The sequence below is a fragment of the Neorhizobium sp. AL 9.2.2 genome, from assembly GCF_013317225.1.
In the GTDB taxonomy this organism is placed as follows: Bacteria; Pseudomonadota; Alphaproteobacteria; order Rhizobiales; family Rhizobiaceae; genus Neorhizobium; species Neorhizobium soli.
The window spans coordinates 1-56,761 of record NZ_JAALXU010000001.1; the positions used below are offsets into that span (position 1 = coordinate 1).

General features: G+C 61.2%; 53 protein-coding genes, 1 tRNA gene and 2 rRNA genes (1 of these 56 cut by a window edge). 30 read left to right on the plus strand and 26 right to left on the minus strand.

The features are described 5' to 3' along the window. The 4 genes from G6K99_RS00005 to G6K99_RS00020 form a co-directional block, all read left to right on the plus strand. Positions 1–288, plus strand: a 23S ribosomal RNA gene (locus G6K99_RS00005); the annotation flags it as partial. Positions 289–543: 255 nt separating this feature from the next. After that, a 5S ribosomal RNA gene (rrf, locus tag G6K99_RS00010) occupies positions 544–658 on the plus strand. Positions 659–916: 258 nt separating this feature from the next. Beyond that, positions 917–993 (plus strand) — tRNA-Met (locus G6K99_RS00015). A gap of 448 nt (positions 994–1,441) precedes the next feature. Beyond that, positions 1,442–3,028 carry a gamma-glutamyltransferase family protein gene (locus tag G6K99_RS00020; protein WP_244631333.1) on the plus strand — a complete coding sequence of 529 codons (1,587 nt, stop codon included), beginning with the start codon at positions 1,442–1,444 and terminating at the stop codon, positions 3,026–3,028. 91 nt (positions 3,029–3,119) lie between these two features. Here the strand turns inward: G6K99_RS00020 and G6K99_RS00025 are convergent, their stop codons facing one another. The 8 genes from G6K99_RS00025 to G6K99_RS00060 form a co-directional block, all read right to left on the minus strand. Then, positions 3,120–4,529: a mannitol dehydrogenase family protein gene (locus tag G6K99_RS00025; RefSeq protein WP_174195360.1), complete on the minus strand. Its 1,410-nt coding sequence runs from the start codon at positions 4,527–4,529 to the stop codon at positions 3,120–3,122. Then, on the minus strand, positions 4,526–5,725 hold the full coding sequence (gene uxuA, locus G6K99_RS00030) for a mannonate dehydratase (RefSeq protein WP_174195361.1): 1,200 nt from the start codon (positions 5,723–5,725) through the stop codon (positions 4,526–4,528). Before uxuA ends, G6K99_RS00025 begins: the two co-directional genes overlap by 4 nt. Then, positions 5,722–6,786, minus strand: a complete 1,065-nt coding sequence (locus tag G6K99_RS00035; RefSeq protein ID WP_174195362.1) for an L-idonate 5-dehydrogenase — start codon at positions 6,784–6,786, stop codon at positions 5,722–5,724. Before G6K99_RS00035 ends, uxuA begins: the two co-directional genes overlap by 4 nt. Positions 6,787–6,862: 76 nt before the next feature. After that, complete coding sequence (locus G6K99_RS00040; protein WP_174195363.1) at positions 6,863–8,269, minus strand: TRAP transporter large permease; 1,407 nt, start codon at positions 8,267–8,269, stop codon at positions 6,863–6,865. Positions 8,270–8,273: 4 nt separating this feature from the next. After that, a complete protein-coding gene (locus tag G6K99_RS00045) occupies positions 8,274–8,852 on the minus strand; it encodes a TRAP transporter small permease (RefSeq protein WP_174195364.1) in 579 nt (192 codons plus the stop codon). 70 nt (positions 8,853–8,922) lie between these two features. After that, complete coding sequence (locus tag G6K99_RS00050; protein WP_092664078.1) at positions 8,923–9,894, minus strand: sialic acid TRAP transporter substrate-binding protein SiaP; 972 nt, start codon at positions 9,892–9,894, stop codon at positions 8,923–8,925. 65 nt (positions 9,895–9,959) lie between these two features. Next, on the minus strand, positions 9,960–10,673 hold the full coding sequence (locus G6K99_RS00055; protein WP_092664076.1) for a FadR/GntR family transcriptional regulator: 714 nt from the start codon (positions 10,671–10,673) through the stop codon (positions 9,960–9,962). Between the two features lie 63 nt (positions 10,674–10,736). Further along, positions 10,737–11,837 carry an Ldh family oxidoreductase gene (locus G6K99_RS00060; RefSeq protein ID WP_174195365.1) on the minus strand — a complete coding sequence of 367 codons (1,101 nt, stop codon included), beginning with the start codon at positions 11,835–11,837 and terminating at the stop codon, positions 10,737–10,739. 110 nt (positions 11,838–11,947) lie between these two features. On the opposite strand from G6K99_RS00060, the gene G6K99_RS00065 reads away from it, so the two are divergent. Together G6K99_RS00065 and G6K99_RS00070 are read left to right on the plus strand one after the other, a co-directional pair. Next, positions 11,948–12,940, plus strand: a complete 993-nt coding sequence (locus G6K99_RS00065) for a GntR family transcriptional regulator (protein WP_174195366.1) — start codon at positions 11,948–11,950, stop codon at positions 12,938–12,940. Between the two features lie 29 nt (positions 12,941–12,969). After that, a complete protein-coding gene (locus G6K99_RS00070) occupies positions 12,970–14,088 on the plus strand; it encodes a mandelate racemase/muconate lactonizing enzyme family protein (RefSeq protein WP_174195367.1) in 1,119 nt (372 codons plus the stop codon). A gap of 60 nt (positions 14,089–14,148) precedes the next feature. Here the strand turns inward: G6K99_RS00070 and G6K99_RS00075 are convergent, their stop codons facing one another. Continuing rightward, the gene (locus tag G6K99_RS00075; protein WP_113165737.1) at positions 14,149–14,526 is read right to left on the minus strand and encodes a hypothetical protein; all 378 of its coding nucleotides are present in this window, start codon (positions 14,524–14,526) and stop codon (positions 14,149–14,151) included. Positions 14,527–14,562: 36 nt separating this feature from the next. After that, on the minus strand, positions 14,563–15,462 hold the full coding sequence (gene yghU, locus G6K99_RS00080; RefSeq protein ID WP_174195368.1) for a glutathione-dependent disulfide-bond oxidoreductase: 900 nt from the start codon (positions 15,460–15,462) through the stop codon (positions 14,563–14,565). 349 nt (positions 15,463–15,811) lie between these two features. Here yghU and G6K99_RS00085 point away from each other — a divergent pair, with 349 nt between their 5' ends. From G6K99_RS00085 to G6K99_RS00115, 7 genes are all read left to right on the plus strand, one after another. Next, positions 15,812–17,500 carry a chemotaxis protein gene (locus G6K99_RS00085; RefSeq protein ID WP_174195369.1) on the plus strand — a complete coding sequence of 563 codons (1,689 nt, stop codon included), beginning with the start codon at positions 15,812–15,814 and terminating at the stop codon, positions 17,498–17,500. Between the two features lie 170 nt (positions 17,501–17,670). Then, positions 17,671–18,075 carry a 30S ribosome-binding factor RbfA gene (rbfA, locus tag G6K99_RS00090; RefSeq protein WP_174195370.1) on the plus strand — a complete coding sequence of 135 codons (405 nt, stop codon included), beginning with the start codon at positions 17,671–17,673 and terminating at the stop codon, positions 18,073–18,075. A 22-nt stretch (positions 18,076–18,097) separates the two neighbouring features. After that, positions 18,098–19,027, plus strand: coding sequence for a tRNA pseudouridine(55) synthase TruB (gene truB / locus G6K99_RS00095; RefSeq protein WP_174195371.1), 930 nt, complete (start codon positions 18,098–18,100; stop codon positions 19,025–19,027). 144 nt (positions 19,028–19,171) lie between these two features. After that, entirely contained in the window at positions 19,172–19,441 is a 270-nt protein-coding gene (rpsO, locus tag G6K99_RS00100) for a 30S ribosomal protein S15 (protein WP_062454254.1), read from the plus strand. A 340-nt stretch (positions 19,442–19,781) separates the two neighbouring features. After that, positions 19,782–21,914 (plus strand): polyribonucleotide nucleotidyltransferase, encoded by a 2,133-nt coding sequence (pnp, locus tag G6K99_RS00105; RefSeq protein WP_174195372.1) that lies wholly within the window; start codon positions 19,782–19,784, stop codon positions 21,912–21,914. 92 nt (positions 21,915–22,006) lie between these two features. After that, a complete protein-coding gene (locus G6K99_RS00110) occupies positions 22,007–23,014 on the plus strand; it encodes a class I SAM-dependent methyltransferase (protein ID WP_062454252.1) in 1,008 nt (335 codons plus the stop codon). An 83-nt stretch (positions 23,015–23,097) separates the two neighbouring features. Continuing rightward, the gene (locus tag G6K99_RS00115) at positions 23,098–23,745 is read left to right on the plus strand and encodes a tetratricopeptide repeat protein (RefSeq protein WP_174195373.1); all 648 of its coding nucleotides are present in this window, start codon (positions 23,098–23,100) and stop codon (positions 23,743–23,745) included. A 37-nt stretch (positions 23,746–23,782) separates the two neighbouring features. On the opposite strand, the gene fabI is transcribed toward G6K99_RS00115, so the two are convergent. From fabI to fabA, 3 genes are read right to left on the minus strand one after another with little or no spacing between them, the layout of a single operon-like run. Then, on the minus strand, positions 23,783–24,589 hold the full coding sequence (gene fabI, locus G6K99_RS00120) for an enoyl-ACP reductase FabI (RefSeq protein ID WP_174195374.1): 807 nt from the start codon (positions 24,587–24,589) through the stop codon (positions 23,783–23,785). Positions 24,590–24,593: 4 nt separating this feature from the next. Then, on the minus strand, positions 24,594–25,817 hold the full coding sequence (gene fabB / locus G6K99_RS00125; protein WP_062454249.1) for a beta-ketoacyl-ACP synthase I: 1,224 nt from the start codon (positions 25,815–25,817) through the stop codon (positions 24,594–24,596). A gap of 46 nt (positions 25,818–25,863) precedes the next feature. After that, entirely contained in the window at positions 25,864–26,379 is a 516-nt protein-coding gene (gene fabA, locus G6K99_RS00130; RefSeq protein ID WP_062454248.1) for a 3-hydroxyacyl-[acyl-carrier-protein] dehydratase FabA, read from the minus strand. Between the two features lie 306 nt (positions 26,380–26,685). Here fabA and irrA point away from each other — a divergent pair, with 306 nt between their 5' ends. Beyond that, positions 26,686–27,102, plus strand: a complete 417-nt coding sequence (irrA, locus tag G6K99_RS00135; RefSeq protein ID WP_062454247.1) for an iron response transcriptional regulator IrrA — start codon at positions 26,686–26,688, stop codon at positions 27,100–27,102. On the opposite strand, the gene G6K99_RS00140 is transcribed toward irrA, so the two are convergent. Beyond that, positions 27,099–27,752 (minus strand): trimeric intracellular cation channel family protein, encoded by a 654-nt coding sequence (locus G6K99_RS00140; RefSeq protein ID WP_062454246.1) that lies wholly within the window; start codon positions 27,750–27,752, stop codon positions 27,099–27,101. The genes irrA and G6K99_RS00140 overlap by 4 nt on opposite strands. A gap of 121 nt (positions 27,753–27,873) precedes the next feature. Between G6K99_RS00140 and G6K99_RS00145 the strand changes: the two genes are divergently transcribed. Continuing rightward, positions 27,874–28,338 (plus strand): hypothetical protein, encoded by a 465-nt coding sequence (locus G6K99_RS00145; protein ID WP_092664052.1) that lies wholly within the window; start codon positions 27,874–27,876, stop codon positions 28,336–28,338. 18 nt (positions 28,339–28,356) lie between these two features. Here G6K99_RS00145 and G6K99_RS00150 read toward each other — a convergent pair whose 3' ends face one another. The 3 genes from G6K99_RS00150 to G6K99_RS00160 all read right to left on the minus strand — a co-directional run bounded on the left by G6K99_RS00150 (position 28,357) and on the right by G6K99_RS00160 (position 34,067). After that, positions 28,357–29,145, minus strand: coding sequence for a YdcF family protein (locus G6K99_RS00150; protein WP_174195375.1), 789 nt, complete (start codon positions 29,143–29,145; stop codon positions 28,357–28,359). 67 nt (positions 29,146–29,212) lie between these two features. Next, complete coding sequence (locus G6K99_RS00155; RefSeq protein WP_180215410.1) at positions 29,213–30,421, minus strand: TIGR03862 family flavoprotein; 1,209 nt, start codon at positions 30,419–30,421, stop codon at positions 29,213–29,215. 19 nt (positions 30,422–30,440) lie between these two features. Next, positions 30,441–34,067 carry a hydantoinase B/oxoprolinase family protein gene (locus tag G6K99_RS00160; RefSeq protein ID WP_174195376.1) on the minus strand — a complete coding sequence of 1,209 codons (3,627 nt, stop codon included), beginning with the start codon at positions 34,065–34,067 and terminating at the stop codon, positions 30,441–30,443. A gap of 197 nt (positions 34,068–34,264) precedes the next feature. Here G6K99_RS00160 and G6K99_RS00165 point away from each other — a divergent pair, with 197 nt between their 5' ends. From G6K99_RS00165 to G6K99_RS00180, 4 genes are read left to right on the plus strand one after another with little or no spacing between them, the layout of a single operon-like run. Then, complete coding sequence (locus G6K99_RS00165) at positions 34,265–34,849, plus strand: TRAP transporter small permease subunit (RefSeq protein ID WP_174195377.1); 585 nt, start codon at positions 34,265–34,267, stop codon at positions 34,847–34,849. Between the two features lie 3 nt (positions 34,850–34,852). Then, positions 34,853–36,166, plus strand: coding sequence for a TRAP transporter large permease (locus G6K99_RS00170; protein WP_062454241.1), 1,314 nt, complete (start codon positions 34,853–34,855; stop codon positions 36,164–36,166). Positions 36,167–36,186: 20 nt separating this feature from the next. After that, complete coding sequence (locus tag G6K99_RS00175) at positions 36,187–37,170, plus strand: TRAP transporter substrate-binding protein (RefSeq protein WP_062454240.1); 984 nt, start codon at positions 36,187–36,189, stop codon at positions 37,168–37,170. 55 nt (positions 37,171–37,225) lie between these two features. After that, positions 37,226–37,747, plus strand: a complete 522-nt coding sequence (locus G6K99_RS00180) for a winged helix DNA-binding protein (protein ID WP_062454239.1) — start codon at positions 37,226–37,228, stop codon at positions 37,745–37,747. A 10-nt stretch (positions 37,748–37,757) separates the two neighbouring features. Here the strand turns inward: G6K99_RS00180 and G6K99_RS00185 are convergent, their stop codons facing one another. Beyond that, a complete protein-coding gene (locus G6K99_RS00185) occupies positions 37,758–38,582 on the minus strand; it encodes an alpha/beta hydrolase (protein WP_174195378.1) in 825 nt (274 codons plus the stop codon). 222 nt (positions 38,583–38,804) lie between these two features. Between G6K99_RS00185 and G6K99_RS00190 the strand changes: the two genes are divergently transcribed. From G6K99_RS00190 to G6K99_RS00215, 6 genes are read left to right on the plus strand one after another with little or no spacing between them, the layout of a single operon-like run. Then, a complete protein-coding gene (locus G6K99_RS00190; protein ID WP_174195379.1) occupies positions 38,805–39,941 on the plus strand; it encodes an ABC transporter substrate-binding protein in 1,137 nt (378 codons plus the stop codon). A gap of 9 nt (positions 39,942–39,950) precedes the next feature. After that, positions 39,951–40,874 carry a branched-chain amino acid ABC transporter permease gene (locus G6K99_RS00195; protein WP_062578515.1) on the plus strand — a complete coding sequence of 308 codons (924 nt, stop codon included), beginning with the start codon at positions 39,951–39,953 and terminating at the stop codon, positions 40,872–40,874. A 13-nt stretch (positions 40,875–40,887) separates the two neighbouring features. After that, positions 40,888–41,865 (plus strand): branched-chain amino acid ABC transporter permease, encoded by a 978-nt coding sequence (locus G6K99_RS00200; RefSeq protein WP_174195380.1) that lies wholly within the window; start codon positions 40,888–40,890, stop codon positions 41,863–41,865. Further along, entirely contained in the window at positions 41,858–42,607 is a 750-nt protein-coding gene (locus G6K99_RS00205; protein WP_174195381.1) for an ABC transporter ATP-binding protein, read from the plus strand. The genes G6K99_RS00200 and G6K99_RS00205 overlap by 8 nt, the downstream gene beginning before the upstream one ends. Then, entirely contained in the window at positions 42,604–43,290 is a 687-nt protein-coding gene (locus G6K99_RS00210; RefSeq protein WP_174196012.1) for an ABC transporter ATP-binding protein, read from the plus strand. Before G6K99_RS00205 ends, G6K99_RS00210 begins: the two co-directional genes overlap by 4 nt. 3 nt (positions 43,291–43,293) lie before the next feature. Next, entirely contained in the window at positions 43,294–44,226 is a 933-nt protein-coding gene (locus tag G6K99_RS00215) for a glutaminase (protein WP_174195382.1), read from the plus strand. 80 nt (positions 44,227–44,306) lie between these two features. Here G6K99_RS00215 and G6K99_RS00220 read toward each other — a convergent pair whose 3' ends face one another. The 4 genes from G6K99_RS00220 to G6K99_RS00235 form a co-directional block, all read right to left on the minus strand. Continuing rightward, positions 44,307–45,824 (minus strand): tripartite tricarboxylate transporter permease, encoded by a 1,518-nt coding sequence (locus G6K99_RS00220; protein WP_062454231.1) that lies wholly within the window; start codon positions 45,822–45,824, stop codon positions 44,307–44,309. A 22-nt stretch (positions 45,825–45,846) separates the two neighbouring features. Further along, on the minus strand, positions 45,847–46,335 hold the full coding sequence (locus G6K99_RS00225; protein ID WP_062454230.1) for a tripartite tricarboxylate transporter TctB family protein: 489 nt from the start codon (positions 46,333–46,335) through the stop codon (positions 45,847–45,849). Beyond that, positions 46,332–47,276, minus strand: coding sequence for a tripartite tricarboxylate transporter substrate binding protein (locus G6K99_RS00230; protein WP_062454229.1), 945 nt, complete (start codon positions 47,274–47,276; stop codon positions 46,332–46,334). Before G6K99_RS00230 ends, G6K99_RS00225 begins: the two co-directional genes overlap by 4 nt. Before the next feature lie 230 nt (positions 47,277–47,506). Beyond that, positions 47,507–48,574 (minus strand): ABC transporter substrate-binding protein, encoded by a 1,068-nt coding sequence (locus G6K99_RS00235; RefSeq protein ID WP_174195383.1) that lies wholly within the window; start codon positions 48,572–48,574, stop codon positions 47,507–47,509. Between the two features lie 165 nt (positions 48,575–48,739). On the opposite strand from G6K99_RS00235, the gene G6K99_RS00240 reads away from it, so the two are divergent. The 3 genes from G6K99_RS00240 (at position 48,740) to G6K99_RS00250 (ending at position 51,387) form a co-directional block, all read left to right on the plus strand. Then, positions 48,740–49,246, plus strand: a complete 507-nt coding sequence (locus tag G6K99_RS00240) for a DUF1993 family protein (protein WP_174195384.1) — start codon at positions 48,740–48,742, stop codon at positions 49,244–49,246. Between the two features lie 84 nt (positions 49,247–49,330). Beyond that, positions 49,331–50,008 carry a response regulator transcription factor gene (locus G6K99_RS00245; RefSeq protein WP_113109268.1) on the plus strand — a complete coding sequence of 226 codons (678 nt, stop codon included), beginning with the start codon at positions 49,331–49,333 and terminating at the stop codon, positions 50,006–50,008. Further along, a complete protein-coding gene (locus tag G6K99_RS00250) occupies positions 50,005–51,387 on the plus strand; it encodes a sensor histidine kinase (RefSeq protein ID WP_174195385.1) in 1,383 nt (460 codons plus the stop codon). Before G6K99_RS00245 ends, G6K99_RS00250 begins: the two co-directional genes overlap by 4 nt. A 12-nt stretch (positions 51,388–51,399) precedes the next feature. Here G6K99_RS00250 and nagA read toward each other — a convergent pair whose 3' ends face one another. Genes nagA through G6K99_RS00270 form a run of 4 tightly spaced genes read right to left on the minus strand, consistent with a single transcriptional unit; the run spans position 51,400 to position 55,244 of the window. After that, a complete protein-coding gene (gene nagA / locus G6K99_RS00255; protein ID WP_174195386.1) occupies positions 51,400–52,554 on the minus strand; it encodes an N-acetylglucosamine-6-phosphate deacetylase in 1,155 nt (384 codons plus the stop codon). Continuing rightward, complete coding sequence (locus G6K99_RS00260) at positions 52,551–53,579, minus strand: SIS domain-containing protein (RefSeq protein ID WP_244631334.1); 1,029 nt, start codon at positions 53,577–53,579, stop codon at positions 52,551–52,553. Before G6K99_RS00260 ends, nagA begins: the two co-directional genes overlap by 4 nt. Positions 53,580–53,589: 10 nt before the next feature. Then, positions 53,590–54,354: a GntR family transcriptional regulator gene (locus G6K99_RS00265; protein WP_092664018.1), complete on the minus strand. Its 765-nt coding sequence runs from the start codon at positions 54,352–54,354 to the stop codon at positions 53,590–53,592. Further along, a complete protein-coding gene (locus tag G6K99_RS00270; RefSeq protein WP_174195388.1) occupies positions 54,351–55,244 on the minus strand; it encodes an N-acetylglucosamine kinase in 894 nt (297 codons plus the stop codon). Before G6K99_RS00270 ends, G6K99_RS00265 begins: the two co-directional genes overlap by 4 nt. Before the next feature lie 205 nt (positions 55,245–55,449). Between G6K99_RS00270 and G6K99_RS00275 the strand changes: the two genes are divergently transcribed. Next, positions 55,450–56,373, plus strand: a complete 924-nt coding sequence (locus tag G6K99_RS00275) for an N-acetylmuramic acid 6-phosphate etherase (RefSeq protein ID WP_174195389.1) — start codon at positions 55,450–55,452, stop codon at positions 56,371–56,373. A gap of 18 nt (positions 56,374–56,391) precedes the next feature. Further along, on the plus strand, positions 56,392–56,761 hold the 5' portion of the coding sequence (locus tag G6K99_RS00280) for an ABC transporter substrate-binding protein (RefSeq protein WP_062454219.1). It continues 887 nt past the right edge of the window; the window shows 370 of its 1,257 coding nt (coding positions 1–370); its start codon is at positions 56,392–56,394; its stop codon lies off the right edge, out of view.

The window sequence follows — 56,761 nt, forward strand, 5'->3', positions numbered from 1 at the left end:
CAGTTCGGTCCCTATCTGCCGTGGGTGTAGGAATATTGACAGGATCTGTCCCTAGTACGAGAGGACCGGGATGGACATATCTCTGGTGGACCTGTTGTCGTGCCAACGGCATAGCAGGGTAGCTATATATGGAAGGGATAACCGCTGAAGGCATCTAAGCGGGAAACCCACCTGAAAACGAGTATTCCCTATCAGGGCCGTGGAAGACGACCACGTTGATAGGAGGCGTGTGGACGTGCAGTAATGCATGAAGCTTAGCCTTACTAATAGCCCGATTGGCTTCATCGTTCTCATTGACTATGCTCATCAAGGTGCTGCGCACCTTGATGATGACATCTGTTTTGTCCTGACGCGTGAACAACGCTCCGGACGGGCCGTGACACTGGTCACGACGGCCTCTGGCCTTGCGGAGCTTTGCTCCGACAAACCAGACGGCAAACAAAGACGTGTTCAACTAAGACAAAAGGGGGTTCGCCTCCGCCAGCTTCTCGATAAAGCGTTGCAATGGTCGCCCATTGCCACGCATACATTGCCCTTAATCGACCTGGTGGTCATTGCGGGGTGGCTGCACCCGTTCCCTTTCCGAACACGGCCGTGAAACACCCCTGCGCCAATGGTACTCCGTCTTAAGACGCGGGAGAGTAGGTCGCTGCCAGGTCTATTAAAGGCAATGCCATCCATAAGGATGGACCAAACAATCTTCTCACACATAACAAACCGGCCCCTGGCCAAACCAAGGGCCGCTCCCAAAGCGGCCTTTTGTCGTTGCTGGGGTTTAACGAAATAATGGGACGTTCGGTCTGTCGCCGGTGCGTCCCTCACAGGAGACAAATCCTTCGGATTTGCTCCGGCACTACACGTAAACCGCAACGCAGTTTACGCAGACGCGAAATTTGGCAACGCCAAATTCGCTTGGCGCGGGGTGGAGCAGCCCGGTAGCTCGTCAGGCTCATAACCTGAAGGCCGCAGGTTCAAATCCTGCCCCCGCAACCAAATCATCATTATCGAAAAACACCCGTAGCCATAAGCTGCGGGTGTTTTGCGTTTGTACTGACCGAAGCGCACTAACGACCGATACGGGTCTGCCAAAGACGGATGGCGACAGATGGGATCGGTCTTGCTGGCCTTCTCCTCAGACAATCCTGACAACTCTTCGAGCGACGCTCGTGTTGCTAGCCTCTGCCAGGGCTTAAGACAAATCTGCACGGGCGCAGGTTTCAGTGCTCAAACGAAATTGCGAGACCGCCTTTCCTTCCTTGAGGTTGCAGGTTTGCCGTTCGCTGCACTATCGTGCAAGCCGATTGCCTGATGGAGGTTACCGTCCAAGGGCGGCGGGCTGCCGAAAGGTTTGCCGCTGACCGACATCCCCTCCGAATAGGATGACGTTTGGACCAGTAGGCGCTGAGGCCATGACAGGCTGTCAGTGAAACAAAGGAATGACATGTCTGATTTCGATTTCTTTTCCGCAAGGCGCCCGTCGACCCTGTCGACCGGCGCGATGATTGCCACGTCGCATCCGCTCGCCACCGCAGCCGGTCTGGAAGTCCTGCAGGATGGCGGCAATGCTGTCGACGCAGCGATTGCGGCTGTCTCCGTCCAATGCGTCGTCGATCCCCTGATGACCGGTATCGGTGGCGATTGCTTTGCGCTCTACGCACCTGCGGGCGGTGCGGTCAAGGCGCTCAACGGTTCGGGCCGCGCGCCTGCCGCCGCCTCCGTTGCAGCCCTTACAGAGCTCGGCATAAACGGCGAGATTCCCCAGACAAGCCCGCATTCGGTCACCGTCCCGGGTGCCATTTCCGCCTGGTGCCGTCTCCACACCGACCATGGAACTCTACCGCTCGAGCAATTGTTCATGCGCGCGATCGGCTATGCGCGTTCCGGCTTTCCCGTCACGCCTCGTGTCGCGATGGACTGGAAGGGCAATGAAAAAGTCATCGCCGGCGACAGCCACGCCGCTGCGGTGTTTCTGCCTGAAGGCAAGGCGCCCGTTGCAGGCGCCGTCATCCGCCAGCCGCTTCTGGCAGACCGCCTCGAGGAGATTGCTGCAGGCGGGGCTGCCGCCTTCTACGAAGGGGAAACGGCGGAAAAGATGGTTGCCCATCTGCGCTCCCTCGGTGGTCTGCACACGCTCGAGGATTTCGAGGCCGGCACGGATGGCGGGAACTGGATGGATCCGGTCAGCGCCAGCTACAAGGGTTTCGACGTCCACGAGTGCCCGCCGAATGGACAGGGGCTGGCGGCGCTGCTGATCCTGAAGATCGTCGAAGGCTTCGATCTCGCCGCCATGGACGAGGCGGATCGGATCCATGTCCACGCGGAGGCGACAAAGATCGCCTATCATCACCGCGACGCCCTGATTGCAGACCCCGAGCATTGCGCGGGCGTTGCCGAACAGCTGTTGTCCGATGAAGTCGCTGCGACGCTCCGCAGCCGTATCGACATGAAGAAGGCATTGCCGCCGGTTCTGTGGGACGAGCCAGAACACAAGGACACGATCTATCTCTGCGTCGTCGATACGCAGGGCAACGCGATTTCCTTTATCAACTCGATCTTCCATCCCTTCGGCTCGACGCGTCTCGACCCGAAGACCGGCGTGCTGTTCCACAGCCGTGGCGCGTCTTTCCGGCTGATCGAGGGGCATCCGAATGCGATCGGCCCGTCGAAGCGCCCGATGCACACGATCATTCCCGGCATGGTGACGCAGGATGGCAAAACGGTGATGCCGTTTGGCGTGATGGGCGGCCATTACCAGGCAGCGGGTCATGCGGCCTTCCTGTCGGGCGTGATCGACAGAGGTCTCGATTTGCAGGCGGCCATGGACGTGCCGCGCAGTTTCGGCTTCGGCGGCGTTTTGGAACTCGAGCCCACCGTCAGCCCGGCGGTGCGGGCAGATCTTGAAGCGAGAGGCCATGTGCTGAAGATCGTCACCAGCCCGATCGGAGGCAGTCAGGCCATCCGCATCCGCGACGGCCTGCTCGAGGGTGGGTCGGACAGCCGCAAGGATGGCATGGCGCTCGGCTTCTAGCCATAGCGGCGTATTCCATTACCGTCGTTCGGAAGTGCAAAAAGCCCGCCGAGTGCGGGCTTCTTGTCGTTCTAGCGGACGGAGGTACGCCCTAGCGCCACTGTTTCATTTCCGCATCCACTAGCGCGCGCCATGCCTGGGAATCGATCAGAGCCTGCGGAAACAGGCCCGGGATCTTGAAAAACGGGGCCGAGGGCTGCTCGTCCGAACTCTTCGCAGCGGCGGAGAGAAGCTCGTCGCGGCGCGGATCGTTGCAGTCCTGTAGCCGGCAAACGGCCGCAAGCCAGACGCCGACGACGTGCGCATAGGCCGCCCCATCCTCGCCTTGGCCGAGAACCTCGACTGCGGGTCCGAAAATACGCTGCGGGATCTTCTGGCTCGTATCCATCGCGATCTGCGCGCAGCGATGCGCGATTGTCGGATTGGCAAAGCGTTGCAGAAGCTGCTGGATATAGGCCGAAAGGTCGATTCCCGGCACCGGGTCGAGCGTCTTGACCACGGTGTTGAGATGTCGCTCGACATCCGCAACATGCCGTTCGACCGTCATCACGTCACGGGTGCATTCCAGCCCGTCCAGCAGGCCCAGATGCGCAAGCAGCGTATGCGAACCGTTGAGAAGCCGCAGCTTCATTTTTTCATAGGGCTCGACATCGACGGCAAAGAGGGCACCGGCGGCCTCCCAATGCGGCCGGCCGGAGACGAACTCGTCTTCGATCACCCATTGCAGAAACGGCTCCGTATCGAGCGCCAGCGTATCTTCGACGCCAAGCAGACGCGATGCACGCTGCCGGGTTTCCTCCGTGGCGGCGGGAACGATCCTGTCCACCATGCTTGATGGAAATGCGCCGTTCTCGGCGATCCATTCGGCCAGAGCCGGGTCGCGTCGGTTTGCCATGTCGAGCACCAGCCGTCGCAGGATCTTGCCATTGGATGGAAGATTGTCGCAGCAAAGCACGGTGAAAGGCGCGACATCCAGGTTACGGCGAAGCGCCAGCCCTTCGACGATGAAACCGATCGGGCCGACAGGCGCCTGCGGGTTTTGGAGATCGGCGGCAACCGACGGATGGTCAGGATCGAGGCCACCTGTCGTCGGATGCAACCCGTAGGCTTTTTCGGAGACGGTGAGTGTCACGATCCGGATGTCGGGGCTGGCGAGATAGGCTAGAACCTGGTCGCGCTGGTCCACAGCGGAGATCCAGTCGACGGTCGAACCGATCACCTCGGACCGATCGCCCTCGGTGTCTCGCACGGTGATCGAGTAAAGCCCGTCCTGTTCGGCCATCGCCCGGACGGGCTCCGGCGAGCGCAGATTGACCGCAACGATGCCCCAGGGGCCAAACTCCGCCTCGAGCGCCTTTTGCGTATAAACGGCCTGATGCGCGCGGTGAAAAGCACCGAGCCCGAAATGAACGATACCGGGGCGAAGTTTCGTGCGGTCGAAGGTTGGACCGGACACGGTTTCCGGCAAGGTCGTCGCGGATGAAAGTCTCTGCAGGGTCATTCTATTGCTCCAAATTCCGGATGGCTGAGCGCGCGCTCGATGCCGCGTAGTTCCGCCAGACCCTTGAGCCGGCCGATCGCCGGATAGCCCGGCTGGGCGCCACGGGTGAGATCGTCGAGGATCTCCTGACCATGGTCCGGCCGCATGGCAATCCTGTGATCCTCACGTCCTTCGCGATGACGCCGCTTTTCTTCCTTCAACAGGGCGGCAATGACCGCCACCATGTCGGTTCCGCCTTCGAGATGTTCGTCTTCGAAGAAGGAGCAGGGCAGGGAGTCATCATCGCGCGTCACGTTGCGCAGATGGACGAAATGGATGCGGTCGGCAAAACGTTCGGCAATCCGGGGGAGATCGTTATCCGCACGCGCACCGAGCGAACCGGAACACAGCGTCACGCCATTGGCGCGGCTGTCGACCGCTTTGAGCATATGAGCGTAATCGTCTTCGGTCGAAAGGATACGCGGCAGGCCAAGCAGCGGCCACGGCGGATCGTCCGGATGAGCGCAGATGTTGATCCCCACCTGTTCGGCGACAGGCACGACTTCGGAAAGAAAATCGACGAGGTTCGACTGAAGCTTCTCGCGGTTGATGCCGTGGTAAGTCCTCAGCTTTTCCAGAAGCTGGTCGAGCGAATATCCGTCCGCCGAGCCCGGCAGCCCGGCACCGATGTTGCGGCCGAGTGCTGCGATCCTGTCGTCCGCGAGCTCGGAGAAGCGCTTAGCCGCCTTGTCCTGCAGGGCTTCCGGATAATCGGCGGCCGCATCCGGTCGCTTCAGAATATGGATGTCGAAGGCGACGAAATCGACAAGATCAAAGCGCATCGCCTTCGCGCCGTGCCGGGTTTCCCAGCGCAGGTCGGTGCGGGTCCAGTCGAGGACCGGCATGAAATTATAGCAGACTGTACGAATGCCGCTTTGCGAAAGGCGACGCAGGCTTTCCTGCCAGTTGGCCACATGGGCACGCCAGTCGCCGGTCTGGGTCTTGATCTCTTCCGAGACGGGCACGCTTTCGACCACATCCCAGTAAAGACCGCCGGCCTTGATCTCCGCGTGTCGCTTCTCGATCTCGTCGGCCGGCCACACGGCCCCCGTCGGAATGTGGTGCAGGGCGCTGACAATGCCCTCCGCGCCGGCCTGCGCCGCATCCCTCACCGAAACCTTGTCGATCGGTCCGAACCATCGCCAGGTATGTTTCATTCTGTTCTTCCCGTTTCATGGTCGAAAAGTGCGATCTGCACCTTGCAGGCGACGGAACGGTCCGAAGCCTGTTCGAAGGCGCTTAGCGCGTCCTCGAGTGGATAGGTATGCGAAAGGATCGGCCGCACATCGATGGCGCGCCGCGAAATCAGATCGACCGCTTCTGCAAACTCGCGATCGAAGCGCTGCGAACCGCGCCAGTTGATTTCCTTGCCGACCAGCATGTTGAGCGGGATCGTGATGTCGCCCGTCACGCCCACCTGAACAAGAGTTCCTCTCGGCTTCAGGGCTGCAAGAGCGGTGCGAAGCGCCGGACCGGCGGCAGAGCAGTCGAAGGCCACATCGATCGTGCCTTTGCCTTCGAGATAGGGCGAAAGCGCTTCCGCGTTTTCGGCGACGTTGACCGTATCGGTCGCGCCCATCGCGGGAGCCCGGGCAAGGGCTGCGTCGGCAAGATCCGTCACGATGATCTCAGCCGCCCCTGCATACCGGGCGGCTGCGACGGTCAGAAGGCCGATCGGACCGGCACCGGTCACGAGAACGCGCTTGTTTCTGAGATCGCCCGCCTGGGAGACCGCATGAAGGCAGACTGCGAGCGGTTCCGCGCAGGCGGCTTCGGCCGGCGAAACATCTGATGAGACCGGATGGCACTGGATTGCCGGCACCACCAGATGATCGCGGAACATGCCCTGTTCGTGCGGCAGGCGCATAGCGCTGCCCATGAACCGCATTTCGAGGCAGTGGATTGGTTGGCCGAGACTGCAATAGTGGCAATGGCCGCAGGGTTGCGAAGGATTGACGGCGACCAGGTTGCCGACGCTGAGGCCGGAAACGCCATGTCCGATCGCTTCGACGAAGCCTGATGCTTCGTGTCCGGAAATGATCGGTTCGCGCACGCGGATCGGGCCGAAGCCGCCGTCCTGGAAGTAATGCAGGTCCGAGCCGCAGATGCCGCCCATCGCCATGCGCAGGAGCACTTCACCGGGGAGAGGAGCTTTATAACCCTCGCTCTCAACCTTGAGATCGCGTTTGCCATGCAGGCGGACGACGCGGGTAAGCATGGGGATAGCCTCGTTTCGTGCGTTTCGATCGGTCATTCCGCGCCGGTCTGGCCGACGCGGAATGTGTGTGTCGGTATCAGCGGATCAGGCCCATTTCAGTCGGCAGCCACAGCGTGATTGCCGGCACGAAGGTGATCAGCACCAGTGCGAGCAGCAGCGGCACCAGCCAGGGCAGGATGGCCATCGTAGTGCGCTCGACGGACAGTTTCGCGACGCGGGACAGGACGAACAGCACCATGCCGAGCGGCGGGTGCAGCAGTCCGATCATCAGGTTCAGCGTCATGATCAGACCGAAATGCACCGGATCGATGTCGAACTGCAGCACGATCGGCAGCAGGATCGGCACCAGAATGGTGATGGCGGCGATCGTATCGAGGAAGCAGCCGACGAACAGCATCAACAGGTTGACCAGGATCAGGAACACCCACTTGCTGTCGGTCAGGCTGGTGATCGCCGTCGACAGAAGCTGCGCCGTCTGGCTGACCGTCAAAAGCCATGCAAAGACGGAGGCCGCGGCCACGATGAACAGCACGGAGGCCGTCGTTTCGATCGTGTCGAAGGTTGCCTTGGCAAGCGATTTGAGGGTCATGGTGCGATAGCGCACGAGGCCGAGGAACAGCGACCACAGCACGGCGGCAACGGCTGCCTCCGTCGGCGTGAACCAACCCATCGTCATGCCGCCGATCAGGATGACCGGGGTCATCAGCGCCATGACGGCGGAGAAGTCGAAATACCAGTCGCAGGCGAGAAGCACGACGAGCGCGATCAGGATCGACAGGTTGAGCGATAGCCCGGTCAGCGTCAGCAGATAGATACCAAGCGGCACCATGGCCACAACAAGGACCTCCGTCGATGCGCTGAGGATATTCCTCCAGCTGAACGGCGTATCGGAACCCCAGCGTTTCACATAGGCGAAGATGGCAACGGTCAGCATCATCAGCACCGTCATGACGACGCCCGGCACGATGCCGGCCATGAACAGGGCACCGATCGAAACGTTGGCCATCATCCCGTAGATCACGAAAGGCAGCGATGGCGGGAAGATAGGACCAAGCGTTGCCGATGCCGCGGTAACGCCGACGGCGGCCTCGATCGGATAGCCGTGGTCCTTCATCGCCTTGATCTCGATCGTGCCGATGCCGGCAGCGTCGGCAAGCGCCGTTCCGGACATGCCGGAAAAGATGACCGAACCGATGATGTTGACCTGCGCCAAACCACCTTTCATCCAGCCGACCAGCGCGACTGCGAAAGAGTAGATGCGGCCGGTCACGCCGGCGCTGTTCATCAGGTTGCCGGCAAGAATGAAGAAGGGAACGGCCAGAAGCGGGAAGCTCTCGACACCGGCAATCAGCCGCTGCGCGACGATGATGTCAGGCGCAACATTGTAAAAGACGATGTAGAGGACCGACGAGGTTGCCATGGAGATGGCGACCGGCAGACCCAGCACCATCAGGAGAAGAAACGAACCGATAAGCAGCAGCATGAAATCAATCCTCGGCGTTCTGGAATTCTTCGGGGCGCTCGAGCACCGAATAACCGCGGCGCATGTTGGCGACGAAAACCTGGATGGAGCGCAGCAGCATCAGCACGAAGGCAACCAGCACGCTGTAGAAGACGATGTTGCGGGGCAGGTTTACGGTGACCATCTCCTCGCCCTCGACGATTTCCATGTACCGCCACATCAGCCATGATCCGTAGGTAAAGAAACCGACCCGGATAATGTCGACCAACGTCGCCATGATGCGCGTCACATGTGGCGGCAGGTAGTGGTAGAGAACGTCCACCTGAATGTGGCGCGACATGCGCACGCACATGACGGCACCGAGGAAAACCACGCCGATCAGGCAATTGACGGCGATTTCCTCCGTCCAGGCATAGCTGTCGTTGAGGACGTAACGGGTAAAGAACTGCAGGAAGACGCAGCCCGTCATCACCCAGAACAGGGCAAGCGTGACCCAGTCCTCGAAGGCATAGATTTTAAGGTCCACATCGACGGGCGCTTCGTCGAATGTATGGGCAAGCTCCTCAGGGGTCACCTGAGTGTGGATTTCCGGGGATGTCGACATGGATCCGATCCAGTTTCACGAAGGGAAGGCGCGGCTCTCGCGAGCCGCGCGAACGTTGGCGTGATCCGCGTTACTTGATGGCGCGGATGGCTTCCCAATCGGATTTCGCGTAGCCGAACTCTTCGAAAGTGACCTTTTCCAGCACGGTCTTTTCGAAGTCCGCCTTGTCAACGGTCACGACGTTGAGGCCGCGCTTCTTGAAGTCCTCGACGAGCGCCTTTTCGCGTTCCTCGATGATCTTGGTGGTGCGGGTTGCAGCTTCCTGCGTCACTTCCGTGAAGATCTTCTTGTCTGCGTCCGACAGGCTTGCCCAGCGGCTCTTGGAAATGACCGTGTTGAGATGGTCGACGATGTGACCGGACAGAACGATGTTCTTCTGGACTTCAAAGAACTTCTTCGCCTCGATCGTGGTCAGCGGGTTTTCCTGGGCATCGACCGTGCCGTTCTGCAGGGCGAGATAGACTTCTGCAAAGGCGATTGGCGTGGTGTTGGCGCCGCAGGCCCGTGGCATGGCAAGGTAGGCCGGAACGTCCGGAACGCGCATCTTGACGCCCTTCAGGTCGGCGCATTTTTCGATCGGCTTGTTGGATGTCGTATGGCGCGTGCCGTAATAGCTGACCGCGGTGATGACGTTGCCGGTCTTGTCTTCATAGCCCTTGGAGAGACGCTTGAAGACGTCGCTCTTCACATAGGCGATCAGGTGCGCCGGATCGCGAAAGATGTACGGGAAGTAGGTCACGCCGATCGGCTTGTAATCGCGGGCCGCGAAGCTGGAGCCGGAAATGATCATGTCGACCGTTCCGAGCTTCAGACCCTGGTTGATGTCGGCTTCCTTGCCGAGCTGCGACGCGGGGAAGACGTCGATCTTGTAGCGACCTTCGGTCCGCTTGGCGATTTCGCCTGCAGCCCATACGGATTCCGTATGGAAAGGCTCCGAGGTCTCATAGACATGCGCCCACTTGAGCGCTGTCTGCGCCTGTGCGCCGATTGCCGACGCCATGACGACGGCGGCGGCACCTAAAATAGTGGTAAACTTCAACATAACTTTCTCCTCCCGAATTGAAATCTCAAACTATCGTCTCGATCCGCCGCCTCCTCGCGGTCGGATCAGTCGTTCCTCGTCGGCTCCTCTCCGAAGCTTTCCGAGAATCTCTTCTGCGACAGCGTCAAATGCTGCCGCATGGCCTCGCGCGCATCGGCGGGGTTGCCCGCCGCAAGCGCGTCGCGAATGATCTTGTGTTCTTCGAGTGCTGCCTTCCAGGTGTGCGGGCCTTCGAAATAGCTGGCCAGCTTGGTGAAATACGGCGACAGCCGCTTGTCGTAGATCAGGCCGGTAAAGCGGTTGAGCGCCGAATTGCCGATCATGTCCGCAATCGCCGTATGAAACGCCCGGTCCAGCGCCAGCGCCTGGTGCGAATCGTCGAGCGAACCCTCCATCTCCGCAAGGATCGAATTGAGCTTTGCGATGCTCTCGCTGTCGGCCTTGCGGGCTGCCTCTTCGGCAATAGCGCTCTCGATCAGGCAGCGCGCCTGCAGGATTTCAAAAGGACCATCGCTGTCATCGGCGGCAAGGATTTCCGGCTGCCGGTTTGATCTGGCGCTGACATAGACGCCGGATCCCATGCGGATCTGGATCAGACCCTCGACTTCGAGCACGATCAGGGCTTCGCGAATGGTGGGGCGGGACACGCCAAGGCGCTCGGCAAGCTCACGCTCGGCCGGCAGACGCTCACCGGGCCGGACTTCTCCGGCTTCGATCAGCGTACGAAGCTGTTCCGCGGCCTGCCTGTAAAGGCGGCGCGGCTCAAGGGCGACAAACATGGTGTCCTCCACGCATCCTCCCGACGCGCAATGCGGTCAGATTGTCTTACCAATTTTGGGAAGTCAAGTGCCATCAACCTGTGACTGTGCCGGCATCTCCAAAACCGGCAGTTGCGCCCCGTAGCGACCCGCAAGAACTTCGAAAGCGGCGTGTGTTGCCGGATCGAGCGTGACGCCAGATGCTTCTCGATCCGCCGCAACCACCCATTCCCGGTCGCCCGGCGCCATGACTCGGCAGTCGGCGCGGGCCGGCGAACTGCGCAGCACATCCAGATAGCGTGTCATGCCCGCATCGAACGTCTCCCGATCGCCGAACGCCTCCGGCAGGATCGCAAAGACAAAGGCTCCGAGACCACGAGGCGTCGAAAAATCGGGACCGCCCATCGGGGCGAGGTCGAAACTCAGGCTCATGCCGGTCACGACAGCGCTGAGAATTTCGGCGAGACCGGCGAGACCCGCCCCCTTGAAGCCGAATTCACCGCCGAGCGGTGCCAGCATCTCGGCTTTGTCGGCATCGAGTGTGTCGATGCCCGAAACATCTGACGCCACCGACTGCGGCAGGGTCGTGCCCATGCTGCGGTAGAGGAGAACGCGGTTATAGGGAATGGCGCTGGTCGCCATGTCCAGCAACCACGGATCTTGCCCTTCCACCGGCACGCCGACGGCAATCGGGTTGGTGCCGTGGAAGCGCGATGCACCCTCATGCAGGCGCACGAAACTGTCGGAATTGCAAAAGGTAAAGCCGATCACGCCCTGGCGGGCCGCCTCCAGCGAATAGGCGCCGGCCGGGCCGAAATGCGAACTGTTGCGGATCGCCACAGCGCCGATGCCGAACTGACGCGCGAGCGCGATTGCGCGGTCCATCGCCGTATAGGTCGCGAGTGCGCCATGCGCATGATCCGCGTCCAGCGTCTCCACCGCACCAAAACCGCCAACGGGTTTAAGCTTCGGCGCCTTGTTGAGCCGCCCGCCTTCAAGCGCGGTCACGTAATGGTCGAGAAGACGCACCCCGTGACTGTCCACGCCATAGCGGGTGCCGTGCATCATCGCCCGCGTGGCAGCGTCCGCCGTTGCACCGTCGGCACCGCAGCCCAGAAGAACCTCGCGGCAGAAGCGATCGAGCTCGACAAGTGAAACGCGCGCTCTGTCATTCCCAGTCGGCATGTCAGGACATCCTCCACAATGTCTTTTGTCTACACTAGACATTCGATTTGGAAGATGCAATCCATGCACTGCGATTTCGATCGGTCGCATTTCATTTGCTGGAGAGCCGAATGGCTGGCCCGTCCCCGAGGCTTCATCAACGTGTGTGCGAGATACTGGCATCCGAGATCGCCTCCGGTGCGCTGTCTCCCGGCGCGTATCTGACCGAAACCAGCCTTGCCGAACGCTTCGGCATCAGCCGGGCACCCGCGCGCCATGCCCTGGGTGAGCTGGAGCAGCGCGGACTGATGCAGCGCGTCCCGGGCAGTGGCTACCAGATCTTATCCACGGAAGGTGGCGCCGCGCCCGTCGCCGCGTCGGGCCATCCTGCCGGTTCCGACGAGAAGATCCATTTCCTGTCGAGCTGGGAACTGATCTACAGGCAGATCGAGATCGAGATCGTCTCGCGCACCTCGCTTGCCAGCTGGCGTATCAACGAAGCAGCGCTTGCCGCAGCCCACGGCGTCAGCCGAACCGTTGCACGGGACGTGATGGGAAGGCTGCAGCAACGCGGCGTGGTGCTGAAGGACGATGCCGGCCGTTGGCTGGCACCGGGCCTGACGCCTGTCCATATCGGCCAGCTCTACGAGCTGCGCTGGGTGCTGGAACCGCTGGCTCTCGAGCAGGCATTTCCGCATTTGCCCGATGGCTACGTGACCGGATGCATCGAGTTCGTCGAGCAGGCAATCGCCGCTGCCGAGACGGTCACCGGCGACATGCTCGACCGCGTCGAACATCAACTGCATTCGGAGCTTCTCGGATATTGCGAAAACCGCGCGCTGATGCAGGCAATCAGCCTGCCGCAGGCGATTTTGGTCGCCCACCATTTTCTCTATCAGCCGAAGACCACCGGCTATGATGGCGAACCCTTCCTGCTGGAGCATCTGGACGTGCTTGCACCGCTCGCTTCCGGCGATATCGGCGCCGCATGCGAGGCGCTGGAGAAGCATCTGCGGATCTCACGCGACCGCGCAATCGCCCGCATTAGGGCTGCAGCATCGAGAACCATCGCCCTGCCTGACCTGCCTTATCTGGAGCGGCAGGGGCACGTCAAAACAGACTGATGTCTACCACCGGGAGGAGGAGCCCAAGAATGAAGATCAAATCCGTACAGCCATTCATCCTGCATCTGCCGCTGACCTCGGACTCGATTTCCGACAGCACCCACAGCATCACTCACTGGGGTGTCGTCGGCACCGTGATCGAAACCACCGACGGGCTGAAGGGCTACGGCTTTACCGGCACCCATGCCCATCTGGCCTCCGACCGGCTGATCACGTCCTGTATAAGGGATTGCTACGCGCCGCTGCTGATCGGCGAGGATGCCAACGAACATCAGCGTCTGTGGACCAAACTCGCACGCTATCCGTCCCTGCAATGGGTCGGCCGTGCGGGGATCACCCATCTGGCGCTGGCCGCCGTCGACGTCGCGCTCTGGGACCTCAAGGCGAAGCAGGCCGGCGTGCCGCTCTGGAGCCTGCTCGGCGGGGCAAGAACCGATCGTCTCGAGGCGTATAATACCGATATCGGCTGGCTGTCGTTTTCGCTGGAGGACCTGCTGGCCGGGTCGGCGCGCGCCGTGGAGGAGGACGGCTTCACCCGGATCAAGCTCAAGGTGGGTCATGACGATCCAAATATCGACGTCCGCCGCCTGGAAGCGGTGCGCAAGCGGCTGGGCCCAGATGTCCGGATCGCCATCGATGGCAATGGCAAATGGGATCTCCCGACCTGCCAGCGGTTTTGCGAGAGAGCCCGCGATCTCGACATCTACTGGTTCGAGGAACCGCTCTGGTACGACGATATCGCCGGCCACGCGGCGCTTGCGAAAAGCAGCACGATCCCGATCGCGCTTGGCGAGCAGCTCTATACCGTGGATGCGTTCCGGGCCTTCATCGCAGCCGGTGCCGTGTCCTACGTTCAGCCTGACGTCACGCGTCTCGGCGGCGTCACCGAATATATCCAGGTCGCGGATCTGGCGCTTGCCCACCGGTTGCCCGTTGTGCCGCATGCGGGCGAGATGAGCCAGGTTCACGTCCATCTCAGCTACTGGCATCCGGCCTCGACGATCCTTGAATACATTCCCTGGATCAAAGATCACTTCGAGGAACCGTCCAATGTCGATGCCGGCATTTACCGTCGGCCACAGCAGCCCGGTGCCAGCACGACGGTGCTGAAGGAAAGCTTCGAGCGATACGGCAAGAGCCTCGGCTGAATGCGAAAGGCCGCTGGCGTCAATCGCCAGCGGCCTCCTGTACAACGTCGACAAACGCCGTCAGATCTCGAAGATATTCTCGAACGATTCCGGAAAGTTCTGCCGCGCCAGCTTTTCGTTGATGATAAGCATCGCCTCATAGGAAAGCGGGTCGAACGTCTTGTCGGCCGGCAGCACTTCGCGCCCGAACAATAGGCTCAGGCGTGCGGCATCGAGATTGCCGCGCTCGAAGGGTTCAGTGCCGAAGTGATGCCACAGCGCATGCAGAAATGCCCCGTCGATCTTGTGCTCTTTCGTGCCGGGACGTGCCCGGCGCGGCAGAGCCTTGATCGGCGTCACGCCTTTCGGATTGGCGCGACGGATGGTGAACTGCACCCCCGTGCTTGGCATCCCGCCCGGAAAGCCTCGGTGTTTTGTCATTTCAGGCAGGTTTGCCATGTTCGTATCCTCAAGTCCTATGCGGCTGACCGGCTTTTAGCCGATCTTGTCTTGTGTCTTCGTATCGAAATCCGAAGCGTCGTGGCGCTCATGCAGCTGCTCGGATGGCTCGCCGGAAGTCCGGTTGACCATGCGGCCGCGCTTGACGCCAGGCCGTGCGAAAACCTCCGCCGTCCAGCGCTGCAGGTTCTCATAGCTCTTTACCTCGAGAAAATCACCTGCATCGCCGTAAACCTGGCCGAGCGCCAGCGTGCCGTACCAGGGGAAGATCGCCATGTCCGCAATCGTATACTCGTCGCCCGCCATATAACGGTTGTCGGCAAGATGCCGGTCGAGCACGTCGAGCTGGCGTTTCGTCTCCATCGCATAGCGATCGATCGCGTATTTGATCTTGATCGGCGCATAGGCGTAGAAATGCCCGAACCCACCGCCGAGAAACGGTGCCGAGCCCATCTGCCAGAACAGCCAGTTCATCGTTTCCGTGCGGGTGCGCAAATCCGTCGGCAGGAAGGCGCCGAACTTCTCCGCCAGATAGACGAGGATAGAGGCCGATTCGAACACACGCAGCGGCTTGCCGCCATCCTTTGGCGCATGGTCGCAAAGTGCGGGGATTTTCGAGTTCGGATTGATGTCGACAAAGCCGGAGCCGAACTGGTCGCCCTTGCCGATATTGATCATCCAGGCGTCGTATTCGGCCTGTGTGTGACCGGCTGCCAGAAGCTCTTCCAGCATGATCGTCACCTTGACGCCGTTTGGCGTGCCCAGCGAATAGAGCTGCAGCGGATGCTTTCCGACCGGCAGTTCCTTGTCCTGCGTCGGGCCGGAGATCGGGCGGTTGATACTGGCGAACTGGCCGCCATTGCCCTTTTCCCAGGCCCAGATCTTTGGCGGCTCGTAGCCGGCAGGAAAATTGTCGGCAGGAGTTTTCTCGGTCATCAGGGCGGTCCTTCCTGAAAAATTGCTCTTAAAATACGAACGATGCCTGCGATATAGGAAAAACGAGAAGAGATTTCCCGTTTTATAGCGCCATCGTATCGCGTTTTTTGGTGCTGGTCAGGATCTCTCTATGCTGCACCATCGTGTTCCGAACGAGCGGCAATGGTTAACCACGTACACGCAACTCCGCGATCGGTTCTTGTTCAGTTAACCGTTGCACCGGCACTGTCCAGCTATTCGAGGACACCCGTGCCTGCTTCAGGCGGAGACGTGTCCCACAACAAACAGGGCGAACGGTTTTTCCAGCGACGAACTCAACGTTGCGGCGAAGCTGGAAAAGGTGGTGGACATGGCACTCAGAGCGGTCGTATCGATAGAAGAGGGTGTTTCCGCAGACGCCTCGGCGTTTGCCGCGCGGCTGGACGCTGCCCGTTCGCGCCTTGAGGAACGCTTCACCGAAGGCGGACGAGCGCTTCTTTCCATTCTCGACGTTCTCAACCGCTTGGTCGCCTCGCTCGATCAGGCCGAGAGCTCGCTCGACGAAGAAACGGCGAACGCATCCCTGTTCGAGCTCACCCAGACGGTCGCGCGGCTTTCTCAGCTGAGCGAAAACGAGAAAGGCCGACAGGTCCAGTTCACCCTCATTTCCGACGCCCAGGGGCACCTGAAGGGCCATGCCGAGGACATGCAGGAAACCCTGCGCTATCTGCGCACCTTTGCAGTTACTGCAAAGATCACCGGCGCCGGAATTGCCGACTTTGCAGGATTTGCTGAGGAAATCCTGCAAAGGATTCAGGACGGCACCCGTCAGGTCAATGATTTCTCGGACAAGGTCCAGTATCTCGGCCAGGGACTGGGTTCCTTGATCACAAGAGGGAAGAGGATTGTAAGCTCCTACGAGGACACAATCCCGCAGATCGCAGCAGGACTGTCGAACGGCGGCGAGGCGATCGCTCTCAATCGCAGATCGATGATCGAACAGGCCGCAAGCGTCCGGGCAATCGCGCGCGGCATCCAGACCAAGCTCGCCTCGACGCTGTCTGCCATGCAGATCGGCGACACAACCCGCCAGAGGATCGAGCATTGTCAGTCAACGCTCACGCTCCTCGACGATTTTCTGGCCTCACCGGACGCTACGCCGCTGACCAATCCTCAGCGCGACAACCTGTCCGCTGTCATCCGGAGGCTTGTCTCCCATCAGCTCAGGCAGTCCATCGATCATTTCGAGCGTGACACGGCAAAGATCGTCGCAAGCGTGGCGAGTTTCCGTTCAGATCTCCAGAAGATCGATGCAATCCGGGAAACGATGGCAGAAGGCCAGGGCGGCGCCGCCGCCATGCGCCAGCTCGACACCGGCGTCGGCGTTGCGCGCGAAGCGGTTCGCCAGATCGAAGCCGTTGCCGGCGAGGCGACGGAACTCAGCCGGTCGACCGGCCAGACCGTAAGCGAGCTCGTCACCAGCATCGGCGTCGTGCAACTGGTCCGCACCGATATTCACTACATGGCCCTCAATACCAATCTGCGCTGCGGCAGGATCGGCGATCAGGGCAAGGCGATCAACGTGGTAGCCGCCGAACTGCGCAATTACGCGGGCGAGCTGGATGGTGCCGCCGACAAGATCCTCGTTCATCTCAGAATGCTGGAAGAATCTGCGCAAAAGCTCAGCGCCTGCGAAGATACGGGCGGCTCGCTGGATCTTCGGCTCGAACAGGCACTCGACAATATCTGCGTTGTCGGCGATCGCATGGGGACCGAAATGTCGCTGCTTGGCGAACACAGCCGATCCGCCGTCGGCGAAATCGATGCCTCGCTTGCTCGGCTTGATTTCAAGGTTGAGCTTGGTGAGGTTTTGCGGGCCTGCGTGGAAGAGGGCGAAGCCTTCGCAAGCGCCCGGCCACTGGCCGCCATCGAGCCTGCCCTCATCGAACTCGGGGCTCGCATTTCCGCCCTTTACACAATGGGTTTGGAACGTGAACTGCACGCGAAGATCATGGGAACCACACCCCTTGGCGAAGCGTCCCTCGTCTCGGTTGCATGAGTGACGACACGCTGTTTTCAGGTGTCCTCGGCATCGACGGCCTCCAAGTCAGACCGATTAAATACCCGCTGGACCTTGACCTTTCGCCGGGCCTTTGTCATGTGACCGCCTTCATTTGACGAAGCGCCCCATCGGGACGAGCCCCGGCGGCGTTATACGAAAGAAACAACATGACCAAGCCCACATCCTCGGCGCCGTCGCAGCGCATGCTTCGTGTTGGCGAACAGGTACGCGCCGCCATCACCCAGGTCCTGCAACGCGGCGAAGTTCGCGACGACCTGCTCGAGAAAACCGTGATTTCCGTTTCGGAAGTGCGGATGTCGACCGATTTGAAGGTCGCGACGGCCTATGTGACCCCACTCGGTGTCGCCGACCATGACGGCGTGATCGCAGCGCTCAACCGGCATGCCAAATATATCCGCGGCCGCATAGCCGGCCAGCTCCGGTCGATGAAATACATGCCGGAAGTGCGCTTCCGCGATGATACCAGCTTCGACAACTACAAGAAGATCGACGAGCTGCTCCGGTCTCCCGAGGTCCAGCGCGACCTGAATGGCGACGAAAACAAAGACTAGAAATAACAATCAAGAAGTATTGATGTCCAAACCCCGCAAACCAAAGGGCCGGCCGGTTTCCGGCTGGCTTATTCTCGACAAGCCGATCGATTTCGGCTCGACCGAAGCCGTGTCCAAGATCAAGTGGCTGTTCAACGCCCAGAAGTGCGGCCATGCCGGCACGCTGGATCCGCTTGCGTCAGGCATGCTGCCGATTGCGCTCGGCGATGCGACGAAGACCGTGCCCTATGTCATGGACGGGCGAAAGATCTACGAATTCGCCGTCACCTGGGGCGAGGAACGGTCGACCGACGACCTCGAAGGCGCTGTCACCGCGTCGTCCGACAGCCGTCCGAGCGAAGATGAGATCCGCGCGCTTCTGCCGAACTACACCGGCACCATCAGTCAGATCCCGCCACAGTTTTCCGCCATCAAGATTGCCGGCGAGCGGGCCTATGATCTGGCCCGCGATGGCGAGATCGTCGAGATCCCGTCGCGCGAGGTCCAGATCTTTCGCCTGACGCTGCTCGGTGTAACCTCGGACAAGGCGCATTTCGAAGTGGAATGCGGCAAGGGTACCTATGTTCGGGCGCTCGCCCGCGACTTCGGCCGCGATCTGGGCTGCTACGGTCATATCTCGGAACTGCGCCGCACCTTCGTCGCGCCCTTTGCCGAAGACCGCATGGTGCCGCTCTCCGAACTTGTGGCGCTGGAACAGATCGAGGATCGCGACGAACGGCTGGCAGCCCTTGATGCCTTCATGATCAACACGTCTGAAGCGCTTTCCAGCCTGCCGCATCTGCCTGTCACAGACGATCAGGCCCACCGCATCAAGATGGGCAATCCGATTATCCTGCGCGGCCGCGATGCACCGGCTGACGAAGCGGAAGCCTATGCGACCGTGCGTGGCAAGCTGCTTGCCATCGGCGAGATCGGCCAGGGAGAGTTCCGTCCCAAGCGGGTGTTTGGCTGAGCCTCTTCCATTCTCTCCTTGAATGGTCTATAGGCACCGCCAGCAAAAGCAGGCTTTTCCGCCTGTTTTGCGTTTCACGGCCAAGACTGGACGACATCCCGGCCTTAGGCGACCCATAATCCTCATATTCGAAAGGATAACACGATGTCGATCACTGCAGAGCGCAAGGCCGAACTCATCAAGGAATACGCAACCGTTGAAGGCGACACCGGTTCGCCGGAAGTCCAGGTTGCGATCCTCACCGAGCGGATCAACAATCTGACCGAACACTTCAAGGGCCACAAGAAGGACAACCACTCCCGTCGTGGCCTTCTGACCATGGTTTCCACACGTCGTTCGCTTCTCGACTACGTCAAGAAGAAAGACGAATCCCGTTACAGCAAGTTGATTGCTGCTCTGGGCATTCGCCGCTAAAAAATTACCGGCGGGCGCTCAATCGGGCGCCTGCCGGTTTCTCATTCGGGCCAAGCGTCCGATGGAATGTTTGCGATGCGCTTTATCTCGCGCCGCAAGAATGCCCGCAGACCCGGATGGGCCGGATCTGCAAAAACCAAACCGTTGACCTGTCATGGGGCAGGATTGCCGGATGCTTTCGACCAGGGATCACTCAAAGACCCTGATCAGACGTCGACCACCGAAGTCGCCGACCCGAAGCCTCCCGTTGTCTTGCCCGTGATCTGTCACATCGATTGCGGTCGACTATGCACTGCGCCGGCTACGGCACTGCGCGTGCTCCCGCATTAAAGGACACCATATGTTCAATACCCACTCCGTCGAAATCGAATGGGCAGGCCGCCCGCTGAAGCTTGAAACGGGCAAGATCGCCCGCCAGGCTGACGGCGCGGTTCTCGCCACCTACGGCGAAACCGTCGTTCTCGCCACCGTTGTTTCGGCCAAGTCGGCCAAGCCTGGCCAGGACTTCTTCCCGCTGACCGTCAACTACCAGGAAAAGACTTATGCCGCCGGCAAGATCCCGGGCGGCTATTTCAAGCGCGAAGGTCGCCCGTCGGAAAAGGAAACGCTGGTTTCCCGCCTGATCGACCGTCCGATCCGCCCGCTCTTCCCGGAAGGCTACAAGAACGAGACCCAGGTCGTCGTTACCGTCATCCAGCACGACCTTGAAAACGATCCGGACGTCTTGTCGATGGTTGCAGCATCCGCTGCCCTGACGATCTCTGGCGTTCCCTTCATGGGCCCGCTTGGCGGCGCACGCGTCGGCTACATCAACGGCGAATACGTTCTGAACCCGCATCTCGACGAGATGGACGAGTCGGTTCTCGACCTCGTCGTTGCCGGCACCCAGGACGCCGTCCTGATGGTCGAGTCGGAAGCCAAGGAACTCAACGAAGAGATCATGCTCGGCGCCGTCATGTTCGGCCACAAGGGCTTCCAGCCGGTTATCGACGCGATCATCAAGCTCGCTGAAGTTGCCGCCAAGGAGCCACGCGATTTCCAGCCGGAAGATCATTCCGCGCTCGAAGCCGAAATGCTGCAGCACTTCGAAGCCGAACTGCGCACCGCCTACAAGAACACTCAAAAGGCTGAACGCTACGCTGCCGTCGACGCCGTCAAGGCGAAGGTCAAGGCACACTTCTTCCCGGAAGGCGTAGAGCCGAAGTACCCGGCCGAAGTCATCGGCGCGACCTTCAAGCACCTGCAGGCGAAGATCGTTCGCTGGAACATCCTCGACACCAAGAGCCGCATCGACGGTCGTGATCTCGAGACCGTTCGCAAGATCGTGTCGGAAGTCGGCATCCTGCCGCGCACCCACGGTTCGGCCCTGTTCACACGCGGCGAAACCCAGGCGATCGTTGTTGCGACGCTCGGCACCGGCGAAGACGAACAGTATGTCGATAGCCTGACCGGCATGTACAAGGAACGCTTCCTTCTGCATTACAACTTCCCTCCCTACTCGGTTGGCGAAACCGGCCGCATGGGTTCCCCAGGGCGTCGCGAAATCGGCCACGGCAAGCTCGCATGGCGCGCGATCCGTCCGATGCTGCCAACGGCTGAACAGTTCCCCTACACGCTCCGCGTCGTCTCCGAGATCACCGAGTCGAACGGCTCGTCCTCGATGGCAACCGTCTGCGGCACATCGCTTGCTCTGATGGACGCTGGCGTCCCGCTCGCAAAGCCTGTTGCCGGTATCGCTATGGGCCTGATCCTCGAAGGCGAACGCTTTGCCGTTCTCTCCGACATCCTCGGTGACGAAGATCATCTCGGCGACATGGACTTCAAGGTTGCAGGTACTGTCGACGGCATCACCTCGCTGCAGATGGACATCAAGATCGCCGGCATCACCGAAGAGATCATGAAGGTCGCGCTCGGCCAGGCACAGGGTGGCCGCAAGCACATCCTCACCGAAATGGCCAACGCCATCACCGAAGGTCGCTCGGAACTCGGCGAATTCGCACCGCGCATCGAAGTGATGAACATCCCGGTCGACAAGATCCGTGAAGTCATCGGTTCGGGCGGCAAGGTCATCCGCGAAATCGTCGAAAAGACCGGCGCCAAGATCAACATCGAAGACGACGGCACGGTCAAGATTGCCTCCGCCTCCGGCAAGGAAATCGAAGCGGCCCGCAAGTGGATCCATTCGATCGTTGCTGAACCGGAAGTCGGCACCATCTACGAAGGTACCGTTGTGAAGACCGCCGACTTCGGCGCCTTCGTCAACTTCTTCGGCGCCCGCGACGGTCTGGTCCATATCAGCCAGCTCGCTTCCGACCGTGTTGCCAAGACCCAGGACGTGGTCAAGGAAGGTCAGAAGGTCTGGGTCAAGCTGATGGGCTTCGACGAGCGCGGCAAGGTTCGCCTGTCGATGAAGGCCGTCGACCAGGCCACCGGCCAGGAAGTCAAGAAGGCTGACGGCGAAGCTGCCGAATAAGCCCTCGACCTATCGAGAGATCGAGGCGCGGAAGGAATAACTTCCGCGCCTTTTTTGTTTTCACCGACGACACGACCGCCCGAGATCCGATCATGACCCGAGAAGCCCTGAAGACCCTTTTCCATCCCTTCGCCACCGACGCGATCCAAACGCCCGGCGAGGGTGAGCGCATACTGTTTCTGGGTGCGGAAGCGGGCAATGCCCTGCCTGACGGGTTTGATGCCGAGATCACGGCCATCCAGCCGTTCCGTCCACTGTTCCGCAGCCTGCGCGACAACGCGTTTCCCGAGCCCGAGGGCGAGGATTACGACGGTGCGCTTGTCCTGTGCGGCAAGCATCGCGGCGAAAACGAAAACCGCATTGCCGAAGCACTTGCGCGGGTGAAGGTCGGTGGCCTGATCGTCGTTGCCGGTGGCAAGGAAGACGGTATCGCACCCATTCGCACGATGCTGCTGAAGCTCGGCATCACGCTGGACTACGCGCCGAAGTATCACGGCGTTGCCATCTGGTTCGGCCGGCCGGAGGATGCGTCTGGCGCGATCCAGGCACTGAAAAAGACAGCTGTGACGGTCGACGGTCGATTCCAGGCCGCTCCCGGCATGTTCTCGCACGACCGCATCGATCCGGGCTCCGAACTTCTGGTAAGCCGCTTCCCGACGGATTTCGACGGCAATGCCGCTGATTTCGGTGCCGGCTGGGGTTATCTTTCGGTGATGCTCGCCGAGCGTTCGCCCCGCGTGAACCGTATCGACCTGTTCGAGGCCGATCACCGGGCGCTGGAATTTGCAAAACAGAACGTTGCGCATAACTGCCCGGATCTCGAAGCCCGCTTCTTCTGGCAGGATCTGGGAACCGAGCCGCCAAAGGAAAAATACGACCTCGTCATCATGAACCCGCCCTTCCATGAGACGCAGGCCGCCGATCCGGAACTGGGCAAGACGATGATCCGCACGGCTGCAGGCGCGCTCAGAAGCGGCGGCAGGCTTATGCTGGTCGCCAATCGCGGCATGCAATACGAGCCGGTGCTCGAGGAAGCGTTCCGGGAATACGGCGAAACCTGCCGCAACGCCCGCTTCAAGATCCTCTGGGCGAAGAAGTAGCTTCACCCCTCAAAATCTAGGATTGCCCGCCCCGACAGCTCGAATGCACACTGAAGTTGCGTTGGAGCGGTCGGGGTTTTTGTATGAAAGGCGTTGTTTCAGCACTTCTGCTCTTGATCGCCACTGAAACGGCGAGCGCCGAAGAGCCGCGCGCCAGTGTTCGCTTGACCTGGGAATGGTTCAACACCGCGGAAACCTATCGCAAATACAAGGTCAAAGGGCCGGATGACCTTCGCATTGCCGCGCATTACTTCCGGCTCGCGGCCAAGAACGGCAACGCTGCGGCAGCATACAAGCTCGGTGAAGCTTATGAGATAGGCTCAGGTGTCCCACTCGATCTTCCGGAAGCGCTCCGCTGGTATCGCCAGTCCGCCGACGCTGGCGACATGCATGCGGAGCTGAAGGTCGGCTGGTTCTATCAGAAGGGCTTGAGCCTGCGGGCTGATCCATCACGGGCTGTCGAATGGTACGAGCGCTCCGCCAGCAAAGGCAACCTATGGGCCTATCACATGCTGGCCTTCATGTTGATGGACGGGGAGGGGGTCGCAAAGAACCTCGCCCTTGCGCAAAGTTATTTCGAAAAGAGCCTGCCTTTCACGCACGATCACTGGGCGCAGCTGAAGCTGGCGCAGTTGATCCGGTCGAGCGATCCACGTCGCTCCAAAGAACTGCTCAAGCAGTCAGCGAGTGCCGGCAATGCCGACGCGGTCCGGGAATTGAACTCAAATTGAAAGTGCCCGCCGTCCCAGGGATCGCACGCGTCGGATGCTACTGCGCGTCGGACTTGCGCAGTCTGTCGAGGCTTGGCAGTGAGGTGATGCTGTATCCGGCGTCCACGTAATGCACTTCGCCTGTCACACCGCGGGAGAGATCGGACAGCAGATAGAGTGCCGATCCGCCGATGTCCTCGATCGTGGCAGTGCGGCGCAACGGCGCGTTCTGCTGGTTCCAGGCGTAGATCGCCCGTGCATCGGAAATCCCGGCGCCGGCAAGCGTGCGCACGGGGCCTGCAGAGATTGTGTTGACGCGGATGTCGTTCGGGCCGAAATCGGCGGCCAGATAGCGCACCGAGGCTTCAAGCGCTGCCTTGGCAACGCCCATCACGTTGTAGTTCGGAATGACGCGCTGTGAACCGTTATAGGTCAGCGTCAGCATAGAGCCGCCATCAGGCATCAGGGCTGCGGCGCGCTTGGCGATTTCCGTGAAGGAAAAGCAGGAGATCACCATCGTACGCGAGAAATTCTCGCGCGTCGTGTCGGCGTAGAGGCCCTTCAGCTCGTTCTTGTCGGAGAAGCCGATGGCATGAACGAGAAAGTCGATCGTGCCCCAGCGTTCGCGCAGCGCTTCAAACGTTGCGTCGACCGACGCGATATCTTCGACGTCGCAGGGAACCACGAAATCTGAGCCGAGTTCGGCGGCAAGCGGTCTGACCCGCTTGCCCAGCGCTTCACCCTGATAGGTGAAAGCCACTTCCGCACCCTGTGCCGCGACCGCCTTGGCAATTCCCCAGGCGATCGAGTGGTTGTTGGCAACGCCCATGATCAGGCCGCGCTTGCCCTGCATGATCCCGGACATCAAATTATCCGTTATGACGCTGGAAGACGAGCGTGGCGTTGGTGCCGCCAAAGCCGAACGAGTTGGAGAGCACAGTGTCGATCTTGGCATTGTCGATCCGCTTGCGAACGATCGGCACGCCGTCGAATTCCGGATCCAGCGTCTGGATGTGCGCGCTTTCACCGATAAAGCGTTCCTGCATCATCAGCAGGCCATAGATCGATTCCTGCACGCCGGCACCGCCGAGCGAGTGGCCGGTCAGCGACTTGGTCGACTGGATGTGCGGGATCTTGTCCTTGAACACTTCGCGGATGGCGCCGATTTCCTTGGAATCGCCAACCGGTGTCGAGGTGCCGTGGGTGTTAATGTAGTCGACCTCGCCTTCAACGTTGGCAAGCGCCTGACGCATGCAGCGGATGGCGCCTTCGCCTGATGGTGCGACCATGTCATAGCCATCGGATGTGGCGCCGTAGCCGGTGAGTTCTGCGTAGATCTTGGCGCCGCGCGCCTTGGCATGCTCCAGTTCTTCAAGCACGAGAACGCCTGCACCGCCGGCGATGACGAAACCGTCGCGGTCGGCGTCATAGGCGCGCGAAGCCGTCGCCGGCTGGTCGTTGTACTTGGAGGACATGGCGCCCATCGCGTCGAACAGGTTCGACATGGTCCAGTCGAGGTCCTCGTGGCCGCCGGCGAACATCACGTCCTGCTTGCCCCACTGGATCATCTCCGCGGCATTGCCGATGCAATGCGCAGACGTCGAGCAGGCCGACGAGATCGAGTAGTTGACGCCGTGGATCTTGAACCAGGTCGCAAGCGTCGCAGACGCTGTCGACGACATCGCCTTCGGCACGGCAAACGGACCGATCCGCTTCGGGCTGTTGTTCTTGATTGTCGTTTCGGCCGCTTCGATCAGGGTGCGGGTGGAAGGACCGCCCGAACCCATGATGATGCCGGTGCGCTCGTTCTCGCTGTAATCCTTTTCCTCAAGTCCGGAATCGGCCAGCGCCTGCTTCATCGCCACATGGTTCCACGCTCCACCCTGGGAGAGGAAGCGCATGGCGCGGCGATCGACGAGTTCCGTCGTATCGATGTTGGGCTTGCCCCAGACCTGGCACTTGAAGCCGTGCTCGGCGAAATCCGGCGAGAAAGAAATACCGGACTTTGCCTGCCGCAGGGATTCGGTGACTTCGGCTGCGTCGTTACCGATCGAGGACACGATACCGAGCCCAGTGACAACTACCCGTCTCATTTCATCAAACCTTTGTTGTTTTCGACAGCTGCGCTTTTCAAGCAGTTCAGGCGGTCTTTTCCTTGGACAGACCCACGCGGAGGTCCGTCGCCTGATAGATGGTCTCGCCATCGGCCTTCAGCCAGCCGTCGGCGGTGCCCAGCACGAGGCGACCCCTCATGACGCGCTTGAAGTCGATGCCATATTCCAGAAGCTTGGTGTCCGGGCGGATCATGCCCTTGAACTTCACTTCGCCGGTCGAAAGCGCCATGCCGCGGCCGGGTTCACCCAGCCAGCCCAGGAAGAAGCCGGTCAGCTGCCACATGCCGTCAAGGCCAAGGCAGCCCGGCATGATCGGGTTGCCTTCGAAATGGCAGGGGAAATACCAGTCGTCCGGACGCACGTCGTATTCAGCGCGGATGTAACCCTTGTCGAAGGCGCCGCCGGTTTCCGAGATCTCCGTGATCCGGTGGACCATCAGCATGGGCGGCAACGGCAGCTGCGCATTGCCGGGACCAAACAGATCACCGTGGGCGCAAGAGAGGATTTCTTCGTAGCTGAAGCTGGACTGTCTGGTGGACATGAATTTCCGTTTCCCCCCGTTTGAAGCTTTTGTTTCCCAAGCTTTAGAGCAATATGGGCCGAAATTGAAGTCTTGCCATGACAACACAGGTGCTGTCTGGGGAAGACTGCAGCTGCGGAAGCATCGCATTCAGGTCCGCATATAGGAAGCGGAGAGCGCAAACCAGTGGTAAAACACCGAAAATTAGCGTTTTTGCCGACCGCGGAAGGACGTGCTAAGGGACACTATTGAAAGAATTCATCTTAAAAGTTATATCGGAAATCAGATTAGATCCCGTGTGATGAAACGGTTGGAGCCGAAGCACATATGGCGGATGCCATGCCGAACATCGAGATTAGATTGCGCCATTGCGGCCTTCGACCGACGAGGCAGCGCGTCGCGTTGGCGGATCTGTTGTTTGCAAAGGGTGATCGGCATCTGACGGTCGAGGAACTGCACGCGGAAGCCACGGAAGCCGGCGTGCCGGTCTCGCTCGCCACCGTCTATAATACCCTCCACCAGTTTACCGAGGCAGGCCTCATCCGCGTTCTCGCGGTGGAGAGCGCACGCACCTATTTCGACACCAATATTTCCGATCACCATCATTTCTTTGTCGAAGGGCGCAACGAGGTTTTGGATATCCCGATCAGCAATCTGGAAATCGGCAATCTCCCGGATGCGCCCGAGGGCATGGAAATCGCCCATGTCGACGTCATCATCCGGCTGCGCGAAAAGCGCGGCTAATCCTTGGCCTTGCCCTTGATCGCCTCGTCTGCCGGTCGCCCCGGACGTGACTTGTAGCGTGGCAGCGTCCAGCCGTAATGGATCGCGCCGCCCCGCAAGGCGAAGGCGACACATACCCCAAAGCCTGAACTGACATATTGCGGGAAACCGAGCGCTTGTGCCGCCGTGAACGCGGCCGCGCCGGCGATCGCGGCCGTGATATAGATTTCCGAGCGTAGCAGCACGGAAGGCTCGTTTGCGAGAAGATCGCGCAGGATCCCGCCGAATGCCGCCGTCAGCGCGCCGGTGATGATCGCGATCGTGGGTGATCCGGTCGCGGCCAGGCCCTTGGCCGCACCCAGCACGGTGTAAGCGGCAAGGCCCACCGCATCGAGCCAGATCAGTAGGCGATAGCGCCATTCGACCCGGTGTGCCGTCAGGTAGACGAGAACGCCGGTTACGACGCAGATCAGGATATAGGTCGGGTCGAGAACCCAGAAGACCGGGGTCCGGCCAAGAATGATGTCACGCACCGTGCCGCCGCCGAGCCCGGTCACGGCTGCAAAGAACAAAAACCCAATGAGATCGAGCTCCTTTCTTGATGCCGCAAGCGCACCGGTTGCGGCAAACACCGCGATGCCGGCATAATCGAGGATCATCAGCAGGGACATTCCATTCTCCAGCGTCGCGCAAGTGCATTGCTCTAGATGATCACGCTAACGACGGCAACGGCATCTCCGGTCAGGTCCGATGATGTCATGAAAAGATGATTTGAGAATATGGGTAGGTGCGGTGAATAAGGTCTTGATACTTCTGGTCGCTCTCGTCCTGCTGCCGACCTTCGCGTCAGCCCAGCAGAAACTGTTCAGCGATCCGGAAGTCACGGAAAAGAGCCATTTCCAGAAAACCTGCGGAAAAGTCGAGTTCGGTCCGGGCTTCGTCAAACGTTTCGACATCAACAATGATGGCATAACGGACGTCGTCACCGATCACAGCGACCTGACGTGCGACGGCGTTCGCGGCCCCAAATGCAATGCAGATGGCTGCCCGCAGAACTTCTACGTCCAGGCGAAGGAGGGCGGCTATATCATGATCGCCACCGCCCAGATCTACGGCTACGATTTCGTCCAGTATTTCGGCAACATGGTGTTCATGCTGCAGATGCATCCGCGGTTCTGCGAGCGCACCGATGCCGCGCCCTGCGTCATGCGGGTCCGCGTCCGCGGCGGCCGTTTCGTGACGATCTCGAAACAGTAATCGCGGCCCCTTTAGGGATCAGGGCGCCTTGATGCTGTCGATACGGCCCGCGAACCTATAGCCGAGAACGGCCATCCACTCCCGCGCGGCCGTCGCCGTCAGCTGCGTATTGAGCGCCGGCTGGGTGAAATCCAGCTTGGCGGATACGATGCCGCTGGTGCGAAAGTCGGTGGGCCAAGGCCGGACCGCTATTCCCGCCTTCTGAAACAGGGCGACGGAACGGGGCATGTGGAAGGCCGAGGTGATCAGCGCGCAATCGCTGAAGCCACGCTGCTTCAGAATTTCAGCTGTATTGAGCGTATTCTCGTAGGTGGTGCGCGATGTGTTTTCCTTCACCACCCGGTCCGCTGCTATGCCGAAGGCCGTGAAAAACCGTTCGGACGCTTGCGCTTCGCCTTCATAGACGCCGCTGAACGACCCGTCGCCGCCGGAAATCAGGATGCGCGATTGCGGAAATTCCAGCGCCAGCCGACCCGCTTCGATAAACCGGTCAGCCGCCTGGTTGAACTCGATGCCACCCCGCGCCGCCGTCACTTCGCTCTCGAAGGCGCCGCCGAGAATGATCATGCAGGAGAGGTCGGCAGGATCGGTTGCCGGCTTCGGGTAGCGAGCTTCGAGGGACTGCAGCGCCAAAGCGCCCGCCGTCGTATAGAGCGTCACGAACAGGGTGAGCGCGCACAGAAGTGCCGAGATGCCGGAAAGCTTCCGCCAGCCGAAAAACGCGAAGAGAGCGGCAAGCGCCGAAAGCAGGAAGGCGATGGAAAGCGGCTGCGCGAGCAGCCAGATCAGCTTGGAAATGAAAAACATGGACCGTCGTCTGTTTGAGTCCCGGCCAGTCTATCCTGTCGCGGGCCGATGGTGAACGCAGCAGCAGTCACTCTGTCTTGAGATAGGCTTCAACGCCGCGCGCTGCGGCAAGACCCGTGGCAAAGCAGGCAGTCAAAAGATAGCCGCCGGTCGGCGCTTCCCAGTCCAGCATTTCGCCGGCCGCGAACAGACCCGGACGCCGCTCCAGCATGAAGCCGCTATCGAGCTCGTCCCAGGCGATGCCACCGGCCGAGGAGATCGCTTCCGCAATCGGGCGAGGACGCAGCAGCGGGATCGGCAGCGCCTTGATCGCCCGCGCCAGATCCTCCGGCGGCATCCGGTTCACATCCGGTATCAGCTCGCGCAGCAAGGCCGCCTTGACACCGTCGAGGCCTGCACCCTTGCGCAGCCGGTTGGAAAAGCTCGCTTTCGCATCCTGCCGCGAGAGGTCGCGCACGAGACGCTCAAAGCTGCGGCCCGGCACGAGGTCGACATCAAGAGCCGCCTTTCCATCCCTGTTGATCAGCTCACGCAGGACTGCCGAATGCGCATAGACAAGGCTGCCTTCGATCCCGTGTTTCGAAATCACGAACTCGCCCTGATAGGTGCCCGCATCCGATCGCGTCGAGACGGATTTGAGCGGTGCCCCGGCAAAACGCTCGACGAACACGTCGCTCCACGCAACGTCGAAGCCGCAATTGGCCGCCTGGAACTCCGTTACCGCAATCCCCTCGGCCTTCAGCCACGGCACCCAGGCCGCATCCGAACCCAGCCGTGGCCAGCTTGCGCCACCAACCGCCAGAATGACCGCATCCGGGCGGATGAGAAGGTCGCCATCAACAGTTTCAAATCGGTAACCGCCGCCTTCGAACCCCGTCCAGCGATGTCGCGTCTTCAGCGCAACGCCCCGATTGCCCAGTCGGGCAAGCCAAGCGCGCAGCAGTGGCGATGCTTTCATGGCAACCGGAAAAACCCGGCCCGACGTTCCGACGAATGTTTCCGTTCCGAGCTCCTGTGCCCAGGCGCGAACATTCGATGGCGTGAACGCGTCGAGCGCCGGTTGCATCCGCGACGAAGACGAGCCAAAACGACCGGAAAACCGGCCAAAATCCTCCGCATGGGTGATATTGAGCCCGGATTTTCCGGCCAGCAGAAACTTCCGCCCGAAGGTCGGCATCGCCTCGTAAACGGTCACGGAAAACCCTGCGGCGGAAAGATGCTCCGCCGCGATCAGTCCCGCCGGCCCGCCGCCTATGATCGCAACCTGTCTGGTCATGATCTCCGGTTACGGCAGATTACGGCGTTTTGCCATAGCCCCCGGCCGTCGGCGTTGTTACCGTCACCGCTTCGCCCGCCTCGATCACCGTCTGGGCACAGCCCGGAAGTGTCTCGATCGAGCCGTCGAGCCTGCGCACGGTGGTGGTGCCAAGCTCTCCCTCTCCGCCGCCGTCAAGGCCGTGCGGGTGGAGCGTCCGATGCGAGGAGAGGATGGCGCAATCCATCGTTTCGAGAAACCGGATCGTCCGCTTGGTGCCGTCGCCTGCCGCAAACTGTCCCTGTCCGCCGGAATTGTCGCGGATATGGAAATCTTCGAGCAACACCGGGTAGCGCGTCTCCAGGATTTCCGGATCCGTGAGACGCGAGTTGGTCATGTGCACATGGACAGCGTCGGTGCCGGCAAACCCGCTGCCGTCGTTGAACCGGCCGGCCGGCGAACCGGAGCACAGGGTCTCGTAATACTGGTAGGTGGCGTTGCCGAAGGTCAGGTTGTTCATCGTCCCCTGGCTTGCAGCGATCGCACCCAGCGCGCCGAACAGAGCATTCGTCACGTGCTGCGACGTCTCGACATTTCCGGCAACGACCGCTGCCGGATATTGCGGCTTGAGCATCGAACCATCAGGCACGATGATGCGGATCGGCTTCAGGCACCCGGCATTCATCGGGATCGAGCTCTCCACCATCACGCGGAACACGTAAAGAACGGCCGCGCGCGTCACCGGTTCGGGCGCATTGAAATTGTTCTTTTTCTGCTCGCTGGTGCCGGTAAAATCGACCGTCGCCTCGCGCTTTTGCCTGTCGATGGTGATCTTGACCCTGATCGTGCTGCCCTGGTCGGTCGCGTAGGAAAACTCCGCGTCGCCAAGCTTTTCCAGAACACGGCGAACGCTTTCCTCCGCATTGTCCTGGACGTGGCCCATATAGGCCTGCACGACATCGAGCCCGAACTGCGCGATCATCCGGCGCATTTCGTAAACGCCCTTTTCGTTGGCAGCGATCTGCGCCCTTAAATCTGCGACGTTCTGCGCAACGTTGCGGGCAGGGTAGGGATGGTCGGACAGGAGGTTGGTAATGCCCGCCTCGTCGAACCGGCCGCGGTCGACCAGAAGCACGTTGTCGAACAGCACGCCTTCCTCATCGACGGTCGTCGCCAGCGGCGTCATCGATCCCGGCGCGGTCCCGCCGACATCGGCATGGTGGCCGCGCGAGGCGACGTAGAACAGGATTTTCTCACCCGCGTCATCGAATACCGGTGTGACCACGGTAATATCGGGCAGATGCGTGCCACCATTGTAAGGCGCGTTCAACGCAAACACGTCGCCGGGACGGATCTTGCCCCGGTTCTGCGCGATGATGCTTTCGACGGAGCGGTCCATCGATCCGAGATGAACCGGCATATGCGGTGCATTGGCGACCAGAGCGCCGTTCTCGTCGAACACGGCGCAGGAGAAATCCAGTCGTTCCTTGATGTTGACGGACGACGCCGTGTTCTGCAGCGTCACGCCCATCTGCTCGGCAATCGACATGAACAGGTTGTTGAAGACCTCAAGCAGAACCGGATCGGCCTGGGTGCCGACAGCCTTGCCACGCGACAACGTGACGATGCGCTTTAGGACCACGTGGTTGAGCCGGGTCACTTCGAATGCCCAGCCATCCTCGATCACGATGGTCTGGTGCGGCTCGACGATCAGGCAGGGACCGTTTGCCCGCGCGCCGGGTCTGATGTCGGCACGGCGATAGACAGGTGCCTCGCGCCATGCGCCGGTGGAATAGAAACGCGTGCGCTCCGCAGCCGTTGGAGCCGCGTCGTCCAGCGCAAACTCGGGCTCCGATGCATCGGCACCGCCACCGATCGCCTCGACCTCGTAGGCCTCGAAGATGATCTCGCGGTTTTCGAAGATAAAGCCGAACTGCTTCCGGTGGACAGTCTCGAACGCTGCCGTCATCTCGGCGGCATCTGTCACCGCGACCGAGAGGGTCGTATCCGTGCCCTGATAGCGTAGATGGGCACGGTGCAGCACCTCGGTCTGCGCCTGCGCCACGCCCTGCGAACCCATTTCCGCAAGCACGCTGGCGGAAAGTTCGTCGCGAACCGGATCAAGCGAAGCCAATGCTCCGGAAAGCGGCCGCGAAACCGTACGCTGGCGGGTAGCGCGGATATCGGCGAGACCCATCCCGTAGGCGGACAGGATGCCGGAAAACGGATGGATCAGGACCGTCGAGATACCGAGCGCGTCCGCTGTCAGGCAGGCGTGCTGACCACCGGCGCCACCGAAACAGGTCAGCGCGTAATGCGTGACGTCGTAGCCGCGCTGGACACTGATTTTTTTGACGGCATTGGCCATATTCTCGACCGCGATGGCAAGGAAACCGTCCGCCACCTGTTCCGGCGTGCGGCCATCGCCGACCACCGTCGCCATCTCCTCGAAGGCTGTGCGCACGCTGCCGGCATCCAGCGGCTGATCGCGGTTCGGACCGAAAATCCTAGGGAAGAGTTCTGGGGAAAGCTTGCCCAGCATCACATTCGCATCGGTGACGGTGAGCGGGCCGCCGCGGCGATAGGCTTTCGGGCCGGGATTGGCGCCAGCGGAATCCGGGCCGACGCGGAACCGACCGTTTTCGAAATGCAGGATCGAGCCGCCGCCGGCCGCGACCGTGTGGATCGACATCATCGGCGCGCGCATCCGCACGCCCGCAACTTCGGTCTCGAACGAACGTTCAAGCTCTCCGTCATAGTGCGAAACATCGGTGGACGTGCCGCCCATGTCGAAGCCGACCATTCTGTCGAACCCGGCAAGTCGCGAGGTTTCGACCGCGCCAACGACGCCGCCGGCCGGGCCTGACAGGATTGCGTCCTTGCCCTGAAACAGTCGTGCCGCGGTAAGGCCCCCAGACGACTGCATGAACATCAGCTGCGGTCCCTCAGAACCGGCAGTCTCCGCATCCGTGCCAAGCTCGCTCGCCACCTGATCGACGTAGCGGCGCAGGATCGGTGACAGATAAGCGTCGACGACGGTCGTATCGCCGCGGCCGACCAGCTTGATCAGCGGCGAAACCTCATGGCTGACAGAGACCTGGGCAAAGCCGATCTCGCGGGCGATCGTTGCGACCAGCTGTTCGTGAGCCGGATAACGATAGGCATGCATGAAAACGATGGCAATGGCGCGGTAGCCCGCATCGAACTGCGCCTGAAGGTCTGCGCGCACCGTCGCCTCGTCCGGCTCCGCCTCGACTTCTCCGTCGGCACGCACGCGTTCGTCGACTTCCACGACCGCCGTGTAGAGCAGTTCGGGCTTCACGATCTTCTTGGCAAAGATGTCGGTTCGGGCCTGATAACCGATCGCCAGCGCATCTTTGAAGCCGCGTGTGGTGACGAGCAGCGTCCGCTCGCCCTTGCGCTCCAGCAGCGCATTGGTGGCGACGGTCGTTCCCATTTTAACAGCGCCGACCAGTTCGGCCGGAATAGGTTGCCCAGCTTCGACCTGCAGCAACTCGCGAATGCCCTGCACCGCGGCATCGCGATAGGCTTCGGGATTTTCCGAAAGGACCTTGTGGGCCACAAGGGTTCCATCCGGCTTGCGCCCGACGATATCGGTAAATGTGCCGCCACGATCGATCCAGAAGTCCCACTTGTCCTGCGTCATGCAATGCCCCCATAACGATCAATTTGAGGCCACGAGAACATTTCGTCGATAAAACGTCAATGATCGATTGACAGGAAAATGCCCAGTACGGCATCATGCCTTTATAACAGGCAAAGTGGCCAGAAGAGCCGCGCCGCAAAGGCAACCGAGGGGAAGCCATATGAGCGATCTACGCATTCTTGTGCGGAGGGCAAACCGTGTCCACCGTTGATCCACGCCACAGCATCTTCCCCGAATGGCTCCGCAAAGGGTTGGACGGTTTGTACCTCGTGTCCGGCTGGCTGGCCGGCCTCTTTTTGGTCGCGATCTTCCTCATCATGCTTGCGCTATCCGCAGGCCGCCCGCTTGGGATAGACGTCCCGGCCGGCGACGATTTCGCATCCTGGGCAATGGCGGCGTCTGCCTTCCTCGGTCTCGCCCATACATTCCGCTCCGGCGAAATGATCCGCGTCGGCTTGCTGGTGGAAAGGTTCACCGGCCGTACCCGCCAGATGGTCGAGATTTTTGCCCTGCTGGTTGGGTCCGCCGCTGCCCTCTATTTCGCCTGGTACGCTTTCGACATGAACGTCACGTCGTGGCGGTTCAACGATCTTGCCCAAGGCGTCATCGCCATGCCGCTGTGGATCCCCCAGATCGGTTTTTCCGGCGGCCTGATCATCCTCGCTGTCGCCATGACGGACGAGCTTCTGCATGTGCTTTTCGGCGGGGCACCCCGCTATGAAAAGCCGCCTGCGGAAACGGCCGAAGAAGTAATTGAACGCGCAATGCAGAGCGGGGCCTGACGCATGGGAACGATTGAACTCGTTGAAATCGCCGGCGTCGTCCTCGTCGCGCTGCTGGCGCTTCTGGCCGCCGGAGTCTGGATCGGCTTCTCGCTGCTCATCTGCGGCCTGATTGCCATGCTTTTCGTGCCGGGCATCCCGTTTGGCGCGGTGCTGGCCACCAACTCCTGGAGCAACGGCGCGTCCTGGTCGCTGGCGGCGCTGCCGCTGTTTGTCTGGATGGGCGAAATCCTTTTCAGGACAAAGCTGTCCGAAGAGATGTTCCGGGGTTTGGCACCCTGGCTTGGCTGGCTCCCGGGCAGGCTCATGCATGTCAACGTTCTCGGATGCGGCCTGTTCGGCTCGATCTCCGGTTCCTCGGCTGCAACCACGGCGATGATTGCCAAGATCGCCCTGCCGGAGTTGAAGAAGCGAGGCTATGACGAGATGGTCAGTCTCGGCTCGCTGGCCGGTGCCGGCACGCTCGGCATTCTCATTCCGCCGTCGATCACCATGGTCGTCTATGCGGTCGCCGCCAACGTTTCGATCATCCAGATCTTCCTCGCCGGATTCCTGCCGAGCCTGATCGTGATGGTCCTCTATTGCGGCTATATCGTCGTCTGGTCACTGCTCAACCCCGACAAGCAGCCGCCTGCGCCGCCGAAAATGAGTTTCAAGGAGAAACTGAAGGAATCAGCGAACCTCATTCCGGTCAGCCTCCTGATCATCCTCGTCTTCGCAACGCTGTTGCTCGGCTGGGCCACGGCAACGGAATGTGCGGCCTGGGGTGTGGCCGGCTCGCTCGCCATTGCCGCCTGGTCGAAAACGCTCAGCTGGAAGTCCTTCTGGGACAGCGTCATGGGCGCGACACGTCTCACCTGCATGATCATGCTGATCCTGACGGGTGCCGGCTTCATGTCGATCGCCATGGGATATACCGGCATTCCGAACGCGCTGGCGGCCTGGGTCGATAGCTTCAACCTCAGCCCTTACGCGCTGATCGCGGTGCTGACGATCATGTATATTCTGCTTGGTGCGGCACTGGACGGCCTTTCGATGATCGTCCTCACCACGGTTGTCGTTCTGCCGATGATCCAGCAGGCCGGCTTCGACCTCGTCTGGTTCGGCATCTTCCTGGTGCTGATCGTCGAGATGGCGGAGGTCTCTCCGCCCGTGGGCTTCAATCTCTTCGTCCTGCAGACGATGAGCGGCCGCGATAGCCTGACGGTGGCAAAAGCCTCGCTGCCATTCTTTTTCCTGCTTGTGGCGACCGTCGCCATCATTACGGTTTTCCCGGAAATCGTGATGGTTCTGCCGAAAATGGCATTCCCGGGTTAATCACAAAGAGGGAACTGAAAATGAAGGTCACTGGAAAACTCGCCCGCCTCGGCATTGCCGCAGCCGCGCTCCTCGCGTCCACAGCATCGTCTTTCGCAGCCAACTGGGTCCTGCCGTCCGCCTATCCACCGACCAACTACCATGTCGAGAACCTCAACCAGTTCGCCAAGGACATCGATGCGGCCACCAAAGGTGAGCTGAAGATCACCGTTCATCCGAATGCCTCGCTCTTCAAGGCCCCCGATATCAAGCGCGCGGTCCAGACAGGCCAGGCCCAAGCGGGCGAAGTGCTGCTGTCGCTGCACGAAAACGAAAACCCGGTCTTCGGGATCGACGTCGTGCCGTTCCTCGCCACCAGCTTCGAACAGTCCAAGAAGCTTTACACGGCCTCGAAGCCCGCCATCGAACAGGCGCTCGACAAGCAGGGCCTGAAGCTCCTCTACACCACGCCATGGCCGCCACAGGGCCTCTTCACCAAGAAGGACGTCAACACCGTTGCCGACCTGAAGGGTCTGAAGTGGCGCGCGTATAATGTCGGCACATCGCGTATTGCGGAACTGGTCGGCGCCCAGCCGGTCACCGTCCAGGCCGCCGAACTGCCGCAGGCTCTGGCAACCAGTGTCGTCGATGGCTTGATGACATCCAGCGCCACGGGCGTTGACAGCAAGATCTGGGAATCGCTGACCCACTATTACGATACCCAGGCCTGGATCCCGAAGAACGTCATCTTCGTCAACAAGGCTGCGTTCGCAGCCCTCGACGCCGCCACGCAGAAAGCCGTGACGGATGCGGCTGCGGCTGCAGAAACCCGCGGCTGGTCGATGGCCGCCGAAAAGACGGCGTCCTACATGGAAACGCTGAAGAAGAACGGCATGCAGGTTCTGGAACCAAGCGCCGAACTGAAGACCGGTCTTTCCGAAATCGGCGCCAAGCTGACCGAGGATTGGTCCAAGAAAGCCGGCGCAGATGGCGCCGCCATTCTGGACGCCTACAAGAAGATGTGATTTCGGAAGCGCCGCGGCAATCATGCCGCGGCGCCCTCTCATTCCGGAGAAGTTCATGTCCGAACCGATAGACACTGTTGGCCCGATCGTTTCTTCGGAGCACCTGGCAAGCGGCGCGCTGCCGGCTCTGTCCGAAATCGAGTTCGGCCTCACCATGCTCAATCACGCTTTCAGTCGCTGGATGGTGCGCTGCATGGCGGCATCCGGCGTGCCCGACCTTTCGACCGTCGACATTCTCGTCCTGCACAACGTCAACAGCCGCAACAAGCCGAAAACGCTGGCAGATATCGCGCTTGTCCTCAATATCGAAGACACCCACGTCGTGACCTACGCGCTGAAAAAGCTGGAACGGCTGAAGCTGATCAAGTCCGGTCGGCGCGGCAAGGAAAAGCTGGTCATGGTGACGGAAGCGGGTGCTGCCGCCTGCGCCCGCTACAAGGCGATGCGTGAAAGCCTCCTCGTCAAATCAGTGCTGGCAACCGAAGTGTCCGCAGACTCCTTGTCGGATGTCGCAGCCCGCCTTCGCGCCCTGTCCGGCCATTACGATCAGGCCGCCCGCGGCGCCGCGTCTCTCTAGCGACAAAACGCTAAGACAAAAGCGTTCTCGTCAGAGGGTGGTGCGGATCGGATAGCCCGTCCAGCACTGTGAAATGGTTTCGGTCCGGCTCTTCGACCGCTTCGGTCTCGGCCCCCAGACCCTTCCAGATATTGGCAAGCAGGGCGTTCTGGCGAAGGAATTCCGAGCGCTCGTTGCCGCCCACCCAGCAGGTGAGGCGCGTGTTCGGGAGGGGTTCCAGCAAGGCCGGGCTTTCGCGCTGCGCCTCGTCAGGATCGATCCGCTGCTTCTCGTTCATCTTCGTCTTCATGATCGGGCGAAGGTCATGCACGCCTGAGATCGACACCGTGTTGACGATGCGGTCGCGAACCGGCTCTGCGAGCGGCGATGTGGTGGTGATCATCCGTGTGACGAGATGCCCGCCGACCGAATGCCCCGCAAGCCGTATTGGCCCCCCCACCAGATCTGCCGCGGCTGTGATCGCCTGGCCGATCTCGAGGGTGATTTCAGCGATCCGGTTTTCCGGCGCGAGCGTATAGGCTGGGAGTGCTACCGCATATCCGCTTTCCAGCGAGCCATGGGCGAAATGCGACCAGTAGCTATTGTCGAGCGCGATCCAGAAGCCGCCATGGACATAGACGACAAGGCCTTCCGGCTTTCCGGCGGGAAGCAAGAGATCGAACCGGTTGCGCAGCTTGTCGCCATAGGCGATGCCGAGCTTCGCACGTCCTTCGTTCAAAAGCGCGTCACGATACAGTCGTGCCGGCTCCACCCATGCGGCAGGCCAACGATCGCCCTTTGGTATGTTCGGGCCATTGGCATAGGCGTCGTCCCAGTCGATGATCCCGTGGCGCATGTGATTGTCCCCTGTTCGATCCGACAAGCGTCATAACCCGCCCCCGATGTCTCTGGAAAGCCTGCCTTGCTGTTCCAAGACTTCTCCATGTCGGCATAGTTTGCTTTGTGATGCTTTTTGCGCTTGCACGCGGTGGAAGTTTGCCGGCGAATGTGGAAGGTAACGGGTTCACCGCCATCGACGGATTGGCGGAGCAGGGGATAAAAAAAGGGGAGAATGACGATGAAGAAAATCCTGGCAGCCGCCACGATGGCACTCGGCCTCGGCGCATCCGGTCTGGCCATCGCCGAGCCGCTCAAGATCGGCATGATCACTACGCTATCCGGCGGCGGTGCAGGCCTCGGCGTCGATACGCGCGACGGCTTCATGCTGGCGATCAAGCAGTCCGGCAACAAGGATATCACCGTCGTCACCGAGGATGATGCGCAGAAGCCGGAACTTGCCGTGCAGATCGCCGACAAGATGATCCAGAGCGACAATGTCGACCTGCTCACCGGCATCGTCTGGTCGAACCTGCTGATGGCCGTCGTGCCTGGCGCGGTCGCGCAGGACAAGTTCTACGTCTCGACCAACGCAGCACCTGCGGCGCTGGCCGGTGCCGGCTGCAACAAACTGTATTTCAACGCTGCCTATCAGAACGACAATCTTCATGAAGCTGTCGGCGAATATGCCAACAAGTCCTACAAGAAGATGTTCATCCTGGCGCCGAACTATCCGGCCGGCAAGGATTCGCTGACCGGCTTCAAGCGCTATTACAAGGGCGAGCTGGCGGGCGAGGTCTATACCAAGGTCGGCCAGACCGATTACGCCGCCGAAATTGCCCAGATGCGGGCATCGGGTGCAGACGGCATCTTCGTCTTCCTGCCGGGCGGCATGGGCATTTCTTTCATGAAGCAGTTTGCCCAGTCGGGCGTGAAGACCCCGGTCATGGGCCCGGGCTTCTCCTTCAGCCAGGACGTCCTGCCGGCCATCGGCGATGCGGCGCTCGGCGCCAAGGCATCGGGACAGTGGGCTCCGGATTTCGATACCGACGTCAGCCGGAAATTCGTCACCGACTTCAAGGCCGAATACAATCGCCTGCCGTCGATCTATGCGCTTCAGGCCTATGATGCCGGTCAGCTGATCGCGTCGGCCGCTGCCAAGGCCGACGTCAAGGATGCCGAGGCCTTCCGCGCCGAACTTCTGAAAGCCGATATCAAGTCGCCGCGTGGCAAGTTCAAGTTCAACACCAACCAGCATCCGATCCAGGACATCTACCTGACGGAAGTGGTGAAAAAGGACGGCGTTCTGACCAACAAGACGGTCGAGAAGATCTTTGCCGATCATGGCGACGCCTACGCCAAAGACTGCAAGATCTAAGGGAAGCATGTGACCATCTCGCTTGCTCTCGAGCAGCTGCTGAACGGTATCCAGCTCGGCGTCATGTTGTTTCTCATGTCTGCCGGGCTGACGCTGATCTTCGGCGTCATGGGCCTGATCAATCTCGCCCATGGCTCGCTCTACATGGTCGGCGCCTTCGCCTGCGCGGCCGTTGCAGCATTGACCGGGTCGTTCTGGCTCGGTCTCGTCGCCAGCCTTGCCTGTGCGGCGGCAGCCGGTGCCATCGTCGAACTCCTGGTCATCCGCAGGCTCTATGACCGCGATCATCTCGATCAGGTGTTGGCGACCTTTGCACTGATCCTGATCTTTTCCGAAGGCACCCGCTGGCTGTTTGGCTCCTTCCCGCTTTATCTCGATATTCCGCCGTTGCTGCAGGGCGCGGTCGCTCTGCCGGGGGATGCAACCTATCCCGTCTACCGCCTGGCGATCATCGCTGTCGGTGCCTTGGTGGCGCTCGGCCTTTATCTGCTGATCGGCAAGACCCGGCTCGGCATGCGAATCCGGGCCGGCGAAAGCGACCGCGAAATGATCGGCGCGCTCGGCGTCGATATCCGCACGCTCTATACGCTGGTCTTTGCACTGGGCTCCGCTCTGGCGGGACTTGCCGGCGCAATCGTCGGCCCGCTGCAATCTGTCCAGGTCGGCATGGGCGAACCGGTCCTCATCCTCGCCTTCGTGGTGATCGTTATCGGCGGCATCGGCTCGATCAAGGGTGCGCTCGTTGGCGCACTGCTCGTCGGCATCACCGATACGCTCGGCCGGCTTCTTCTGCCGCAACTGTTGACCCTGTTCATGGACCCGTCCCAGGCGGGCATGATCGGCGGCGCTGCGGCATCCATGCTGATCTACGTGGTCATGGCGGTCATCCTGTCGGTAAAACCTCGCGGCCTGTTTCCGCCAGCCCATGCATGAAAGCCGTTCAACGATGGTGCTGACCCGCGAAAACGCAGTCAATCTCACGCTGGCTGTGCTGCTGCTCGCTGTCCCCTTGATCGCGAGCGCGCTCGGCCAGCCGTTCTATGTGACCCTTGCGACCCGGATCGCCATTCTGGCGCTGGCAGCCCTTGGCCTCAATCTTGCGCTTGGCCTCGGCGGCATGGTGTCGTTCGGCCACGCGGCCTTTTTCGGCATCGGAGGCTATGCCGCCGGTATTCTTGCGAGCCACGCGCTATCAGGCGAACCGCTTCTGTTTGATCTGCCGGGCACGGCGCAGATGCCGATCATCTGGCTTGTCGCCGTCATTGCAGCCGGTTTGGTTGCCTTGGCGATCGGGGCGCTCAGCATGCGAACGTCAGGCGTCTATTTCATCATGATCACGCTCGCCTTCGCGCAGATGGTCTATTATTTCGCGATATCCTGGCCGGCTTACGGTGGCGAGGACGGGCTTTCGATTGCGGTGCGCAATCAGTTTCCCGGCACCAACACGATGCGCCCGCTGAATTTCTTCTTCGTCGCTTACGCCGTGCTTTTGGCCGGCATCGGCCTTTTCGCGCTGATCCGTGCGTCGCGTTTCGGTGCGGCTCTGGTCGCCACCCGCCAGAACGAGATCCGCGTCGCCGCCCTCGGCATTGACCACTACCGTATCCGGCTCGCAGGTTTCGTCATCTCGGCCATGATCACGGCCCTTGCCGGCGCGCTCTACGCAGATCTCAACCGCTTCGTCAGCCCGTCCATGCTTGCCTGGCACATGTCTGGCGAACTGATTGTGCTGATCATTCTCGGCGGCACCGGCAGGCTTTTCGGGCCGCTCGCCGGTGCAGCGCTTTATGTGGCGTTCGAGTTCGCGCTGGGTGGCCTAACCGAACGCTGGCAGTTCTTCCTCGGTCTCATCCTTCTCGGCGTGGTGCTCTTTGCCCGCGGCGGATTGCTGGGCCTGCTTGCCGGAAAGACGAAACATGGTTGAGCCGGTTCTCCAGACAGACAATCTCGTTAAGAGTTTCGGAGCACTTCGTGCCACCGACGGCATCACGCTCGACCTGAAGCCCGGCGAAATCCACGCACTTATCGGCCCGAACGGTGCCGGAAAATCGACCCTGATTCACCAGATCTGCGGCACGCTCAAGCAGGATAGCGGCACGATCCGCCTCGCGGGTGAAGACATCGGCGCACTGAGTGCTGCCGCTCGCGCCCGACGGGGGCTCGGTCGCACGTTTCAGGTGTCGTCGCTGGCGCCGGAGTTTTCAGCGCTGCGTAATGTCATGCTGGCGGTTCAGGCGAGGCAGGGGTCGAGTTTCGGTTTCTTCCGACCTGTCATGCGCGACAGATCGCTGATCGATCCTGCGATGGCGATCCTCGAGCGCGTCGGTCTGTCCGACCGGGCACGCCTGCCGGCGGCCGAGCTTTCCCACGGCGAGCGCCGCCAGCTGGAGATCGCCATGGCGCTGGCCTTGCAATCGAAGGCCCTGCTTCTCGACGAGCCGATGGCCGGCATGGGCCCGGAAGGTTCGAAACGGCTTACAGGCTTTCTCGATACGCTGCGCCAGGAAGCGCCGATCCTGCTCGTAGAACACGATATGGATGCCGTCTTCGCGCTGGCCGACCGGATTTCGGTTCTGGTCTATGGTCGCATCATCGCAACCGGCACGGTCGACGATATAAGGCGTGATCCGGCGGTGCGCACAGCCTATCTGGGAGATCATGCCTGATGCTGCTCGATGTCCAGAATATCGCGACCTACTACGGCAGCAGCCAGGCGCTGTTCGGTGTCGAATTTGCGGTGGCGGAAGGCGAGGTCGTGGCACTCATGGGCCGCAACGGCATGGGCAAATCCACGACCATCAAGTCGATCTGCAATCTCTTGAGCCCGAAAACCGGCCGCATCCTCTTCGATGGCAAGGACACCGGGAAGCTGGCGCCCTACAAGGTGGCGCGGCTCGGTGTCGGGCTTGTCCCCGAGGGGCGCCGCTGTTTCCCAAATCTCACCGTTCACGAAAACCTGGTCGCCGCGGCCCGACCCGGCGAATGGACCGTCTCAGAGATCAACGCCCTGTTTCCCCGTCTGGAGGAACGGCATGCGCAGATGGCGAGATCGCTCTCCGGCGGCGAGCAGCAGATGCTGGCGATCGGTCGCGCGCTGATGACCAATCCGCGCCTGCTGATCCTCGACGAGGCGACGGAAGGGCTTGCACCTGTCATCCGCCAGGATATCTGGAAGGCGCTGCGCCAGCTGAAGACGAACGGCCTGTCCATTCTCCTGGTCGACAAGACGCTGTCCGAGCTCTTGCCGGTTGCCGACCGGTGCGTCATCCTCGAAAACGGCAGAAGCGTCTGGACCGGCGCCCCAGCCGATCTGACACCAGGGTTGCAGGATCGATATCTCGGAGTGTGAGCAATGACGGACGATCTGCAAACCATCGTCGACCGGATCCACGCCAAGCTGCAGAGCCGGCTGGGCGAGGGCAAGGTGGCCGACTACATTCCCCAGCTTGCCCATGTCGATCCGCGGAAATTCGGCATGGCCGTCGTCACGGTCGATGGCAAGGTCCATAGCGCAGGTGACTGTGCCGAACCGTTTTCGATCCAGAGCGTGTCGAAGGTTTTCACGCTGACGCTCGCACTCGGCAAGCATGGCGAAACCACCTGGAACCGGGTCGGTCGGGAGCCATCGGGCTCTCCCTTCAACTCCATCGTCCAGCTCGAACAGGAGGCTGGAAAGCCCCGCAATCCCTTTATCAATGCTGGAGCGATTGCCGTCAGCGATCTGGTCCTTGCCGGTCACACGCCGCGCGAGGCGATCGGCGAGATCCTGCGCTTCGTCCGCTATCTCGCAGATGACGAGACGATCGTGATCGACCCGTCGGTTGCCAAGTCCGAAGAAGCGACCGGCTACCGAAATTTCGCGCTTGCCAATTTCATGCGCTCTTTCAACAAGCTCTCGCATCCGGTCGAGCATGTGCTCGGCGTCTATTTCCACCACTGCGCCATCTCCATGACCTGCACCCAGCTGGCGCGGGCCGGTCTATTCCTCGCCGCCAATGGCCGCAACCCGATGACCGGGCACACCGTGGTCTCAAGCCAGCGGGCACGGCGCATCAACGCCCTCATGCTGACCTGCGGCCACTATGACGGCTCCGGCGAGTTCGCTTATCGGGTCGGGCTTCCCGGCAAGAGTGGTGTCGGCGGCGGCATCATGGCCGTGGCGCCGGGACGCGCATCAATGGCCGTCTGGTCTCCAGGTCTCAATCAGAACGGCAATTCGCTGGTCGGTTCGCTGGCGCTCGAAATGCTGGCGGATGAAACCGGTTGGTCCGTGTTCGGGCACTGACACAACACTCCCTTCAAAACAGAAAGCCCGGCCTCCTTTCGGAAGACCGGGCTTGTTTCGTTGAGGGAAGGCTGAGGTCCTCAGTCTTCGCTGGCTGCCATCTGGTTCAGCACGTTGCCGCGTCCGCGCATGCGCAGCACCAGCGGTACGATCAGGGCAGCCGCTGCCACGAGCAGCAGGCCTGCGGCGATCGGCGAGGTGAACAGCACCGTTACGTCGCCCTGGCTGATCGACAAGGCGCGGCGCAACTGCTGCTCGGCCAGCGGGCCAAGGATCAGGCCGACGATCACAGGCGCGATCGGATAATCGAACACGCGCATGATGTAGGCGACGAGACCGAAGACGAGCAGCATGCCAAGCTCGAACACCGACGGATTTGCGCCAATCGTGCCAAGCGTCGCAAACACGAGAATGCCGGCATAGAGCCAAGGCTTCGGGATCGTCAGCAGCTTCACCCACAGACCGACCAGCGGCAGGTTCAACACCAGCAGCATCAGGTTGGCGATGAGAAGCGAAGCAATCAGTCCCCAGACCAGCTGCGGGTTAGTGACAAAAAGCAGTGGGCCCGGCTGCAGGCCGTATTGCTGGAAGCCGGCCAGCATAATGGCAGCGGTCGCCGACGTCGGAAGACCAAGCGTCAGAAGCGGCACGAGCGTACCGGCGGCGGATGCGTTGTTGGCAGCTTCCGGACCGGCAACACCTTCGATCGCACCATTGCCGAACTCTTCAGGATGCTTGGAAAGACGCTTTTCGGTCGCATAGGAGAGGAAGGTGCCGATTTCTGCACCACCGGCCGGCATTGCGCCGATCGGGAAGCCAATGACGGTCCCGCGCAGCCAGGCTTTCCAAGAGCGCGCCCAGTCCTGGGCGGTCATCCAGACGGAGCCCTTGATCGCTTCCACCTTGTCGGGAGCCTGGGCACCCTGGGCTGCGATAAACAGCGTCTCGCCGATCGCAAACATGGCAACCGCCATGGTCGTGACCTCGATGCCGTCGAGAAGGTCAGGTACGCCGAAGGAGAGGCGGTTCTGGCCGGTCAGCTGATCGATGCCGACAAGCGACAAAGCAAGGCCGATGAACAGAGATGTCAGGCCACGCAGCGTCGAGTTTCCGAAAGCCGAGGAGACTGTGACGAAGGCGAGAACCATCAGCGCGAAATATTCGCGCGGACCGAACACCAGGGCAAGCTTCACGATATAGGGTGCAACGAAGGCAAGCGCGAGCGTGGCGATCAGACCGGCCACGAAGGATCCGATCGCAGCTGTTGCCAGCGCTGGCCCCCCGCGTCCTGCACGGGCCATCTTGTTGCCCTCGAGCGCGGTCACGATCGAGGCGCTTTCGCCTGGCGTGTTGAGAAGAATCGAGGTCGTCGATCCCCCATACATGCCGCCGTAATAGATGCCGGCAAACATGATCAGCGAGCCGGTCGCATCCAGCTGGTAGGTAACGGGCAGAAGCAGCGCGACGGTGGTTGCCGGACCGATGCCGGGCAGCACGCCGACCATCGTGCCGAGCGTTACGCCGACGAGCGCGTAAAACAGGTTCATCGGCTCTGCGGCAGAGGCCAGACCCTGAAGAAGGAATTCGAAAGTGCTCATGGATTAACTCTCTGGCTCCAAGTTAAAGGAGCAGGTTTTCCAGCGGACCGGCGGGAAGGGAAAGCTGCAGGACGCCCGCAAACAGGTACCAGATGGCGAGACAGATCGCGATGCCGATCGGAATGCTGATATGCAGCCGACGGGCACCGAAGCCGCGTGCGGCGAAAGCGAAAAGCAGGCCCGTCGCAATCGAGAACCCGACGAACCGGATCAGGATCATCTGGGCGAGAAGCCCGGCGACAACCCAGGCGACGGGACCGAATTCCTGCCGTTCGCGCGCGGGGAAATCCCGACGGAATGCCGCAAAGACCGTCCAGATGGCAAGGCCGATCAGGCCGAAAGCGATCCAGTAGGGCACGGAGGCGGGGCCGACAGGCGAGTAGCCAGTCGTACTCGTCAGCCGCGACACATCGATGAAGATGACGGCGGCGACGATCGCGAGTACGGCTGCAATGGCAAGCGCCGCCCAATCAGGGCGGCGCTGTTCGGTAGTCGTGTTTTCAGAACTCATTTGACCAGTCCGATGTCCTTCAGGATGGTTTCCGTCGCAGCGATATCCTTGGCGAGCTGCTCATCGAAGGCCGGACCGGAGAGGTAGGTGTCCATCCAGCCCTTGGTCTTCAGGTTATCCTGCCAGGTCTTGGACTTTACCAGCTTCTCGATGTCGGCAGTGATGGTCTTCTTCTGCTCGTCGGAAATGCCGGGAGCAGCGGCAACCATGCGCCAGTTCTGCAGCACGACGTCGAGACCGGATTCCTTCAGCGTCGGGGCATCAATGCCGTCGATCTTCTTGTCGGACGAGATCCCCAGCAGGCGCAGCGAGCCGGCCTTGATCTGCGATTCGAACTCGCCGTAGGACGAGATACCGGCCGTCACCTGGCTGCCCAGGATCGCGGCAAGCGCTTCGCCGCCACCGGAAAACGCGATGTAGTTGATCTTGGTCGGGTCTACGCCGGCAGCCTTTGCAATGAGGCCAGCGCCGATATGGTCGGTGCCGCCAGCCGAACCGCCACCCCAGGATACGGAACCCGGATCAGCCTTCAGCTTGGTGACCAGATCCGCCATCGTCTTGATGTCGGAAGATGTCGGGACGACGATCACTTCGTATTCGCCGGTGAGGCGTGCGATCGGTGTGACGTCTTTCAGGGTTACCGGCGACTTGTTGGTGAGGATTGCGCCGACCATGACGTAACCGCCAACCATCAGAGCGTTCGGGTTGCCCTTCTGCTGGCTGGCGAACTGGGCGATGCCGATCGTGCCGCCGGCGCCCGGAACGTTCATGACCTGGACGCGGTTGGAGATCTTCTCCTGCTGCAGGGCGACCTGCATGGTGCGGGCCGTCTGGTCCCAGCCGCCGCCCGGCGCTGCCGGTGCCATGACCGAATAGTCAGCCGCTACGGCCGGGAAGGCGACTGCGCCCGCGAGGAAAGATGCGATGAGAAAATGTTTCAAGGGTATGTCCTCCGTTGACGTCCTTTTGGACGAAATCTTTGATGGCGCAACGGTAGGATCGATTTGAGCGGACTGGTGCCGTCCGTTGATCTCCTCCCGTCACCGATCGAGTCCGCCTCCGAACGGGTCTCGAATGGTTCTAAGGCAGCATAACAAGCTGACATCTACCTGACATTTCCCTGACTGCGTCTGTTTGACAAGGGTAAATGCCTCAAAATCGCCAGAATTGATCACTGCTGGCGCAAGACCTCGTTCCATTTCGAGATCAGCCGCGCCCGTTTCACCTGATCGAGATAGACCATCAGCCCGAGGCTGACGGGCACCGGCTTCAATTGGCCACCCAGCATCTCGCGCATCGTCGTTGCGGTGTTGTTGCCGGACACTTCGGGACTGACGGCCGGGATCTGCAGTTCGCGGGCCATAATCGTCTGGCCCTCCTTCGACATGAAGAATTCGAGGTAGCGCTTTCCGAGATCGGCACGTTGAGCGGCTTGCGGCACCAGCCCGATACGCGACATGACCACCGTATAGTCCTTCGGCAGGACGATCCCGACATTCGGGTTCCGTGAGGCCCAGTCGGCGGCGTAGGATCCGACGATATTGTAACCCATCAGGAAACGGCCATCCGCCACCCTCTCGAGGATGGCGCCGCTTGTCGAATAGAGTTTGACGCCCGCTTCGCCCATCGCCCGCACCACCGACCAGATGTCCCCGAACTGTTCCTGGTCGCGCGACATGAACAGGAAGCCGACACCGGAGCGTTCGATATCGTAGGTGCCGATGCGGCCATGCGCCTGGTCACCCTGGCGCGCCAGAAACGCGATGAACTCGGCGCGGGTGGCAGGCGGCGCCTCGTTCTTGAAACTCGGCTTGTTGTAGACGAACACGGCCGGCTCAAAGGTCAGCGCGTAAACCGTATTGCGCCAGTTCGCCCATTCGGGCCATCGCCCGCTCATCGGCAGATCGCTCGCCTGGGCGTAACCGTCATTGGCGAGCTTGACCTGGAGATCCATGGCCGACGAAAACGCGAAATCGGCGGTCTTGCGGCCCGCGTCGGTCTCCCGCACGATCCGGTCGTAGATCTCTCCCGTCAGCATGTCCTCGTAGGACACCGCCACATCCGGGTTGGACGCCTGAAAGCCTGTGATCATCGGCTTGGCAAGAGGCTCGTCCAGCGACGAATAGACGGTAAGGACAGGCGCATCCTTGTTGCCCGAAGGGGCAGGAAACATCAGCACTTCCGCGACGGCCAGATGCGGCGCAGCGATGAGACAAAGACAGAGGAGAAGCTTTTTCATTGCGGGCAAGAATGCCCGACCCGGGCGCTTGCGGCAAGCCGTTGGAAATCCATCACTGGCGTCCGGAATGCAGGGCTCGCGGTTTACCGCGCCCCTGTTGTATTGCCGGTCGCCGTTATTACCTGTGAATGGCGATTTCCCCACCAGCCCTTTGAGGTCACAACCATGTCGCTTTCCCTATACGACGTCTCCGTCCCGGCCTTTATCCGTGGATTTGCAAATCTCTCCGAGATCCTGAAGAAGGCCGAAGCCTTCGCCGACGAGAAGGGCATTCCCCACAGCCAGCTTCTCGAAGCGCGCCTGATCGAGGACATGCTGCCGCTGACGGGTCAGATCCAGCGCGCCAGCGACACGGCCAAGTTCGTCCCGGTGCGCGTCGGCCAGCTCGAAAACGTCGCGATGGAGGATAACGAAGTCACGTTTGCCGATCTCCATGCCCGCATCGACAAGACGGTCGCCTTCCTGAAGACTGTCGTTCCCGCCAGCATGTCCGGTCGCGAGGAGGCCGAGGTCGTGCTGAAGACCCGGTCCGGCGAGATGAAATTCACAGCCACCGACTACGTTCTCGGGTTTGCCCTGCCCAACTTCTATTTCCACCTCACCGCCGCCTACGCGATCCTCCGCCACAAAGGCGTACCCATCGGCAAGACCGATTATCTCGGCCGCAGCTAGGCGAGCTAACGGCAGACGCTGCTGTGTCCAGTGACAACCCCGCGTCCCGGCGATAAGAGTCAGCCGGAACGGGGAAATGACGGTTTGCGTATCCTTCTTGTCGAAGACAATCAGACGCTGGCATCAGGCCTTGCCGCGATTTTGCGCGGCAGCGGCTATGTGGTCGATCTCGTGGCCGATGGAACATCGGCGGAGGCAACGGTCGCGGCCGAAAGCTACGATCTGGTCATCCTCGACCTGAACCTTCCCGAAATGGATGGTCTCGATGTTCTGAAGGCCATGCGCGCCCGCCAGAACCGCGCGGCGGTGATGATCCTCACCGCCCGCGGCACGCCGGAAGAGCGGGTAAAAGGCCTCGATCTCGGCGCCGACGATTACATGACGAAACCGTTCGACGTGCCGGAGTTCGAGGCGCGAATCCGCGTCCTTCTTCGCCGTCAGGCGGGCCTTCGAAGCTCTGTCGTCACCTATGGCGGCGTCACCTTCGATCTGACGTCGCGAACCTTTTCGAGCCAGGGTGTGCCGCTCGATATCCCCGCCCGCGAGGTGGCCCTTCTCGAACTCCTCTTCATGCGGGCCGGAAAGGTCGTGTCCAAGGAGGCGATCATTCGGTCGCTGACAGGGTTCGACGACGACCTCTCGTCCAATGCGATCGAGCAGTATGTGAGCCGACTAAGAAAGCGGCTTGCGGTCTACGGCCTGACCGTCAAGACCGCCCGCGGCATCGGCTATTATCTCGAGAAAATGGCCTCTCCGGAATGACGCCGACAGCCGCCTATTCGCTCCGCCGCCGCCTCCTAGCGTGGCTGCTTCTCTCGACGGCGCTGATCGGTGGCGTCGCCATGTTCGACACATGGGATGAGGCGCTCGATACGGCCAATGAAGTGTCCGATCGCGTGCTTGCGGGGTCGGCTCTCGCGATCGCCGAGCGCGTGATCGTCGCGGAAGACGGAGCGCTCGAGGTCGACATCCCCTATGTGGCGCTGGAAATGCTGACCTCTGCCGCGCAGGACCGGGTCTTCTACCGCGTCGACGGGCCGCCCGGCACCTTCATCACCGGCTACCAGAACCTTCCCTCCATCGCGCGTCGGGAGGGCCAGGCGGTGGCGTTCGAGAACGCCAGCTTTCGGGGCGAGCCCATCCGGGTCGCCGTCCTTGCCAGATCCGCGTCGACCGGCATCCGCTCGGTTCCCTTCGTCGTCACGGTCGCCGAAACCACCATGGCCCGTGAACAGCTGACGCGCACCATCCTGATACGCTCGGCGCTGCGAATTCTCTTCATGATCATCGGTGCCGCCGTGATCGTCTGGATCGCCGTCACGCTGTCGCTTCGGCCCCTCTATCGCTTCAGCGAAGCGATCGCCGAACGCAGCCCGGACGATCTGCATCCGATCGGAGAAAGAGTGCCGAACGAGGTTCAGGGCTTGGTCGATACCGTCAATTCGTTCATGGTGCGGCTCGAAGGCGCGTTGAATGCCCTGCGCCACTTCACCGGCAATGCCAGCCACCAGCTCCGAACTCCGCTCGCAATCGTGCGCACACAGCTCGCACTTGCGGACCGGGCGGACGATCTGGCCTCGGCAAAGACCGCAGTCCGCAAGGCGGATGAAGCGGTCGCCGGTGCCGAACATATCCTCGCGCAACTGCTGCTGATGGCAAAGATCGATGCGGCAGGACGCTCGGCAGCGTTCCGCAAGCTCGATCTCACTGATCTCGTTCGCGGCCTGACGGGAGATCATGTTCCGGGCGCCGCCGATCGTGGCATCGACCTCGGGTTCGAAGGAGAGGGCGTAACGCAAGTCAATGTCGAGCCGCTGCTGATCGGAGAACTGGTGAAGAACCTGATCGTCAACGCGATCCTTCATGCCGGCTCCGGCACGGAGGTCACCGTCCGCATCGAACGGATCGACGAGACGGCCCGGCTCGAAGTGGAGGATAACGGCCCGGGAATCCCGCCCGAGAAGCGAGCTATCGTGCTTGAACGGTTCGGACGTCTCGGCCGCGGCGATGCATCCGGCACCGGTCTCGGACTGCCGATCGTCGAAGAGATCGCCCGCCTTCACGGCGCAACCCTGTCGCTTCACGATGGCTCAGGCGGCACAGGCTTGAAAATCCGGATCGATTTCCCGCTGGCGGGATAGGCCCTTCAGTCCTTAAGCGTACGCGCATTCTCCTGAAATCCAGGTGCTCTTCATGGAAAGATCCGCGCCAAGCACGACGAAATCCGCATCATATCCCGGCTTTAGAAAGCCTTTCCGGTTCTCGATGCGAGCAGCTTGCGCGGGATAGGCAGATGCCATGCGCAGGGCCTCCTCCAGCGACAGGCCGAGATTGCGGTGCACGTATCGAACCGACGAGATCATGTCGATATCGGCGCCGGCGAGTGTTCCGTCGGCAAGGGTCAGCCGGCCATCCTTGCGCAGGATTTCGCGGCCGTTGAGCGTGAAGGATGTCATGTCGGTCCCGATCGTCGACATGGCATCGGTCACCAGGAATATCTTTCCGGGACCTGCCTTGGCCCGCAGCGCTGCCCCCATTGCCGCGGGATGGACGTGGATGCCATCGGCGATCAGGCCTGCATAAAGCGCTCCGGTATCGAGCGCCGCCCCGACCAGCCCCGGTTCGCGGTGACCGAGCGGGCTCATGGCGTTGAAGAGATGCGTGACCGTGCGAATGCCGGCCTTGGCATAGGCCGTCGCGACGTCGTAGCTCGCTTCCGTGTGACCGAGGCTGACGATGATGCCGTCGTCTGCGAGCTTTGTGACCTGTTCTTGTGTCACGCTTTCCGGCGCAATGGTCACCATCAGCACATCGAGCGCCCGTCCGCAGGAGAGCATCAGATCGAGGTCGCGATCCTCCATCGGACGGATGAGCGTAGGATCATGCGCTCCCTTGCGGGCAACGGACAGATGCGGTCCTTCCAGATGCAGTCCAAGAAAACCGCGAACGCCGCGGTTCTTCGCATCGATGCCGGCGGCAACGGTACGGGCGGAAATGTCCGGTGTGTCGGTGATCAAGGTCGGCAACAGTGCCGTCGTCCCGAACTTCGCATGGGCGGCGCAGATCGTGGCGATACCCTCGACCGTCGGCTCTTCGTTGAGGAGCACGCCACCGCCGCCATTGACCTGAAGATCGATAAAGCCCGGAGCGATGATCTCGCCACCGTTGACCCTTTCGATCTCGGGCGAAAGCGAAGCCGAAGGCTGGATGCGATCGATCCGGCCGTTCGAAAACACGACCGCGGCATTCTCATGCCATTCGGCGCCGTCGAAGATGCGGTTTGCGGTCAGGGCCTTGAGATCGGTCATAGGGTTTCGGTGACTTTGTTGAGGGCTGCCGGCTGATCGGGATCAAACCCCTTCGACCGCGACCAGGCTTCGACGAAACCGTAAAAGGGCACGATCAGCGCCAGCGCGTCGGTCAGCGGATGGCCGGTTGCGACAAAGGGAAGCTTTCGGGCAGCCGTGACCTTGTCGGAGGTCGCGTAGGCGAGCGCGCCCTTGGCCGCGAAATTGTCTGCGATCTGCACCGCGGAAGCTTCCGCCGCGTCCCTCGCGGCAAAGGTCAGTACCGGAAAGCGCTTTTCGACGAGCGCCACCGGACCATGCAGGACTTCGGCCGCAGAATAGGCCTCCGCATGCATGTTGGACGTTTCCTTGAATTTGAGCGCAGCCTCGCTGGCGATTGCTAGCGCCGGGCCACGGCCGAGCATATAGAGCGAATCAGCGTCGCCGAGTTCGCTCGCAAACGCGCTCCAGTCGAGCTTGATGGCTTCATCGAAATGGCCGGGCATGGCGCGAACCGCCGCCTTCAGCCCGTCGTCACCGGTCCATTCGGAGAGAAGGGCGAGACCGGCGACAATCGAGCTGACGAAGGACTTGGTTGCCGCAACGGCAATTTCCGGACCCGCATTGATGTCGACCCCATAAAGCGATGCCTCGGTGATCGGCGACGGGAGCGTATTGGTGAGCGCAATCGTGACCGCTCCTGACCGGGTCGCAGCCTCCGCCATCGCGACGATGTCGGGGCTCTTGCCGGACTGGGAGATGGCGATCGCAGCGCCACCGCCAAGCTGCAGATTGGCACCGTAGATCGAGGCGAGCGATGGTCCGAGCGAGGCAACCGGGCGTCCCGCCGTCAGCTCGATCGCATATTTGATAAAGGTCGCGGCATGGTCCGAGGAACCGCGCGCGATCGTTACCAGGAAGGCCGGATCCTTGTCGCGCAGGGCCTTGCCGGCCTTGGCAATGTCTGCCGCCGAACGGTCGAGCAATCGGGCTGTCGCCTCCGGTATCTCGTCGATTTCCTGGCGCATATGGGTCTTCATCGTCATCCTCGTCTGATCAGCTGTCGCCAAGCGAAAGCTCGGCCACGAAATCATAGGCATCGCCCCGGTAAAGCGAGCGGGTAAGCTCCACCACCCGGCCGGAGGCCAGGTAGGAAACGCGTTCGATCGACAGGCCCGCCGCCTCGATGGGCACTTCAAGCAGGCCAGCGTCGATCTTTTTCAGATTGGTCGCGGAGATCCGCTGGATGGCGCGTACCGGTCGCGCATCCTTCTTTTCAAGTTCCGCATAAAGCGACTGCTGGAGCGATACCGGGTTGGGCAGGAATTCTGCCGATATGCTGGCGCGCTCGATGGCAAGCGGCATGTCGTTCCCAAAGCGCAAACGTCCGATCCGGGCAACCATCGTGCCGGGTGCGAGACCCAGCATCATCATCTCTTCGGGCGAGGGATGAAACAATCCGCGCTCCAGCCATTCCGATCGGGAAACCAGGCCACGCCGTGCCATGTCCTCGGTAAACGATGTCAGCTTGGTCAGAGGTTGCTCGACGCGCGACAGCGGTTTTACCACGAAGGTCCCGGATCCATGGCGGCGGGTCAGAAGCCCGTCCCGGACAAGATCGTCGACGGCCTTGCGCACCGTGACGCGGCTGACGCTCGCATAGTCGGCGAGATCCCGCTCCGCGGGAAGCGCGTCGCCGTGACCGAGCTTGCCGGACCGGATCGCATCTTCCAGGCTCTGGCGCAGCTTGAGATAAAGCGGGCCGGAGCCGCCGGACTGCAGGCCGTCGAGGGGCAAGATGGCCGTCAGCGCCTCGCTCATGCGCACGCCTCCATCCGGGCTCCAGATGCAAAGGCCTTGACGGCCAGTTCGACGGCGCCGGTCATTGCGTCGGCCCGCGGCTCGGAAAGACGGAGCCTGTGCCTCTCGGCAAGATAGGGAGGATAGAGCGGTGCAAGGCCACCAAGCAGGCAGAGTTTTGCTTTGTCGCCGCTCAGCGCCATGACGGCATCGAGCGCTTCGTCGATCCCGGCAGCACCGGTATGGAGGATCCGCAAAGCCGTCTCGTCGCCACGGCGAGCATAGTCGAAAACCTTTGGAGTCTGACGACCGAAGTCGCCAGGCTTGGCCAGCCGCGCGAAATCGACGATCAGTTCCGGATTGTTGTCGAACTCGGCCAGGATCGCCTCGCAGAGCGGCGTCATCGGCCTTATCCGGTCGAAGGCAAGCAGGGTTTCCTGCAGCGCGAGCTGCCCGAGCCTTGCGCCGCTGCCGAGATCGCTCACCTGAAACCCCCAGCCGGCGATGGATCTGAACTGACCGTGGCTGCGGATGATGTAGACGGTCCCGGTCCCAACGATGCCGATCGCACCGTCTTCGTCACCGATCGCGCCCTGCAAGGCGATGACGCCGTCAGAAACGATCTGCGATCTGGCAAAGGGGAGACGTTCGGTCACATAGCCCACCGCGCCGCCGACATTGTTGCCGGCAAGACCCAGGATTGCAGATGCGGATGAAAGATCCGGCGTGAGCCCGGCATCTTCGAACGCCAGCTCTGCGGCTTCAGCAATATGCCTGAGGGCAGTGTCGGGATCGGTCAGGATATTGGAGGCACCGCTCTTGCCGCGGCCGAGCAGGGTGCCGTTCCTATCGGCCAGCGCCGCCCGGCAGCTTGTCCCGCCGCCATCTATCCCGATCACGTAATCCGCCATGGATACCTCCACGAAGAATGATACCAAAAAAATACCATTTACCAAGCGCGAAATTATTGATGCGGACAGAGCGGCGCTAACACGCTATTTTAACTCGATTATTAGTCCTAAACGCCAGCTGCCATGTTTCAGTTGGTAACTTTCGTTAATTTCCTGCTGGACAATTGGTATTTTTTTGGCATCATTTTGCTTGAGGGAGAAACGGATGAGCCAAACAGCCACCGAAGCCAGGCATGGGAATACGGAAGGGCTCGATACGCGCGCCCCGACCGAAATCCTTCGGCTTCTGGCGTCCGGTCAGCAGCAGGCGGCCAAGAGCGTCGATGCGGCGATCCCCGCTCTTGCGGATGCCGCGGAACTCGTTGCGTCGGCTCTGAGGCGTGGCGGAAAGCTTGTCTATGCAGGCGCCGGCAGCTCCGGCCTGATGGCCATGGCCGATGCGCTCGAGCTTCCCGGAACCTACGGCATTGCACGCGAGCAGATCGTCCTTCTTCTTGCCGGCGGAACGTCCGTCCTGGCTGACCTGCAGGGTGCGCCGGAGGATGATATCGCCCTGGCCGATCAGGATGCAGCGATCATTGCGGCGGGAGACTGCGTTCTCGCCGTGTCTGCAAGCGGCTCGACCCCTTACGTGCTGAAGATCGTCGAAATTGCCGGGGCCCGTGGCGCAAAGGTCGTGGCACTCGCCAACAATCCCGATGCACCCCTTTTTGACCATGCCGATGTGGCCGTCCTTCTCGAAACGCCGCCGGAACTGGTGGCGGGGTCGACGCGCATGGGCGCGGGGACCGCACAGAAGCTTGCATTCAACATGCTGTCGACGCTGGCTGCGATCAAGCTCGGTCACGTGCATGACGGACACATGGTCAATCTGCGCGCCGACAATGCCAAGCTGCGCACCCGCGCCGCCGGCATGGTTGCCGATATCGCAGGCGTGACTGCCGACGAGGCGGTAAGATATCTGCAGGTGGCGGACGGATCGGTGAAGATCGCCGTGCTTCTGGCTGAAGGCGCCCCCGATATCGACGCCGCACAATCGCTGCTTATTCGTTTCGATCAGGTGTTGAGGAAAGCACTTGCGGAACTGAAGATGACGGAAACGACCGAGACTCGCGCCGCAAGGCGCTAACCAATAAGGGAGAACAGCATGAACAGCCTGTTGAAAACAATTCTTTTGGCCACGACGGTGCTCGCGTCTGCGGGCGCAGCGTCTGCGGCAGATGTCACGCTCAACATCGAGAGCTGGCGCAATGACGATCTGGCGATCTGGAAAGAAAAGCTGATCCCGGCCTTCGAAGCGAAGAACCCCGGCATCAAGCTCAACTTCTCGCCGACCGCGCCGACCGAGTACAATGCCTCGCTCAACGCCAAGCTCGATGCAGGCTCTGCCGGTGACATCATTACCTGCCGTCCGTTCGATGCCTCGCTCGAACTCTTCAACAAGAAGCAGCTCGTCGATCTCACCAGCCTGTCGGGCATGAGCAATTTCTCGCCGGTCGCCAAGGCCGCCTGGTCGA

Excerpts from the sequence above, each read along its gene's own strand:
- G6K99_RS00045 (WP_174195364.1), bottom strand. The coding sequence starts at position 8,852 with ATGTCGACATCCCCGGAAATCCACACTCAGGTGACCCCTGAGGAGCTT.
- truB (WP_174195371.1), top strand. The coding sequence starts at position 18,098 with ATGTCCAAACCCCGCAAACCAAAGGGCCGGCCGGTTTCCGGCTGGCTT.
- G6K99_RS00225 (WP_062454230.1), bottom strand. The coding sequence starts at position 46,335 with ATGAGTTCTGAAAACACGACTACCGAACAGCGCCGCCCTGATTGGGCG.
- G6K99_RS00270 (WP_174195388.1), bottom strand. The coding sequence starts at position 55,244 with ATGGCGGATTACGTGATCGGGATAGATGGCGGCGGGACAAGCTGCCGG.
- rbfA (WP_174195370.1), top strand. The coding sequence starts at position 17,671 with ATGACCAAGCCCACATCCTCGGCGCCGTCGCAGCGCATGCTTCGTGTT.
- G6K99_RS00025 (WP_174195360.1), bottom strand. The coding sequence starts at position 4,529 with ATGACCCTGCAGAGACTTTCATCCGCGACGACCTTGCCGGAAACCGTG.
- G6K99_RS00160 (WP_174195376.1), bottom strand. The coding sequence starts at position 34,067 with ATGACGCAGGACAAGTGGGACTTCTGGATCGATCGTGGCGGCACATTT.
- G6K99_RS00235 (WP_174195383.1), bottom strand. The coding sequence starts at position 48,574 with ATGAAAAAGCTTCTCCTCTGTCTTTGTCTCATCGCTGCGCCGCATCTG.
- G6K99_RS00205 (WP_174195381.1), top strand. The coding sequence starts at position 41,858 with ATGGTTGAGCCGGTTCTCCAGACAGACAATCTCGTTAAGAGTTTCGGA.
- G6K99_RS00060 (WP_174195365.1), bottom strand. The coding sequence starts at position 11,837 with ATGCCGACTGGGAATGACAGAGCGCGCGTTTCACTTGTCGAGCTCGAT.
- G6K99_RS00140 (WP_062454246.1), bottom strand. The coding sequence starts at position 27,752 with ATGTCCCTGCTGATGATCCTCGATTATGCCGGCATCGCGGTGTTTGCC.
- G6K99_RS00050 (WP_092664078.1), bottom strand. The coding sequence starts at position 9,894 with ATGTTGAAGTTTACCACTATTTTAGGTGCCGCCGCCGTCGTCATGGCG.
- G6K99_RS00200 (WP_174195380.1), top strand. The coding sequence starts at position 40,888 with ATGGTGCTGACCCGCGAAAACGCAGTCAATCTCACGCTGGCTGTGCTG.
- G6K99_RS00220 (WP_062454231.1), bottom strand. The coding sequence starts at position 45,824 with ATGAGCACTTTCGAATTCCTTCTTCAGGGTCTGGCCTCTGCCGCAGAG.
- G6K99_RS00075 (WP_113165737.1), bottom strand. The coding sequence starts at position 14,526 with ATGGCAAACCTGCCTGAAATGACAAAACACCGAGGCTTTCCGGGCGGG.
- G6K99_RS00180 (WP_062454239.1), top strand. The coding sequence starts at position 37,226 with ATGTCCGAACCGATAGACACTGTTGGCCCGATCGTTTCTTCGGAGCAC.
- G6K99_RS00020 (WP_244631333.1), top strand. The coding sequence starts at position 1,442 with ATGTCTGATTTCGATTTCTTTTCCGCAAGGCGCCCGTCGACCCTGTCG.
- G6K99_RS00035 (WP_174195362.1), bottom strand. The coding sequence starts at position 6,786 with ATGCTTACCCGCGTCGTCCGCCTGCATGGCAAACGCGATCTCAAGGTT.
- G6K99_RS00260 (WP_244631334.1), bottom strand. The coding sequence starts at position 53,579 with ATGACGATGAAGACCCATATGCGCCAGGAAATCGACGAGATACCGGAG.
- G6K99_RS00150 (WP_174195375.1), bottom strand. The coding sequence starts at position 29,145 with ATGTTTTTCATTTCCAAGCTGATCTGGCTGCTCGCGCAGCCGCTTTCC.
- fabI (WP_174195374.1), bottom strand. The coding sequence starts at position 24,589 with ATGTCCGGGATCATGCAGGGCAAGCGCGGCCTGATCATGGGCGTTGCC.
- fabB (WP_062454249.1), bottom strand. The coding sequence starts at position 25,817 with ATGAGACGGGTAGTTGTCACTGGGCTCGGTATCGTGTCCTCGATCGGT.
- nagA (WP_174195386.1), bottom strand. The coding sequence starts at position 52,554 with ATGACCGATCTCAAGGCCCTGACCGCAAACCGCATCTTCGACGGCGCC.
- G6K99_RS00055 (WP_092664076.1), bottom strand. The coding sequence starts at position 10,673 with ATGTTTGTCGCCCTTGAGCCGCGCCGCCTTTACAGGCAGGCCGCGGAA.
- irrA (WP_062454247.1), top strand. The coding sequence starts at position 26,686 with ATGGCGGATGCCATGCCGAACATCGAGATTAGATTGCGCCATTGCGGC.
- G6K99_RS00190 (WP_174195379.1), top strand. The coding sequence starts at position 38,805 with ATGAAGAAAATCCTGGCAGCCGCCACGATGGCACTCGGCCTCGGCGCA.
- G6K99_RS00185 (WP_174195378.1), bottom strand. The coding sequence starts at position 38,582 with ATGCGCCACGGGATCATCGACTGGGACGACGCCTATGCCAATGGCCCG.
- G6K99_RS00265 (WP_092664018.1), bottom strand. The coding sequence starts at position 54,354 with ATGAGCGAGGCGCTGACGGCCATCTTGCCCCTCGACGGCCTGCAGTCC.
- G6K99_RS00115 (WP_174195373.1), top strand. The coding sequence starts at position 23,098 with ATGAAAGGCGTTGTTTCAGCACTTCTGCTCTTGATCGCCACTGAAACG.
- G6K99_RS00110 (WP_062454252.1), top strand. The coding sequence starts at position 22,007 with ATGACCCGAGAAGCCCTGAAGACCCTTTTCCATCCCTTCGCCACCGAC.
- G6K99_RS00155 (WP_180215410.1), bottom strand. The coding sequence starts at position 30,421 with ATGACCAGACAGGTTGCGATCATAGGCGGCGGGCCGGCGGGACTGATC.
- G6K99_RS00070 (WP_174195367.1), top strand. The coding sequence starts at position 12,970 with ATGAAGATCAAATCCGTACAGCCATTCATCCTGCATCTGCCGCTGACC.
- rpsO (WP_062454254.1), top strand. The coding sequence starts at position 19,172 with ATGTCGATCACTGCAGAGCGCAAGGCCGAACTCATCAAGGAATACGCA.
- G6K99_RS00175 (WP_062454240.1), top strand. The coding sequence starts at position 36,187 with ATGAAGGTCACTGGAAAACTCGCCCGCCTCGGCATTGCCGCAGCCGCG.
- G6K99_RS00240 (WP_174195384.1), top strand. The coding sequence starts at position 48,740 with ATGTCGCTTTCCCTATACGACGTCTCCGTCCCGGCCTTTATCCGTGGA.
- G6K99_RS00215 (WP_174195382.1), top strand. The coding sequence starts at position 43,294 with ATGACGGACGATCTGCAAACCATCGTCGACCGGATCCACGCCAAGCTG.
- G6K99_RS00040 (WP_174195363.1), bottom strand. The coding sequence starts at position 8,269 with ATGCTGCTGCTTATCGGTTCGTTTCTTCTCCTGATGGTGCTGGGTCTG.
- G6K99_RS00275 (WP_174195389.1), top strand. The coding sequence starts at position 55,450 with ATGAGCCAAACAGCCACCGAAGCCAGGCATGGGAATACGGAAGGGCTC.
- pnp (WP_174195372.1), top strand. The coding sequence starts at position 19,782 with ATGTTCAATACCCACTCCGTCGAAATCGAATGGGCAGGCCGCCCGCTG.
- G6K99_RS00170 (WP_062454241.1), top strand. The coding sequence starts at position 34,853 with ATGGGAACGATTGAACTCGTTGAAATCGCCGGCGTCGTCCTCGTCGCG.
- uxuA (WP_174195361.1), bottom strand. The coding sequence starts at position 5,725 with ATGAAACATACCTGGCGATGGTTCGGACCGATCGACAAGGTTTCGGTG.
- G6K99_RS00085 (WP_174195369.1), top strand. The coding sequence starts at position 15,812 with ATGGCACTCAGAGCGGTCGTATCGATAGAAGAGGGTGTTTCCGCAGAC.
- yghU (WP_174195368.1), bottom strand. The coding sequence starts at position 15,462 with ATGACCGAGAAAACTCCTGCCGACAATTTTCCTGCCGGCTACGAGCCG.
- G6K99_RS00065 (WP_174195366.1), top strand. The coding sequence starts at position 11,948 with ATGGCTGGCCCGTCCCCGAGGCTTCATCAACGTGTGTGCGAGATACTG.
- G6K99_RS00250 (WP_174195385.1), top strand. The coding sequence starts at position 50,005 with ATGACGCCGACAGCCGCCTATTCGCTCCGCCGCCGCCTCCTAGCGTGG.
- fabA (WP_062454248.1), bottom strand. The coding sequence starts at position 26,379 with ATGTCCACCAGACAGTCCAGCTTCAGCTACGAAGAAATCCTCTCTTGC.